Source organism: Saccharothrix lopnurensis (assembly GCF_042658445.1).
In the GTDB taxonomy this organism is placed as follows: domain Bacteria; phylum Actinomycetota; class Actinomycetes; order Mycobacteriales; family Pseudonocardiaceae; genus Actinosynnema; species Actinosynnema lopnurensis.
Genome location: NZ_JBHSQO010000048.1, coordinates 1 through 56302, shown reverse-complemented (window position 1 = coordinate 56302; position 56302 = coordinate 1). Strand labels below are relative to the sequence as shown.

55 protein-coding genes and 1 pseudogene (1 of these 56 cut by a window edge) are annotated in these 56302 nt (G+C 73.0%); 21 read left to right on the top strand and 35 right to left on the bottom strand.

Annotation, left to right across the window (positions count from 1 at the left end):
- On the top strand, nucleotides 1–145 hold part of the coding region annotated (locus ACFP3R_RS31030; RefSeq protein ID WP_380641207.1) for a RibD family protein (this coding region is incomplete at its 5' end). 244 nt of the annotated region lie to the left of the window's left edge; 145 of 389 annotated nt are visible.
- Here ACFP3R_RS31030 and ACFP3R_RS31025 read toward each other — a convergent pair.
- Together ACFP3R_RS31025 and ACFP3R_RS31020 are read right to left on the bottom strand one after the other, a co-directional pair.
- The gene (locus ACFP3R_RS31025; protein ID WP_380641205.1) at nucleotides 127–513 is read right to left on the bottom strand and encodes a DoxX family protein; all 387 of its coding nucleotides are present in this window, start codon (nucleotides 511–513) and stop codon (nucleotides 127–129) included. The genes ACFP3R_RS31030 and ACFP3R_RS31025 overlap by 19 nt on opposite strands.
- Nucleotides 498–1307 carry a CDP-alcohol phosphatidyltransferase family protein gene (locus ACFP3R_RS31020; RefSeq protein ID WP_380641203.1) on the bottom strand — a complete coding sequence of 270 codons (810 nt, stop codon included), beginning with the start codon at nucleotides 1305–1307 and terminating at the stop codon, nucleotides 498–500. The genes ACFP3R_RS31025 and ACFP3R_RS31020 overlap by 16 nt, the downstream gene beginning before the upstream one ends.
- Nucleotides 1308–1342: 35 nt before the next feature.
- Between ACFP3R_RS31020 and ACFP3R_RS31015 the strand changes: the two genes are divergently transcribed.
- From ACFP3R_RS31015 to ACFP3R_RS31005, 3 genes are all read left to right on the top strand, one after another.
- Nucleotides 1343–2320: a zinc-dependent alcohol dehydrogenase gene (locus ACFP3R_RS31015; RefSeq protein WP_380641201.1), complete on the top strand. Its 978-nt coding sequence runs from the start codon at nucleotides 1343–1345 to the stop codon at nucleotides 2318–2320.
- On the top strand, nucleotides 2307–2990 hold the full coding sequence (locus tag ACFP3R_RS31010; RefSeq protein WP_380641199.1) for a creatininase family protein: 684 nt from the start codon (nucleotides 2307–2309) through the stop codon (nucleotides 2988–2990). Before ACFP3R_RS31015 ends, ACFP3R_RS31010 begins: the two co-directional genes overlap by 14 nt.
- A 97-nt stretch (nucleotides 2991–3087) precedes the next feature.
- Entirely contained in the window at nucleotides 3088–3390 is a 303-nt protein-coding gene (locus ACFP3R_RS31005; RefSeq protein ID WP_380641227.1) for a hypothetical protein, read from the top strand.
- Here ACFP3R_RS31005 and ACFP3R_RS31000 read toward each other — a convergent pair.
- From ACFP3R_RS31000 to ACFP3R_RS30985, 4 genes and pseudogenes are all read right to left on the bottom strand, one after another.
- A pseudogene (locus ACFP3R_RS31000) lies at nucleotides 3366–3761 on the bottom strand (lysylphosphatidylglycerol synthase domain-containing protein); the annotation flags it as partial. The gene ACFP3R_RS31005 and the pseudogene ACFP3R_RS31000 overlap by 25 nt on opposite strands.
- A gap of 140 nt (nucleotides 3762–3901) precedes the next feature.
- Nucleotides 3902–4663: a class I SAM-dependent methyltransferase gene (locus tag ACFP3R_RS30995; protein ID WP_380641197.1), complete on the bottom strand. Its 762-nt coding sequence runs from the start codon at nucleotides 4661–4663 to the stop codon at nucleotides 3902–3904.
- Complete coding sequence (locus ACFP3R_RS30990) at nucleotides 4660–5667, bottom strand: glycosyltransferase family 4 protein (RefSeq protein WP_380641195.1); 1008 nt, start codon at nucleotides 5665–5667, stop codon at nucleotides 4660–4662. Before ACFP3R_RS30990 ends, ACFP3R_RS30995 begins: the two co-directional genes overlap by 4 nt.
- Nucleotides 5664–6062 carry a 6-pyruvoyl trahydropterin synthase family protein gene (locus tag ACFP3R_RS30985; RefSeq protein ID WP_380641225.1) on the bottom strand — a complete coding sequence of 133 codons (399 nt, stop codon included), beginning with the start codon at nucleotides 6060–6062 and terminating at the stop codon, nucleotides 5664–5666. Before ACFP3R_RS30985 ends, ACFP3R_RS30990 begins: the two co-directional genes overlap by 4 nt.
- 91 nt (nucleotides 6063–6153) lie before the next feature.
- Here ACFP3R_RS30985 and ACFP3R_RS30980 point away from each other — a divergent pair, with 91 nt between their 5' ends.
- Entirely contained in the window at nucleotides 6154–6777 is a 624-nt protein-coding gene (locus ACFP3R_RS30980; RefSeq protein ID WP_380641193.1) for a GTP cyclohydrolase II, read from the top strand.
- 19 nt (nucleotides 6778–6796) lie between these two features.
- Here the strand turns inward: ACFP3R_RS30980 and ACFP3R_RS30975 are convergent, their stop codons facing one another.
- A complete protein-coding gene (locus ACFP3R_RS30975; RefSeq protein WP_380641191.1) occupies nucleotides 6797–6961 on the bottom strand; it encodes a hypothetical protein in 165 nt (54 codons plus the stop codon).
- 445 nt (nucleotides 6962–7406) lie between these two features.
- Between ACFP3R_RS30975 and ACFP3R_RS30970 the strand changes: the two genes are divergently transcribed.
- Together ACFP3R_RS30970 and ACFP3R_RS30965 are read left to right on the top strand one after the other, a co-directional pair.
- A complete protein-coding gene (locus tag ACFP3R_RS30970) occupies nucleotides 7407–7730 on the top strand; it encodes a PadR family transcriptional regulator (protein ID WP_380641189.1) in 324 nt (107 codons plus the stop codon).
- Nucleotides 7727–8917, top strand: a complete 1191-nt coding sequence (locus tag ACFP3R_RS30965) for a DUF1700 domain-containing protein (RefSeq protein WP_380641187.1) — start codon at nucleotides 7727–7729, stop codon at nucleotides 8915–8917. The genes ACFP3R_RS30970 and ACFP3R_RS30965 overlap by 4 nt, the downstream gene beginning before the upstream one ends.
- Before the next feature lie 31 nt (nucleotides 8918–8948).
- Here ACFP3R_RS30965 and ACFP3R_RS30960 read toward each other — a convergent pair whose 3' ends face one another.
- On the bottom strand, nucleotides 8949–9512 hold the full coding sequence (locus ACFP3R_RS30960) for a VanZ family protein (protein WP_380641185.1): 564 nt from the start codon (nucleotides 9510–9512) through the stop codon (nucleotides 8949–8951).
- A 152-nt stretch (nucleotides 9513–9664) separates the two neighbouring features.
- Here ACFP3R_RS30960 and ACFP3R_RS30955 point away from each other — a divergent pair, with 152 nt between their 5' ends.
- The 3 genes from ACFP3R_RS30955 to ACFP3R_RS30945 all read left to right on the top strand — a co-directional run bounded on the left by ACFP3R_RS30955 (nucleotide 9665) and on the right by ACFP3R_RS30945 (nucleotide 13698).
- Nucleotides 9665–10795 carry a sensor histidine kinase gene (locus ACFP3R_RS30955; RefSeq protein WP_380641183.1) on the top strand — a complete coding sequence of 377 codons (1131 nt, stop codon included), beginning with the start codon at nucleotides 9665–9667 and terminating at the stop codon, nucleotides 10793–10795.
- Nucleotides 10792–11418 (top strand): response regulator, encoded by a 627-nt coding sequence (locus ACFP3R_RS30950; RefSeq protein WP_380641181.1) that lies wholly within the window; start codon nucleotides 10792–10794, stop codon nucleotides 11416–11418. The genes ACFP3R_RS30955 and ACFP3R_RS30950 overlap by 4 nt, the downstream gene beginning before the upstream one ends.
- Before the next feature lie 93 nt (nucleotides 11419–11511).
- Nucleotides 11512–13698, top strand: a complete 2187-nt coding sequence (locus ACFP3R_RS30945) for a GAP1-M domain-containing protein (protein WP_380641179.1) — start codon at nucleotides 11512–11514, stop codon at nucleotides 13696–13698.
- A gap of 31 nt (nucleotides 13699–13729) precedes the next feature.
- Here the strand turns inward: ACFP3R_RS30945 and ACFP3R_RS30940 are convergent, their stop codons facing one another.
- From ACFP3R_RS30940 to ACFP3R_RS30925, 4 genes are all read right to left on the bottom strand, one after another.
- On the bottom strand, nucleotides 13730–14548 hold the full coding sequence (locus tag ACFP3R_RS30940; RefSeq protein ID WP_380641177.1) for a MerR family transcriptional regulator: 819 nt from the start codon (nucleotides 14546–14548) through the stop codon (nucleotides 13730–13732).
- Nucleotides 14549–14589: 41 nt separating this feature from the next.
- Nucleotides 14590–15096, bottom strand: a complete 507-nt coding sequence (locus tag ACFP3R_RS30935; protein WP_380641175.1) for a VOC family protein — start codon at nucleotides 15094–15096, stop codon at nucleotides 14590–14592.
- Nucleotides 15097–15174: 78 nt separating this feature from the next.
- Complete coding sequence (locus ACFP3R_RS30930) at nucleotides 15175–16095, bottom strand: hypothetical protein (protein ID WP_380641173.1); 921 nt, start codon at nucleotides 16093–16095, stop codon at nucleotides 15175–15177.
- A 4-nt stretch (nucleotides 16096–16099) separates the two neighbouring features.
- A complete protein-coding gene (locus ACFP3R_RS30925; RefSeq protein ID WP_380641171.1) occupies nucleotides 16100–16762 on the bottom strand; it encodes a vWA domain-containing protein in 663 nt (220 codons plus the stop codon).
- A 150-nt stretch (nucleotides 16763–16912) separates the two neighbouring features.
- On the opposite strand from ACFP3R_RS30925, the gene ACFP3R_RS30920 reads away from it, so the two are divergent.
- Nucleotides 16913–19861, top strand: a complete 2949-nt coding sequence (locus ACFP3R_RS30920) for an AfsR/SARP family transcriptional regulator (protein ID WP_380641169.1) — start codon at nucleotides 16913–16915, stop codon at nucleotides 19859–19861.
- Nucleotides 19862–19916: 55 nt separating this feature from the next.
- On the opposite strand, the gene ACFP3R_RS30915 is transcribed toward ACFP3R_RS30920, so the two are convergent.
- Both ACFP3R_RS30915 and ACFP3R_RS30910 read right to left on the bottom strand, forming a co-directional pair.
- Nucleotides 19917–21122 (bottom strand): helix-turn-helix domain-containing protein, encoded by a 1206-nt coding sequence (locus ACFP3R_RS30915; RefSeq protein ID WP_380641167.1) that lies wholly within the window; start codon nucleotides 21120–21122, stop codon nucleotides 19917–19919.
- A gap of 111 nt (nucleotides 21123–21233) precedes the next feature.
- Entirely contained in the window at nucleotides 21234–21407 is a 174-nt protein-coding gene (locus ACFP3R_RS30910; RefSeq protein ID WP_380641165.1) for a hypothetical protein, read from the bottom strand.
- A gap of 246 nt (nucleotides 21408–21653) precedes the next feature.
- Here ACFP3R_RS30910 and ACFP3R_RS30905 point away from each other — a divergent pair, with 246 nt between their 5' ends.
- On the top strand, nucleotides 21654–22547 hold the full coding sequence (locus ACFP3R_RS30905) for a hypothetical protein (RefSeq protein ID WP_380641163.1): 894 nt from the start codon (nucleotides 21654–21656) through the stop codon (nucleotides 22545–22547).
- A gap of 64 nt (nucleotides 22548–22611) precedes the next feature.
- Here the strand turns inward: ACFP3R_RS30905 and ACFP3R_RS30900 are convergent, their stop codons facing one another.
- The 7 genes from ACFP3R_RS30900 to ACFP3R_RS30870 form a co-directional block, all read right to left on the bottom strand.
- Nucleotides 22612–25719 (bottom strand): ATP-binding protein, encoded by a 3108-nt coding sequence (locus tag ACFP3R_RS30900; RefSeq protein ID WP_380641161.1) that lies wholly within the window; start codon nucleotides 25717–25719, stop codon nucleotides 22612–22614.
- Entirely contained in the window at nucleotides 25716–26324 is a 609-nt protein-coding gene (locus ACFP3R_RS30895) for a hypothetical protein (RefSeq protein ID WP_380641159.1), read from the bottom strand. The genes ACFP3R_RS30900 and ACFP3R_RS30895 overlap by 4 nt, the downstream gene beginning before the upstream one ends.
- Nucleotides 26325–26335: 11 nt before the next feature.
- Nucleotides 26336–27964 (bottom strand): tyrosine-protein kinase family protein, encoded by a 1629-nt coding sequence (locus tag ACFP3R_RS30890; protein ID WP_380641157.1) that lies wholly within the window; start codon nucleotides 27962–27964, stop codon nucleotides 26336–26338.
- The gene (locus tag ACFP3R_RS30885) at nucleotides 27964–28554 is read right to left on the bottom strand and encodes a TIR domain-containing protein (protein WP_380641155.1); all 591 of its coding nucleotides are present in this window, start codon (nucleotides 28552–28554) and stop codon (nucleotides 27964–27966) included. The genes ACFP3R_RS30890 and ACFP3R_RS30885 overlap by 1 nt, the downstream gene beginning before the upstream one ends.
- Nucleotides 28555–28760: 206 nt before the next feature.
- Nucleotides 28761–28898 (bottom strand): hypothetical protein, encoded by a 138-nt coding sequence (locus tag ACFP3R_RS30880; RefSeq protein WP_380641153.1) that lies wholly within the window; start codon nucleotides 28896–28898, stop codon nucleotides 28761–28763.
- Entirely contained in the window at nucleotides 28895–29083 is a 189-nt protein-coding gene (locus tag ACFP3R_RS30875; protein ID WP_380641151.1) for a hypothetical protein, read from the bottom strand. Before ACFP3R_RS30875 ends, ACFP3R_RS30880 begins: the two co-directional genes overlap by 4 nt.
- The gene (locus ACFP3R_RS30870) at nucleotides 29080–29325 is read right to left on the bottom strand and encodes a transposase (RefSeq protein ID WP_380641149.1); all 246 of its coding nucleotides are present in this window, start codon (nucleotides 29323–29325) and stop codon (nucleotides 29080–29082) included. Before ACFP3R_RS30870 ends, ACFP3R_RS30875 begins: the two co-directional genes overlap by 4 nt.
- A gap of 164 nt (nucleotides 29326–29489) precedes the next feature.
- Here ACFP3R_RS30870 and ACFP3R_RS30865 point away from each other — a divergent pair, with 164 nt between their 5' ends.
- Together ACFP3R_RS30865 and ACFP3R_RS30860 are read left to right on the top strand one after the other, a co-directional pair.
- Complete coding sequence (locus tag ACFP3R_RS30865) at nucleotides 29490–29987, top strand: SigE family RNA polymerase sigma factor (RefSeq protein ID WP_380641147.1); 498 nt, start codon at nucleotides 29490–29492, stop codon at nucleotides 29985–29987.
- Nucleotides 29984–30775 (top strand): hypothetical protein, encoded by a 792-nt coding sequence (locus tag ACFP3R_RS30860; RefSeq protein ID WP_380641145.1) that lies wholly within the window; start codon nucleotides 29984–29986, stop codon nucleotides 30773–30775. Before ACFP3R_RS30865 ends, ACFP3R_RS30860 begins: the two co-directional genes overlap by 4 nt.
- 834 nt (nucleotides 30776–31609) lie before the next feature.
- Here the strand turns inward: ACFP3R_RS30860 and ACFP3R_RS30855 are convergent.
- From ACFP3R_RS30855 to ACFP3R_RS30825, 7 genes are all read right to left on the bottom strand, one after another.
- The gene (locus ACFP3R_RS30855) at nucleotides 31610–31774 is read right to left on the bottom strand and encodes a hypothetical protein (protein ID WP_380641143.1); all 165 of its coding nucleotides are present in this window, start codon (nucleotides 31772–31774) and stop codon (nucleotides 31610–31612) included.
- Between the two features lie 215 nt (nucleotides 31775–31989).
- Nucleotides 31990–36063, bottom strand: a complete 4074-nt coding sequence (locus ACFP3R_RS30850; RefSeq protein WP_380641141.1) for a TIGR02680 family protein — start codon at nucleotides 36061–36063, stop codon at nucleotides 31990–31992.
- Entirely contained in the window at nucleotides 36060–37307 is a 1248-nt protein-coding gene (locus tag ACFP3R_RS30845) for a TIGR02678 family protein (RefSeq protein ID WP_380641139.1), read from the bottom strand. The genes ACFP3R_RS30850 and ACFP3R_RS30845 overlap by 4 nt, the downstream gene beginning before the upstream one ends.
- Nucleotides 37304–38863, bottom strand: a complete 1560-nt coding sequence (locus ACFP3R_RS30840) for a TIGR02677 family protein (protein WP_380641137.1) — start codon at nucleotides 38861–38863, stop codon at nucleotides 37304–37306. The genes ACFP3R_RS30845 and ACFP3R_RS30840 overlap by 4 nt, the downstream gene beginning before the upstream one ends.
- Before the next feature lie 29 nt (nucleotides 38864–38892).
- Nucleotides 38893–40113, bottom strand: coding sequence for a TIGR02679 family protein (locus tag ACFP3R_RS30835; RefSeq protein ID WP_380641135.1), 1221 nt, complete (start codon nucleotides 40111–40113; stop codon nucleotides 38893–38895).
- A gap of 8 nt (nucleotides 40114–40121) precedes the next feature.
- A complete protein-coding gene (locus ACFP3R_RS30830; protein WP_380641133.1) occupies nucleotides 40122–41456 on the bottom strand; it encodes a helicase-associated domain-containing protein in 1335 nt (444 codons plus the stop codon).
- Nucleotides 41453–41770 carry a hypothetical protein gene (locus ACFP3R_RS30825; protein ID WP_380641131.1) on the bottom strand — a complete coding sequence of 106 codons (318 nt, stop codon included), beginning with the start codon at nucleotides 41768–41770 and terminating at the stop codon, nucleotides 41453–41455. The genes ACFP3R_RS30830 and ACFP3R_RS30825 overlap by 4 nt, the downstream gene beginning before the upstream one ends.
- 141 nt (nucleotides 41771–41911) lie before the next feature.
- On the opposite strand from ACFP3R_RS30825, the gene ACFP3R_RS30820 reads away from it, so the two are divergent.
- The 4 genes from ACFP3R_RS30820 (at nucleotide 41912) to ACFP3R_RS30805 (ending at nucleotide 44648) form a co-directional block, all read left to right on the top strand.
- Nucleotides 41912–42160, top strand: a complete 249-nt coding sequence (locus tag ACFP3R_RS30820) for a hypothetical protein (protein ID WP_380641130.1) — start codon at nucleotides 41912–41914, stop codon at nucleotides 42158–42160.
- 564 nt (nucleotides 42161–42724) lie between these two features.
- Complete coding sequence (locus ACFP3R_RS30815) at nucleotides 42725–43021, top strand: hypothetical protein (RefSeq protein WP_380641128.1); 297 nt, start codon at nucleotides 42725–42727, stop codon at nucleotides 43019–43021.
- Nucleotides 43021–44199 carry a DUF6973 domain-containing protein gene (locus ACFP3R_RS30810; protein ID WP_380641126.1) on the top strand — a complete coding sequence of 393 codons (1179 nt, stop codon included), beginning with the start codon at nucleotides 43021–43023 and terminating at the stop codon, nucleotides 44197–44199. Before ACFP3R_RS30815 ends, ACFP3R_RS30810 begins: the two co-directional genes overlap by 1 nt.
- A gap of 2 nt (nucleotides 44200–44201) precedes the next feature.
- Nucleotides 44202–44648, top strand: a complete 447-nt coding sequence (locus ACFP3R_RS30805; RefSeq protein WP_380641124.1) for a hypothetical protein — start codon at nucleotides 44202–44204, stop codon at nucleotides 44646–44648.
- Between the two features lie 487 nt (nucleotides 44649–45135).
- Here ACFP3R_RS30805 and ACFP3R_RS30800 read toward each other — a convergent pair whose 3' ends face one another.
- Together ACFP3R_RS30800 and ACFP3R_RS30795 are read right to left on the bottom strand one after the other, a co-directional pair.
- On the bottom strand, nucleotides 45136–45306 hold the full coding sequence (locus tag ACFP3R_RS30800; RefSeq protein ID WP_380641122.1) for a hypothetical protein: 171 nt from the start codon (nucleotides 45304–45306) through the stop codon (nucleotides 45136–45138).
- A gap of 399 nt (nucleotides 45307–45705) precedes the next feature.
- Nucleotides 45706–47619 carry an FAD-dependent oxidoreductase gene (locus ACFP3R_RS30795; RefSeq protein WP_380641120.1) on the bottom strand — a complete coding sequence of 638 codons (1914 nt, stop codon included), beginning with the start codon at nucleotides 47617–47619 and terminating at the stop codon, nucleotides 45706–45708.
- Nucleotides 47620–47853: 234 nt separating this feature from the next.
- Between ACFP3R_RS30795 and ACFP3R_RS30790 the strand changes: the two genes are divergently transcribed.
- Nucleotides 47854–48357, top strand: coding sequence for a hypothetical protein (locus ACFP3R_RS30790; RefSeq protein ID WP_380641118.1), 504 nt, complete (start codon nucleotides 47854–47856; stop codon nucleotides 48355–48357).
- Between the two features lie 279 nt (nucleotides 48358–48636).
- Here ACFP3R_RS30790 and ACFP3R_RS30785 read toward each other — a convergent pair whose 3' ends face one another.
- The 5 genes from ACFP3R_RS30785 to ACFP3R_RS30765 are packed head-to-tail and all read right to left on the bottom strand — an operon-like array spanning nucleotide 48637 to nucleotide 54370.
- Nucleotides 48637–48951, bottom strand: coding sequence for a hypothetical protein (locus tag ACFP3R_RS30785; protein ID WP_380641116.1), 315 nt, complete (start codon nucleotides 48949–48951; stop codon nucleotides 48637–48639).
- 50 nt (nucleotides 48952–49001) lie between these two features.
- A complete protein-coding gene (locus tag ACFP3R_RS30780; protein WP_380641114.1) occupies nucleotides 49002–52211 on the bottom strand; it encodes a helicase HerA domain-containing protein in 3210 nt (1069 codons plus the stop codon).
- Nucleotides 52208–52795, bottom strand: a complete 588-nt coding sequence (locus ACFP3R_RS30775; protein WP_380641112.1) for a hypothetical protein — start codon at nucleotides 52793–52795, stop codon at nucleotides 52208–52210. Before ACFP3R_RS30775 ends, ACFP3R_RS30780 begins: the two co-directional genes overlap by 4 nt.
- Nucleotides 52796–52835: 40 nt before the next feature.
- Nucleotides 52836–53849, bottom strand: coding sequence for a hypothetical protein (locus ACFP3R_RS30770; RefSeq protein ID WP_380641110.1), 1014 nt, complete (start codon nucleotides 53847–53849; stop codon nucleotides 52836–52838).
- A gap of 5 nt (nucleotides 53850–53854) precedes the next feature.
- Nucleotides 53855–54370, bottom strand: a complete 516-nt coding sequence (locus ACFP3R_RS30765) for a DUF4365 domain-containing protein (protein WP_380641108.1) — start codon at nucleotides 54368–54370, stop codon at nucleotides 53855–53857.
- 469 nt (nucleotides 54371–54839) lie between these two features.
- Between ACFP3R_RS30765 and ACFP3R_RS30760 the strand changes: the two genes are divergently transcribed.
- Nucleotides 54840–55154: a hypothetical protein gene (locus tag ACFP3R_RS30760; RefSeq protein ID WP_380641106.1), complete on the top strand. Its 315-nt coding sequence runs from the start codon at nucleotides 54840–54842 to the stop codon at nucleotides 55152–55154.
- A partial coding sequence (locus ACFP3R_RS30755) for a hypothetical protein (RefSeq protein WP_380641104.1) occupies nucleotides 55151–56302 on the top strand: 1152 nt, incomplete at its 3' end. The genes ACFP3R_RS30760 and ACFP3R_RS30755, both read left to right, overlap by 4 nt.

Here is a 56302-nt window from a genome sequence, read left to right as displayed (position 1 = left end):
CGCGCCCCTGCTGATCGGCCAGGCCGACGCGCCGCGCTTCGTCGACCCCACCGCGTTCCCCGGCGGACCAGCCCACCGATTCCACCTCGAAGACGTGTCCAGGCTCGGCGACGTCGCCGTGCTCCGCTACTTCCCGAAACGCTGAGCCGCCGACCGCACGGCGTCCCAGCGGAACAGCGCCACCGCCGACACCAGCGCCAGCAGCAGCGCCGGCAGCACCGCGGCGGCCGGGTCCAGCAGGAGGACCAGCTCGGTCACCACGGCGCCGGCCATCACCGCCGCCAGCCCGAGCGCGGCGAACGCGGCCAGCGCCGGCACCAGCAACCCCACCCCGCCGGCGATCTCCAGCACCCCGGTGGCGTACCGCAGGCCCTGCCCGAGGCCGATCCGGTCGAACTTGCCCGCGAACCCGTCGCCGAACAGCAGCAGCCCGCTGTAGGCGAAGTACGCGCCCAGCGCGACCTGGAGCACCCACACCGCGGCCCGCCGCGACGTGCTCACCTGGACGGACACAGTCCTCTCCTCCCGAACAGCCGGGCGGTGTCCCGCCCGAACGACCAGACCAGCGCGGCCAGCGCGCCCCCGACCAGCGCCCCCGCGAACGGCACGAGCCCCGACACCGCGACCACCAGCACCACCCCCTGCACGGCGGCGACCACCTTGCGCGCCCGGCTGGGCGGCAGGTCACCGCGCAGCCAACCCCAGGGCCACGACGCCGCCACGAACGCGTACCGCATCACCCCGATCACCAGCACCCACGGCCCGAGCTGCCACGCCGCGTGCACGCTCAGCACCAGGATCAGGAAGGCGTCGACCTCCATGTCGAACCGCGCGCCCAGCGGGGAGGCGGTGCCGGTGCGCCGGGCGACCCGGCCGTCCACGAAGTCCAGCGCCAGCGCCACCGAGGCCAGCGCGACCAGCGGCGCCGTCTCCCCCGACCGGGCCGCCACCAGCGCGGTCACCCCGCCGACGAGCAGTCCCCGCGCCAGGGTGACCCGGTCGGCCGGACCCAGCCGGTGCCCGGTCCGCCGCACCGCGCCGCCCAGCAGCGCCGAGGTCGCCACCGCGTGGGCCACGCCGGCGAACCACCCCGGCGGCCCGAGGCCGACCGCGACCTCCAGCAGCTGGAGCAGCAGGACCTGCGCGCCCACCCACAGGACCGGTTCCGACCGGACCGGCCACCGGACCGGTTCCCGCTGGGCCAGCTCCCACTGGGCCAGCTCCCGCCGGACCGGTTCCCACCGGACCGGTTCCCACCGGCCCGGCTCGCGCGCGGTCGGCGCCGCGCTGTGCTGGAGTGTCGTCATCACGCCCCTCGTCACCGTTTCCGGAGGTACAACAGATGACACGCACGGCGAGGGCCCTGTGGTTCACCTCCGCCGGAAAATGCGAGATCAGGGAGGCCGAACTGCCCGAGCCGGGCCCCGGCGAGGTGCTGGTGCGGACCCTGCACTCGGGGATCAGCCGGGGCACCGAGGCCCTGGTGCTGCGCGGTGGCGTGCCGGAGAGCCAGCACGCGGTGATGCGGGCGCCGTTCCAGGAGGGCGCGTTCCCGTGGCCGGTGAAGTACGGCTACCTCAACGTCGGCGTGGTCGAGCGGGGCCCTTCCCCCGGGCGCACGGTGTTCTGCCTGTACCCGCACCAGACGCACTACGTGGTGCCCGCCGACGCGGTGACGCCCGTGCCCGACGCGGTGCCCGCGGCCCGCGCGGTGTTGGCGGGCACGGTGGAGACGGCGGTGAACGCCCTGTGGGACGCCGTGCCGCTGGTCGGCGACCGGATCGCGGTGGTCGGCGGCGGAATGGTCGGCGGGAGCGCGGCGGCGCTGCTGGCCCGGTTCCCCGGCGTGCGGCTGCAACTGGTGGACGCCGACCCGGCGCGCGCCTCCCTGGCCGCGGCGCTGGGCGTGGACTTCGCCTCCCCCGGGGACGCGCTGGGCTCGTGCGACCTGGTCGTGCACGCCAGCGCCACCGGGGAGGGCCTGACCCGGTCGCTGGAGCTGCTCGCGCCGGGCGGCCGCGTGGTCGAGCTGAGCTGGTACGGCGACCGGCGGCCGGCCGTGCCGCTGGGCGAGGCGTTCCACTCGCGGCGGCTGCGCGTCGTCGGCAGCCAGGTCGGCGCCGTGGCCCGCCCGGACCGCACGCACGCCGAGCGGCTGGCCCTGGCGCTGGACCTGCTGGCGGACCCCGTGTTCGACGCCCTGGTCACCGGCGCGAGCCGGTTCGACGAGCTGCCCGGGGTGCTGCCGCGGCTGGCGAGCGGCGAGCTGCCCGCCCTCTGCCACCGGGTGGACTACGGTGCCGGTGATGTTCCCGCCTGACACGACCACCGACGCCCGGGACGCCGCGGCCACCACCGCCGTGCTGCCGATCGGCAGCCACGAGCAGCACGGCCCGCACCTGCCGCTGGCCACCGACACGATCGTGGCGTGGGAGATCGCCCGCGCGGTGGCCGCCGCGCACCCCGTGCGGCTGCTCCCGCCGATCGCCATCTCCTGCTCGCACGAGCACGCCGCGTGGCCCGGCACGGTCAGCGTCTCGGCGCGCACGCTGCACGCGGTCGTCACGGACGTGGCCGACTCGCTGCGCCGGTCAGGGGTGCCGAACCTGGTGCTGGTCAACGCGCACGGCGGCAACTACGTGCTGTCCAACGTGGTCCAGGAGGCCGACGGGATGGCCCTGTTCCCGAGCTCCAAGGACTGGGCGGAGGCGCGGACGCGCGCCGGGATCGCGACGTCCTCCGCCAGCGACATGCACGCGGGCGAGCTGGAGACCTCGATCCTGCTGCACACCCACCCCGGGCTGGTCCGCCCCGGCTGGGAGTCGGCCGACCACCTCGCCGAGGACCGGCGGCACCTGCTGACGCTGGGCCTCGCGCCGTACACGGACTCCGGCGTGGTGGGCCGGCCCTCGCTGGCCTCGGCGCGCAAGGGCGAGGCCGTGCTCGCCGCGCTGGTCGAGGCGTTCGGCCCGTACCCGGCGGTGCTCTGAGCCGAGCAGCGGCACCACCCCCGGCAGGCTCGCGACCAGCGCCAGCACCCCGTACACCACACCGGTCGTCACGCCCTGCGCCGCGCCCAGCCCGGCGGTGTCGAACGCCACCGCGAGGAACGCCTCGCGCGGCCCGAACCCGCCGACGTTGAGCGGCACGGACATCACCAGCAGCGCGAGCACCGCCAGTGCCGCGAGCTGCCCGAGCGGGGCCCGCACGCCCGCCGCCCCGGCCGCGACCGCGAACAGGGCGACGTGCCCCGCGAGCGCCACCGCCGACGACAGCGCCACCCGGCGCACGTCCCGCGACCAGCACACCGCCACCGCGGCGAGCACCCCCGCCACCGGCACGCCGTGCGGCAGCAGGACCGCGACCCCGGCCAGGGCCAGCACCGCCTGACCCGCGAGCCGCTCCACCAGCACCGCCCGCAGGCCGCGCTTGACGTCACCGGCCCGGCGCCCGTGCCCGACCGCCCGGTGCACGTCGCCCAGGACACCGGCCGGCAGCACGGCGTTGAGCAGCAGGCCGCGGTAGTAGTCGGACACCGCGGCCCGCAACCGCAGCGACAACCCGAGGCGGCGGGCCACCACGCACCACCGCCAGGCGCAGCACACCGTGGTCACCCCGCCGATGCCCAGCGCGGCGGCGACGGACCAGGCGTCCACGGCGCGCAGCCCGTCCAGGAACGCGTCGGCGCCGAGCCGCAGCCCCAGCGCGGCGAGCACGCCGACCGCCGACAGCAGCCGGAGCCAGGGCCAGGCGCGCCTCATCGCGGCGAGCACCCGCGGCCGGCCGCGCCTCACCGCGGCAGGGTCCTGTGGTCCCGGCCGGCCGCGCCTCGCACCCGCGAGTTCCCGCGACCCCGGCCGGCCGCGCCTCACCGCGGCCAGTCCCCGCGACCACCCGCGCCTCACCCCGGCACCGCCAACAGGTCCTCGTGGTGCACCACCACGCGCGGGTCGTCGGCCTTCCGCCGCAGGTAGTCGGGCGCCTCCCGGGCCAGCTCCGGCTCCTGCTCCACCGCCGCGCCCACCCAGCCGCGCAACCACTCCAGCGCCAGCTCCCGGCGCTCCGGCCCCAACCGCCACGGGCTCGGGCTCGTGGCGACCGCCATCCCCAGCCCCGCGAACGCCTCCCGCGCCACACCCACCGCGTCCGGCCCGAGCAGCCCGTCCCGCCGCTGGTGCGCGTTGAACGCGTCCCGGAACACCGCGTCCAGCGGCTCGGCCGCCGCGAACGCCACCCGCCCGACCACCGACAGCGTGAACAGCACCGGCCGCCCGGCGCACGCCGCCGCCAGTCCCCGCACCTGCTCCTCCGTCAGCAGGTCGAGCAGCGCCGAGGCGGTCACCAGCGAGGTGCCGGCCAGGTCGGCGGCGGTCAGCGCGGTGAGGTCGCCCTCCCGCGTCCCGGCGGTCACGCCCGGCCCGGTCACGGTCGCCCGCGCCAGGTCGAGCAGCCGGGGGTCCCGGTCGTGCAGCACCCAGTGCTGCGGTCCGGGCAGCCGCCCGCCGAGCCACCGCCCCAGTGATCCCGTTCCACACCCGAGATCACGCACCACGAGGGGCGGCCGGTTCAGATGGATCTTGAGCCGGTCGACCAGGTCGACCGCGCGGGCGTCCGCGTCGGCCGGCTCGCGCAGGGCCAACCAGTCCGGGGAGAAGGCGCTCATGGGCGCAGGTTAGCCAGCACAGCGGCCAGGTCCCGCGCCGTCGAGTCCCATGTGGACAGTTCGGCCCGCCGCGCCCGCGCCAGGGCGCGCAGGTCGGCGCGCCACCGGTCGTCCGCGAACCAGCGCCGCAACGCGCGCGTGAACGCGCCCACGTCGCCGGGCGGCAGCAGCAGCCCGCCGCCGCCGAGCGCGTCCGGCACCGCGCTGGCGATCACCGGCAGGCCGCGCGCCAGCGCCTCGGTGACGACCATGCCGTAGGTCTCGGCGCGGGAGGCGAGCACGAACAGGTCCGCCCGCGCGTACCGGTCGGCGAGGGCGGCCCCGGTGAGCGGGCCGGTGACCTCCACCCGGTCGTCGAGCCCGGCCGGCGGCTCGCCGGGACCGACGAACGCGCAGGTCCACGGCGCGTCGACCCCGCGCAGGGCGGCGAGCAGCACGTCGTGGCCCTTGCGCGGGGTCAGCGAGGCCACGCACAGCAGCCGCGACGAACCGTCGGTGCCGACGGCGGGCGGCGCGGGGTCGACGCCCGGCACGACGACGTGGACCCCGTGCAGGCCGTGGCGCGCGGCGATCCGCGCGGCCGCCGCCGGGCTGGTGGCCACGACCGCGTCCGCCGAGCGCAGGCACTCGCGCTCCCGCGCGTCCAGCTCCGCCGCGACCCGCGCGGGCAGCCCCACCTCGTCGGCCAGCGGCAGGTGCACCAGCACCACCACCCGCACCCGCCCGGCGTGGGGCCGGAGCACCTCGGGCGCGGCGCACGCCACCAGGCCGTCCAGCAGCGCCACGTGCCCGTCCGGCACGTCGGCCAGCGCCCGCGCGAGCCCCCGGAGGTCCCCGTCCAGCGGCCACCGACCGCCGACGCGGACCTCCCGCAACCCGAGCAGGCCCGCGACCCGGCGGTCGAACTCGTGGCCGCCGCTGGGGGCGGTCGGCTCCGGCAGGACGAAGTGGACCGTCCCGGGCGGGACCGTCCCGCTCGGAACCGTCCCGCTCGGAACCGTCACAGGGACCGTTCGCAGGACGCCCAGGCCACGTGCGACTCGCGCAGGGTCACCTCGATCCCGGTCAACCCGCCCGCGTGCACGCCCAGCTCCCCCGCGCGCACGTCGTCGACCAGCCGGTCCGCGATGTGCCCGGCCAGGAACTCGGTGGAGGTGTTGACCCCGGCGAACGCGGGCTCGTCGTCCAGGTTGCGGTAGTTGAGCCCGTCGAGCACGGCGCGCAGCCGCCGGGTCGCCAGTCCGATGTCGACGACGATGCCGTCCGGGTCCAGGTCGGTCCTCTTGAACCTCGCGTCCACCACGAACGTTGCCCCGTGCAGGCGTTGTGCCGGGCCGAACACCTCGCCGCGGAAGCTGTGGGCGACCATGAAGTGATCACGTACGGTGATGCTGAACAGGGTGACCTCCACTGCGCGAGCGGGTTACGGTGCCAGTTGTGCCGACCGAGCGTAATCACGATCGGCCGGTTTCGCGGAGCGGAGGAGCCGGATGCGCGAGCGACTGTTCGACGACGAGGACGTGGCCGAGTCGGAACTGGTGACGCGGCGCGGCACGTTCCGCGCGGTGGCGTTCCGGCTCGCGGGCCACGAGCACCTGGCCCTGGTCCACGGAGGACCGTCGGCGGAGGACGTCCTGGTGCGCGTGCACTCCGAGTGCGTGACCGGCGACATCTTCGGCGCCATGCGCTGCGAGTGCGGCGACCAGCTCGACGCCGCCCTGGACCGGATCGTCACCGAGGGCGGCGGCGTGCTCGTCTACCTGCGCGGCCACGAGGGCCGGGGCATCGGCCTGGTGGCCAAGGTCCGCACCCACGTGCTCCAGGACGAGCAGGGGCTCGACACCCTGGACTCGGCCACCAGCCTGGGCCTGCCGGTGGACGTCCGCGACTACACCCCGGCCGCGCTGATCCTGCGACACCTGGGCATCCACTCGGTCCGGCTGATGTCCAACAACCCGGACAAGCAGGAGGCGCTGGAGGCGCACGGCGTCCGGGTCACCTCCCGCGTCCCGCTGCTGATGCCCCCGAACCCGCACAACATCGGCTACCTCACCGCGAAACGCGACCGCCTCGGCCACGACCTGCCCCAGGTGGCGGTGTTCGAGACCGGGTGAGCGGGCGGTCCGGGCCGGTTCACGGCACGGTCAGCCAGCAGATCTCCCCGGACTCGGGCGAGTGGTCGAGCCCGGCCATCTCCCGCCCGATCCGCGCGAGCGCGGCCTCCCGGTCCAGGTCCCAGGGCTCGAACGGACGTCGTCGTCGCTGGTCGGATCGCCGGGACGGGCACCGTGGTCCCACAGGTCGCCGATGATCCCCAGGACCACCTGTCGTTCGGCGGCGCGGACGTCATCACTCCCCCCTCCGCCGTGCGGTGCAGGCACTTCACCAGGAGAGCACGGACCGCCTCGGACTTCTGCGCGGGGGTCGTCCGGCACGTCGACCGGGTCCCGGCCGGGCGTGAACGAGTCGCCCACGCTCCCCGGTCGGCGGAGGCGTTCTCCGCCACGCCGCCCACGTGCGCGGGATCGGGCCCATGCCCTTCGCCTGGCGTCTCCACGTCGAACCGGTGCGGCCCCACCGACCCGTCGCCGGTGACGCCGCGTAGACCGGGATCGGGGTTCAACGCACTCCGATCGGAGCAACGGATCACGGATCGGGAACGCTCGTCCGGCCGATCACCACCCCCTTGCCCACTACTGCGCTTTCCGTAGTAGTGTTCACAGCACACCACCGGGGAGGGCTGATGGACACCAGTCAACTGCTCAAGGGGGTGCTGGACCTCGCCGTCCTCGCGGTGCTGCGCAAGGAGGACGGCTACGGGTACGACGTGCTCCGCAGGCTCCGCCAGGGCGGGCTGGACGGCGTCGGCGACGCGTCGGTCTACGGCACCCTGCGCCGGCTCTACAACGCCGGCCTGCTCACGTCCTACGTCGTGCCCAGCGAAGAGGGCCCGCACCGCAAGTACTACAGCCTCAACGAGCCGGGCCGGGTGCGCCTGCGCGAGTCGGGCCAGACCTGGAAGTCGTTCGCGCACACGCTCGACGACCTGTTGGGGGATTCGGCATGAACACGCAGACCAGCGCCGAGGTGCGCGACTACGTCGCCCGGATGCGCGCGGAGCTGTCCGACCTGCCCGCCACCGAGGTGGGCGAGATCCTGGACGACGCCGAGGCGCACGTGGCCGAGGTCGCCGAGGAGATGGGCGAGGGGTTCTCCTCGGCCGCCCTGACCGAGCGGCTGGGCACGCCGGAGGTCTACGCCCGCGAGCTGCGCGTCGCCGCCGGCTACCCGCCGCGCGCCGCCGGGCAGCCGGGGGCGGGTACGGGGACGGGCACGATCAGGACCGCGTTCCTGGCGCGGTTCGCGTTCTGGGCGCTGGTCGTCTTCACCGCCGTCGCGTTCGGCTTCGCCCTCCAGGGCGGCGACGGCGAGGCGCTGGTGGCGCTCACCGCCCTCCTCGCCGCCGTCGCCGCCGGGCTGGTGTTCTGGCGCAAGGAACTCCTGCCGCAGGTCGAAGCCCTGCCCGAGACCAGGGCGCTGCGCGACGCGCTCGGCCGCGCCGAGCGGTCCGAGGCGGGCCACGTCCTGCTCTCCCTGCGCGCCCTGCAACCGGCGTGGTGGGTGGTCCGGGCGCTGCTCGTGGTGGCGGCGGGCGCGCTGGTCCACCACTCCGACAGCACCCTCCTGCTGGCCCTGCTGCTCGGCGCGCTGTCGCTGGTCGCGGGCCCCAAGGCGAGGGCCGACCGGCGCTGGCTGTGGATCAGCCTGCCCGCCACCGGTTTCGCCCTCGGCTCGCTGCTGCTCATCCTCGGCTCGCTGGTGGGCAGGCTGGACCAGCCGACCGCCCCGGTGTCGGTCTACAACAACCCGCAGCAGTCCGCGCCGACCAACATCTACGTGTTCGACAAGGACGGCAAGCCGCTGACCGACGTGTACCTCTACGACGAGGACGGCCGCCCGATCGAGACGCCGTGGTACGGCTGCTACAGCCGGCGCGAGGACAACCAGTACCCGCGCCCCCGCGTCGAGCACGACGACCGCGGGTGCCGGGAGATCTCCGGTGTGCCGTTCGCGGCCGTCATCCCGAACACCCCGACCTCCACCACCACGACCACTCCCCCGCCGTCGCTCTCCCCCCTCCCCTCGACCCCGTCCACGCAGCCGGTCCCGTCCACGCAGTCGGCCCCGCAGTCGGCCCCGCCGTCGACCACCGGACCGGTCCCGTCGACCGCGAGCGTCGCGCCCACCACCTGACCACCGGGCGGCGTGCCGCGCTGCCCGGGGCTCAGGCGAGCGACGAACCGGGCAGCGCGGTGCGGTGCAGCACGGGCAGGGACCTGACCAGCAGGTACCCGAGCACACCGCCCAGGGTGTTCGCGACGAGGTCGTTGACGTCGACGCTGCGCCCGCTGCCCGCGAGGACGTAGACCAGCAACTGCGCCACCTCGATCGCCCCGCTGAACGCCAGCGACATCGCCGCCACCCGCCCGACGCCCACCGCGCGGGCCGCGACCAGCGGCAGCAGCACGCCGAACGGCACCAGCACCGCCACGTTGAGCACGAACGACGGCGCGTCGGCGGTCAGCAGCGGGACGGGGTTGACCTGCGAGTACCACGGTAACCCGGGCTCGCCCGGACCCCGCTGCACGTCGATCGGGAACAGCGTGAAGTGCGCGACCCCCGCGACGTAGAGCGCGACCACCACCCGTGTCACCAGGTGCGTGCCGGTCCACCCCGGCCGCCCCCGCGCCGCCCGCGCCACGAGCACCGCGCACCACACCGCGAGCAACGGCACGAGGACGTGCCACGACTCGATCCCGACGCCCGCGTACCCCACGTTGTCCCACATGCCGACCTCCTCTGGCCCGGTCGTCAGCGTGCGGGGTGGCGTGCCGTGGGGGCCTCCTCCTCCCGACGGGTCTTGTCGGGCCGCCTCCTCCTTTCGGCAGACCTTCTCCCGAGGGATCCGGTGACGGCGGGGCAGTCCCTACCCTGAATCCCGTGCGGTTCTCCACCCGAACAGCGGCCTGCTGGCTGGTCGCCGCGTGCGCGCTCGCCGGACTCGGCCTGGTCGACCTGCGGCTGGGCGAGTTCAGCGGCGACGACCCCCTGCGCCTGGTGTGGGCGGTGGCGACGTCGGCGGTCGCGCTGGTCGCCGCGTGGGCGGGCCCGCTCGGGGTGGGCGTGCTGTCCGCCGCGCAGGTGCTCGGCGCGGCGGTCACGTGGTGGGTGACCCGGCACGACCCGTCGACCGGCCTGCCCTTCCCCCTGTCCGCCACGGCCGCCCTGCTCGGCGTCCTGGCCCTGCTGGTGTGGCGCGGGGACCACCGGTGGATGGCGTTCGTGGTGCCCGCCGCCGCGGTGGCCATCATGGTCCAACCCGTGCGCGGCGACCTCGACGACCTCAGCGGCTTCCGGCCGGTGCTCGGCGTGCTGGTGCTGTCGCTCGGCGTCGCGGTGGCCGTGACCGGCGGCTTGGCGGCGCGGCTGACCGCCACCACCCGGGCGCGGCAGGCGGAGCGGGCGCGGGTCGCGCAACGCGTCGAGTTCGCCCGCGACCTGCACGACTTCGTCGCCCACCACGTCACCGGCATGGTGGTGCGGGCGCAGGGCGCCGCCGCGGTCGCCGACCACCGCCCCGAACTCGTGCTCCCCGCCCTCCGGGAGATCGAGCGCGCCGGCACCGAGGCGGTCGACGCCATGCGCCGCCTGGTCGGCCTGCTGCGCGCCCCCTCCGACGACGAGGCGCCCGGCCTGGCCGAGGTGCCGACCCTGGTCGAGCGCTTCCGCCGCACCTCGGGCCTCCCCGGCGCGCTCGACCTGCGCGGCCCGTTCACCGACGTCGCCCCGATGACCTCCACCGCGGCCTACCGCGTCGTCATGGAGGCGCTGACCAACGCGCACAAGCACGCGCGCGACGCGACCACCGTCGACGTGGTGCTCCACCGCACCGCCACGCACCTGGAGATCCACGTGACCGACAACGGCCGCCCCGCCCCGGAGCACCGCGACGGCTTCGGCCTGCGGGGCCTGCGCGAACGCGTCGCCGCCGCGGGCGGCGACCTGTCCGCCGGCCCCGGCCCGCACGGCTGGGCGGTCGGGGCGAGCCTGCCGATCGGGGCCCGGGGGTGACGATCACCGTGCTGCTCGCCGACGACCAGGCGATGGTCCGCACCGGCTTCCGGATGATCCTGTCCGCCCAGCCCGACATCGAGGTGGTGGGCGAGGCGGTCGACGGCGTGGAGGCCGTGGCGATGGCGCGGGACCTGGCCCCGGACGTGGTCCTGATGGACATCCGGATGCCCCGCCTGGACGGGCTGGCGGCGCTGCGCCGGATCAGCGGCCCGAAGGTCGTCGTGGTCACCACCTTCGACGACGACGAGCACGTGCGCGACGCCCTGCTCCACGGGGCGTGCGGTTTCGTGCTCAAGACCTCCGGCGCGACCCTGCTGGTCGAGGCGATCCGGGCGGCCGCCTCGGGCGAGGCCCTGGTGAGCCCGGCGATCACCGTGCGGATGCTCCGGGAGCTGGCGACCAGCCGCCCCGCGCCCCGCGACGTGCCGCTGTCGCCCCGGGAGCTGGACGTGGTGCTGCTGGTGGCGCGCGGGCGCACGAACGCCGAGGTGGCGCACGCCCTGCACGTCACCGTGGGCACGGTCAAGACGCACCTGGCGAGCGTGCAGGCGAAGCTGGGCGCCCGCAACCGGGTCGAGATCGCCGCGTGGGCGTGGGAGTCGGGCCTGCCGGAGCGGTGACCGCCGGCCGTCGCGCCGGCCCTGTCGCGCACCGCCACCGGCCACGACAATGCGGGTACGACCGGAGCGGCGACCAGGACGAGGGGGGAAGTGATGGCGGTCCGCCAACTGCACTTCACCGCGCGCGAGGACGGCGGCCCCCCGTGGATCGGCGCGATGACCCCCGGCACGCCGCGGCAGCTCGTGGAGCTGGCGGTCCGGGCCGGCGCGAGCGGACCGGCGCCCGGGAACGCGATCGGCCTCGGTTTCCTGTCGGCCGGGCGCGTGGCCGCCCTGGTCCAGAGCCGGTGCGCGGACCCCGCCGGCCGCGCGCACTTCTTCCACGCCCTGCTGTTCGACGACGTCGAGCGCGAGCTGGAGGGCCTCCTGCCGATCGACCTGTGGGGCGGCCCGGCCTGGGCGCGCGACCCGGCGGCGGGCCCCGAGCTGCCGGAGATCGCCTCGCTGGTCCCCGGTGACGACGCCGGTCCGGCCACCACCCCGCGGTTCGCGGCGGGCCACGCCGCCGGGTTGGAGCGCGTGCTCGGCGCGGTGCAGCAGGCGCTGGCGGCCGGGCGGGGCCGACTGGTGCTGGTGGTGCCGGACGACCGGGCCGCGGCGCTGTGGATCTCCGCCACGTGCCGCTCCTTACCCCACCCGCTCGGGTCGGCGGTCACGTTCACCACCCGCGCGGCGCGGCCGGCGGAGTCGACCGCGCTGATCACCTGCACGACGCCGGGCGCGCCGCTGCCGACTCACGACGACGTCACCGCCATCGACCTGACCTCGACGCCACCGCCGGACCCGAGTGGCACGCGGTACGCGTCGGCGCTGGCCCAGCTGTGGGAGCGAGACTCGGTGCCCACCGCCCTACGCCTGGCCGGCGAGGCGCGGCCCGCCCTCGCCGCGGCGGACCTGGAGGTCTTCGCGGTCCTGCTGGAGGTGGCGTTCGACCTGCCGGTGCGCGCCCCGGCCGACCGGGACCTGCTGCTCACCGCCGCGCGGATGGCCGTGGAGCGGCTGACCGGGCGCCTGTCGGCGGCGGGCTGGCAGCGGCTCTCGGACCAGGTGCGCGACAGCGGCCCGGTGGACGCGGCCGGGTGGTCGGAGGTGCTGCGCGCGGCCCGCGACCGGCGCGAGGCGGTGCCCGCGGAGCTGTTCGGCGCCTACTTCATCACGGCGCTGAGCGGCGACGACCGGCTGTGGGCGCCGGAGCTCTCGGCGGCGGACCTGGACGACGTCGCCGAGCGCGTGGTGGTCCCCGCGCTGGCCTCCTCGGCGCCGCACCCCGCGCTGACCCGCCTGGCCGGGCACGGCGCGCTGGTCGACGCGCTGATCCGGGTGCTGGAGCGCAGGCTCGCCAACCCGCGCGAGACCGCCCGGCTGGCCACCACGACGCCGCCGGAGGTGGCGCGCCTGCTGGCGGGCCGGGGCACCGACCGGATCCGGCTGCTCGCGGACCTGGTGCTGGCCCGGCACGGCGCGCTCGACCCGGTGCGGGTGATGCTCGACGGCACGCGCACGCAGCAGGTCGACTGGCGGCTGTTCGGCCCCGTCCTGTGGCCGGGGGACCCGTCGGCCGGGGACGCCGTCCGCCTGGTCCGGCAGGTGCGCCCCGGGGTCCTGGTGGACAGCGGCCTGGCCGCGCGGATCGTGGCCCGGGTGCTCGACCGGGCGGCTGAGCCGGACCCCTCGGACGGCAGGCTGGTCGACGAGCTGCTGCGCTCCCCCGTGGCGGGCCTGCTGGAGCAGCGCGACCACACCGCGCTCGACGCGGCCAGGAGGATCGTCCACCTCCGCGGCGCGGTGCCGGGCCGGGGCAGCGAGCGGGTGCTCCTGTCCGCGCTGGCCGCCGCGAACTCCCTGCCCGACGGTGTCGGCCACGGGCTGGTGGCCGCGGCCGCGTCGTTCGTGCTCCGCGCCGATCCGGCGCTGCACCGCGACCTGCTCTCCCGCGCGCTCGACGAGCACGCGCCGGTGTTCCTGCCCGCCTACCGGCGGGCGGTGCGCGTGGAACTGGCCGACGCCCCGCCGCACCGGATCGCGGCGGTGGTCGTCGCGTGGCGGCAGCTGGAGCGGCAGGCGTACCGGCACATCCTGGTCGAGGAGACCCTGCCCGCCGCCCTGCGCAAGCGCCGGGGCAGGTTCCTGGACCGGGTCGGCGGCGCGCTCCAGCCGACCGGGGACGGCCTCGGCGCGGAGCGGCCGAACGGCGGCTGGGGCAAGTGGTGGCAGGGCTGGCGGGCGGAGCACGAGCGGCGCGGCCTGCTCTCGGTGTTCCGCCGGCGCGACGGGGTGTGACGCGCCGGCCGGCGAGCGCCCCGGGTGGGCCTCACCCCCAGGTCGCGGTCTCGGGGTCGACGCCCCGGGCGCGGGCGTTGGCGTCGATGATCCGGCTCAGCCACTCGGCCAGCCCGGGTTCGACGCCGTCGTAGTGGGCCGTGAACCCCGGCTCGGTGGTGTACCGGCGGCCCAGGCAGACGTGCATGGAGTGCGTGCAGTCGAAGTAGGCGCCGATGGACGCGCGGTGCCGTTCGGCGAGCGCGTTCGCCTCGTCGTCGCCGGGCCGCACCCCGTCCCGCAGGGCCGCGGCCAGGTCCCCGTCGAGCGCCCGGACGTCGTCGGCGATCCGCCGCCAGTCCTCCGCGCTCCGGCCCGCCGCGCGTTCGGCGTACTGCGCCCACTGCCCGGTGTCCCCCCACCGGTCACGCGCTTCCGCGTACCAGGTGGGCCGCCAGTGCTCGCCGAAGATCGCGACCTGCTCCTCCGCCGACAGCAGGGTGCCGCGGTCCCGGGCCTCCACCACCCGGTCGAGCGCCTCCGCCATCCCCCGCAGCCGCAGGATGCGCTCGTGGAGCCGGTCCCGCTGGCGCGACAGCGATTCGGCCACCTCGTCCGCCGACCCGTCCAGCAGCCCCGCGATGTGGTCGAGGGGCACGTCCAGTTCCCGGTAGACGAGCACCCGGTGGACGCGGGCGATGTCGGCGGCCGTGTAGAGCCGGTAGCCGGCGGCCGTGCGGCCGGAGGGGCGGACGAGCCCGATCGCGTCCCAGTGGTGGAGGGTCCGGACGGTGACGCCCACGAGGGAGGCCGCGGTGCCGACGGTCATCCCGCCGGCCACCGCGGACCCGTCGTCAGGTCGGAACCCCACACCACCCAGTGTGGCAGCCGAGCCCCGGTCCAGGCTGGAGGTCATCCCCCGGGCCCCTCGATCCCCATGTCCCGGAGGTACCGCGCCTCGGCGCTGCCCGGGTCGTACGGCCGGGCGGCGGTCATGATCACCCGGGTGTTCTCCGGGGTGACGACCTCCAGCTCCACCGAGTTCCACGGCCTGTGCCGAGGTCCCGAGGTCGACCCCGGCGACGCTTCCTCGCACGCGGCCGCGATCCCGTCGAGCTGGTCCAGCACGCAGGAGAAGCTGACGCTCAGCGCCGGCGCCCTCGCGGCCGCCCCACCCGGCACGAGCAGGACGTCCTGGAACGCCCAGCGCCGGAGGTGCACGATCTGCCCGGGCACCGAGAACAGGTCGAAGAACCCGAGCCCGCGGACCCAGAACTCCGTCGACGCCGCCAGGTCGGGGGTCGGCACCGTGACGAACATGGGCATCCCGTAAAGCCCGCGGAACAACTCCGGGGCCTCGACGCCGGGTTCCGGTCGCGGCACGGGGCTGATGTCGAAAGCGGGGAACGTGTCGGTCATGGCGCCATCGTCGAGCCTGACGCCGCGTCAGGGTCAAGCGGTGCGTGAAGAAGCCCCGGGGCCCGCCAGGAGCCCCGCCTAATCACCCGCCACCTCCCACCGCACCCCGTGGGCCGTGCCCGGGACGAGGTGGCGGAAGCTCAGGTGGACCTCGCCGGCCTGGTCCACCGGGTGCGGGTGGCCGCGGTCGGTCGGCTCGGCGCCCTCGTCGCGGTCCGCCCCGCACAGCGCCCACACGCGCGGCGGGACGGGGGTGCGACCGAAGCGCACCCTCAGGTCCAGCAGGTCGCACGGCTTCGTCGGCACGTACACGAGGTAGGACCGCACCGCGTCCGCGCTCGGCGGCCGGAAGCTGATCGCGAAGTCGTGCGGGTGGTCCTCCGGGACCGGGGCCGGCAGGGCCAGGGTCGGCGCGCCCCGGTCGACCAGGGTGCCGCCGTACAGCACCCGGACGTCCAGGTCCGGCCGGTCCAGCGGGAGCGGGGGCGCCAGGGGCAGTTCGCGCAGGTCACCCTGGTCGGCGACGACCCGGTGCCGCTCGATCACCTCGGGCCGGGGCAGGTCCAGGGCCAGCACGGCGTGCAGCTCGGCGGTGCGCCAGCCGCCCGTCCGCCCTCCCGACCGGTCGCGCGGCGCGGTGACGGCCAGTTCGGCGAGGTGGTTGATGGCCTCGTCGACCCGGCGGCGCACCGTGCGCGGGTCGCGGTCCATCCTGACCGCCGCCCAGTTCACCCGGTCCTGGTACAGCGGCAGCCGGACCTCGGTGTCGATGGCGAACGCCGCGAGCGTGGGCAGCCGCAGGTCCACCGGCAGCTGCCCGGCCAGTTCGGAGAGCCGGTCGGACACCTTCCGGCGGATGGTCCCCGGCTCGTCGCCGTCGCCCACCCCGCAGGCGGCGCGCAGCACCGGACCCACCCGGTCCCCGATCCCGCCGGCCAGCACGCCGCGGCCCTTGCGGAGCGACTTCAGCTCCCGGACCAGCTCCGCGTACGCGTTCATCGGCTCACCCCCGTTGATCTGCACGGTGTTCTCCGACGCAGGGTGCGTCCGGCCCGTGGAGCGGAAGTGGACGCGTCGTGGATGGCCCGGTCCGGCCGGAACGCAGGCTCGGTCGGGCCACCGACACGGCCAGGGCGGTGCCGAGGCGGATGCCGTCCTGGCCGAGGAAGACGCCGGACGTGCCGATGCGGTCGAGCGTGCCGCGGTCGGCGGCGCCGAGGCCGAAGGCGATCACGGTCGGGTGGGCCGGCCAGGCGGGGTCCACCAGCGCGGCGAACGCCCCGGGCCAGGTCGCCGGGTCGGTGCACCGGCCGTCGGAGGCGAAGAACACGACCGGGCGGTGGACGCGGAGCCGGTGCGCCTCCAGGGTGCGGACGTCGTGGGCGATGGTCTCGCGCAGGAGGGTGAACGCGGGGCCGAAGTCGGTCCCCGCGCGGGCGAGCGGGGCGCGCAGCCCGGTGAGCTCCGCCGCGGGGCGCAGCGGTTGCAGCACGGTGGCCGTCGCCGCGAACCCGATCACGCAGACCCTGGTCCGCGCGGCGGCCGGCGGGTCGGCGTGGACGGCGCCGCGGAACTCGCGGAGGCCGGCGTTCACCTCGTCGAGGTGGTCCGTCATCGACGGCGACACGTCGCACGCCACGTAGCACGGCAGCACATCGGACCCCACGCGGTTCCTCCTTCTCACACCTTTTGCGGACAAGGCGGAGCGTGGCCGGTGTTTGTCTACCGAAGGTGGACGCAAGGCGGATTCGGACACACGGACGGCCGCTTGTGCGACATCTGCCGCAGACATCAAGCTCGCGAACCGGGAGGTGGCGTGGAATTCCTGATGCTCGGCCCGCTGGAGGCGTGGCACGGGGGCGACCGGGTGCAGCTGGGCGACCAGCAGCAGCGGTTCGTCCTCGTCGTGCTCCTGCTGCACGCGAACAGACCGGTGTCCACCGACCGGCTGACGGAGATCGTGTGGGGCGGCAACCAGGAGCGCCGCGGCCTGGTGCGCGGCTACATCAACAAGCTGCGCATCGCCTTCCGGGGCGCGGGCGACGTGGCGATCGAGACCACGCCGACCGGCTACCTGCTGCGGGTCGACGAGGACCGGATCGACACCGCCCGGTTCGCCCGGCTGCGCGCGGAGGCCGAGGCGGTGCGCGCGGAGGACCCGCGCCGGGCGGTCGAGCTGCTGCGCGTGGCGGTCGACCTGTGGCGGGGGCGGTTCCTGGAGGACATCGACGTCGACCGGGTCGGCGGCACCGAGGTGATGCACCCGGACGACGGGTACCTCGACGCGGTCGGGGACCTGGCCGAGCTGGAGCTGAACGCGGGTGACCACCGGTCGGCGCGGGACCGGCTGCGGCCGGTGGTGCGCGCCGACCCGGCCCGGCAGCGGCACGCCGAGCTGCTCATGCGGGCCCTGATCGCCGGTGGTGACCGGGTCGGGGCGGTCCGGGTGTTCCACGGCACCAAAGCGGCGCTCGCCGAGGAGGGTGTGGAGCCGGGGACGGTGCTGCGCAAGCTCGTCGCGCGGGCCGAACGCGGTGAGCCGGCCGGTTCGCTGCCGTCGCGGCCGGGCGGGTTCACCGGTCGGGAGGCGGAGCTGGAGGTGGTCGAGGCGGTCGCCGCGACGCCGGGCGAGCGCCGCGCGGTGTGGGTGAGCGGCGCGCCGGGCGTGGGCAAGACGGGTCTGGCGGTCGAGGCGGCGCACCGGCTGCGGGACCGGTTCCCGGACGGGCAGCTGCTGGTGCGGCTGGACGGGTACACGCCGAACCTGGCCCCGGTGACCGTCTCGGACGCGCTCACCCGGCTGCTGGTGGAGCTGGGCGTGCCGCCCGAGCAGGTCCCGGCCTCGGTGAACCGGAAGTTCACGCTGTACCAGACGGAGCTGTACGGCACCAGGACGCTGGTGGTGCTGGACAACGCGCACTCACCGGAGCAGGTGCGGCCGCTGCTGCCGGAGGCGCCGGGGTGCCTGGCCGTCGTGACCAGCAGGCGGGTGGGCGAGCCGGACACCGGCGAGCAGGTCCGGCTCGCCCCGCTGCCGGCCGAGGACGCGTTCGCGCTGTTCCGCACGCTGGTGGGCCCGTCGCGCCTGCGCGGCCGGTCGGCCGACGTGACCGGGGTGGTCAAGCGGTGCGGGCACCTGCCGATGCCGATCCGGCTGGCGGCGGCGCTGTTCCGCCGGCACGACCGGTGGCCGCTGGAGCACCTGCTGCGGCTGCTGGAGGAGAGCGGGCCGTGGCGCGCCGACACCTCCGACGAGGACGGCACCGCCGCGGTGCGGGTGTCCTACCTCCAGCTCGACGAGCCGCAGCGGGAGCTGTTCCGGCTGTTCGGCCACCTGCCGGGGCCGGACCTCGACGTGGTCGGCGCGGCGGCGCTGGCGGCGCGCGACGTCACCGGGGTCCGCGCGGTGCTCGACGACCTGCACGAGGTGTGCCTGCTGGAGGAGGTCGCCCCCGAGCGCTACCGGATGCTGGACCCGCTCAAGGAGTTCGCCGCGGCCGAACCGCCCCCGACCTCGCCGACCGAACGCGCGGACGCCCTGCTGCGGCTGCTCGACTTCTACCTGGTGGGCCTGTCGGGCGCGGTGGGCACCGCCTACCCCTTCGACCGCGCGCACCTGCCCGCGGTGCACCGCACCAGCCGGGTGGTCCCCGTCTTCGGGGACAAGCACGACGCCACGGCGTGGATCGCCGCCGAGCGGGACAACCTGGTGGCCGCGATCCGCTGCGCCGCCGGGCGCGACCTGCCCGGCCACGTGTGGCGGCTGGCGGTGCTGACCTGGCGCCACTTCCAGACCACCAGCCGGTTCGAGGACTGGGTCGAGACCGTGGAGCTGGCCTGGCAGGTCGTGTCCGCCGAGCCGGACGAGGACCACGGCCGGGCGCACGTGCTGCTCCGGCTGGCCACCGCCTACGACCGGCTCGGGCGGCTGGACGACGCGCTGGGGCTGGCCACCCGCGCGCTGTCGGCGTGGGAGCGGCTGGACGACGCGCCCGGCGAGGCGTCCGCGCTGTGCTCGATCGCCATCTCCCTGATGCAGCTCGGCCGGCACGCCGAGGCGATCGAGCGCTTCGGGGCCGCGCTGGGGAAGTACGAGCGGTGCGGGGACCGGCGCGGCCAGGCGCACGCGTTGAGCATGCTGGGCGTGCTCAACGAGGAGCGCGGCCACCTCGACCTGGCACTGCGCCAGCACCGGGCCGCGGTGCCGGTGCTGCGCGAGGTCGACCACGTGCACGGGTTGGCGCACGCGTTGAACAACCTGGGCACGGTGCAGCAGCGGCTCGGCCTGGCCGACGAGGCGCTGGTCTCCCACCTGGAGGCGTACGACCTGGCCGCCGGGCTGGGCGACGACTGCCTGGCGGCCTACGCGTTGAACTACACCGGCAACGTGCACCGCTCGCAGGGCAGGCTGGCCGAGGCCGCGCACCACCACGAGCGGGCCAGGGTGGTGGCGGCCGACGTGTCCAACACCGACCTGCGCACCCGGCTCTACCTCGACCGCGCCGCGACCGCGCAGGCCGGCGGCGACCGGGTGGGCGCGCTGCGCGCCTACCGGGCGGCGCTGGACCTGGCGACCGGAGCCGGGAACCGCGGCCACGGGGCCCGCGCGCACCGCGGCGCCGCTCAGGTGCTGCACGCACTGGGGCAGCACACCGACGCCGCCGGGCACTGGGACGCGGCCGAGGCCGAGTTCGCCGCGCTCGGCCAGCCCGAGGCGGACGAGGTCCGGGCGGAGCACGCGGCCCTGACCTGCGGGTGCCGCTGACGCACCCCGTCGGGCCCGGCGGCCCGCCGGGAGCGCGACCCGCCGGGCCCGACGGTCAGTACCGCTGCCCCAGCACCCGCCGCAGCTCGGGGTAGACCTCCCGGACCGCGCCGTGGTTGTGCCAGCGCCCCAGGGTCCTGGCCAGCTCCCGCAGGTCGGTCCGCACGGTCGCCGAGTCGACGTGCGCCACGTCGTCGAGCGTGCCCACCAGCGTCGCGCAGCTCTGGTCGATCTCGCCCGCGAGCGCGTGGGCGAGCGACCGGCGGGCGCCGAACCGGGCCCGCGAGCGGCGCGACGCCGCCGGCAGCCGGACCAGCTCCCGGTCCAGGACGGCCGCCGACTCCTCCGCCCGGCCGAGGTCGCACAGCGACCACCCCCTGGCCAGTTCCGCGGGATCGGGCGCGGTCGAGCCGAGCACGGGGTAGGGCCGGGTGTCCGGGGTGGACACGTCGAACAGCCGGACGGCGCGGTCCAGCGCGCGGTCGAAGGAGGCGCGGTCGCCGGCCAGGGCGTGTCCCTGGGCTTCCCGGCGGGCGGCCAGGGCCAGGGTCCGCGGGCCCGCCCGGTCGACCAGCTGCGCCTGCCGGGCCAGGTCGACGGTGTTCGCCGCGTCCTGCCGGTAGAGCGCGAGCCCGGCCTCCCGGACGAACGCGTAGCTCACGATCTCCCGGTCGCCGCCGGCCCGCGCCAGCTCCGAGGCGTGCCGGGTCCACGCCAGCGCGCGCTGCTCGTCGCCCGCCTCCTGGTTCATCCACCCCGTGTACTCCGCGATCCGCGCGGCGAGCAGCAGCAGCCGCCCCCTGGTCGGCTCGGGGTTCTCCAGCGCGAGCGCGTGCACCGTGCGCAGCAGGGCGACCAGCGGTTCGAGCACGACCACGGGGCTGGTCTGCACACCGAGGGAGCGCAGCTGCTCGAACGAGGTCCGCATCCCGGCGACCACACGCTCGTCCAGCGCCGGCCGCGGTCCGCCCGCGAGCGCCATGCCGAGCACCGTGCCCGCGACCAGCACCTGGCGGCGGTCGAGCGTGAGCCCGGCGTCGGCGACCCGGTCGCGTGCCGAGCGGGCCGCCTCGATGAGGCCGCCGCCCGCGTCCAGCACCCCGTCGCAGAGCCGCGCCATGGTCTCGTGCGGCAGCTTCAGGTCGTTCTCGACCTTGCTGAGATAACCCTTGCTGTAGTGCACGCGCTTGGCCAGCTGACCTATCGACAGGCCCGCGGCCACGCGGCATTCGCGGAGTAATTCACCGAACGATCCACTCACCTGAGCCTCCTGGTCGGCCGTCGTCGAGTACACCACCACGTCCCGTCCGGCGCAATCGCCCGGCCGTGGCGCGGAATACCCGCGCCACGGCCGGGCGCATTCGCCGGGCGATCAGCCGTACCAGGGGTTGCCGTCGGGGCCGAGGGTGATGGTGACGGGCGGCGGGCACTCCTCGAAGGACGCCGCGGACGCGCCGCCGACGGACGCGAACACCGCGACAACGGCGCAGAAACCGGCCAGCACCAACCCCGCCCTGGGCACGAAAGTGGACGCGAACTTGAACATGGCAAACCTCCACAGGAAACCGGTGAATTCGATTCGGGCTTTTGTCCGATCATTTCGCCCTCACCAACAATGATTCATCAGCGTCCTGCGTCCGACCAGGTGTTGCCCGTTTCCCGGCGCGGTGGGCAACGGGCGACGGCGGCGCATCCACTCCTCGTCCACTCCTGGTCGACACGGGGTCCCGATGCTGGGCGCGCAGACCAGGACGGCCGGCCGCCGCGCCGGCGTGGACAGGGAGGTTCGGTTGTGAGCGAGTACGACGTCGCCGTGTCGTTCGACGAGGAGCAGCGCGCCGCGGTCGACCAGGTGGTCGAGGCGTTCGAGCAGCGCGGGTTGACCGTGCTGCACGGGCCCGAGCAGACCCACGAGTGGTGGTCGCACAAGGAGGGCGGCGACCTGCCGGACGCGCGGGTGCGGTTCTTCGTCCCGTTCGTGTCCGCGGTGGACGACTTCACCACGGACGTGCTGCGCGCGGTCAAGGCCGGGGACGAGCACGTGCTGCCCGTGCTGCTGGGCGACGTGGCCGTGCCGCCGGACCTGCTGCACCCCCACGTGGCCTACGTGCGCGGCGCGGCCCACCGGCCGGACCAGCTGACCGAGGCGCTGGTGGCCCGGATCGAGGCGGCGGAGGCGCACGGGGGACAGCGCGCGTCGGTGGCCGAGGTCGTGACCAGGGCCAAGGGGATCGCCCCGGTCCAGGAGGCGGAGCCGGCCGTGCCCGCCACCTTCAGCCGCTACACCGAGCAGGACGCGACGCTGCGCTACCTGGGCGAGCAGTTCGCCGCGGCGCTCCCGGGCCTGGCGCGGCGCGGGTTCGTCGGCACCGCGCACGTCGGCGGGGCGCGGATCGCCGTGCGGGTCGAGCGGGCGGGCGACACCGTGTACGCGCTCGACATCCAGCGCGGTGGCATCGGCGGCGACGAGACGGTGAACTTCGTGCTCGGCAGGCACGACGGGAACGGCGCCCTCACCAACGGCTGGGCGCGGCCGGTCTACGACACCGGCGCGGGCGCGGCCGTGCTGGAGGTGCACGACTTCTCGGTGCTCGGGGGTGGCGCGTCGCGCGCCTACCGCCGGGAGGAGCTGTTCGACGCGCTCTGGCAGCGGATCGACGCGGTGCTCGCCTCCACCGTCGGCTGAGCGCACGAGAAGACGCGCTCCCCACCCTCGGCGGGTGGGGAGCGCGTCTCGTCGTGCCGGGGGCTCAGCCCGGGTCGGGTCGCGCCCGGTCGAGCACCTCCTCCAACCGCAGCGGGCTCGGCGGGTGGTGGCTCAGGCACAGCGGCGTCCGCATCCGGCGGAACCCGAAGGTCTCGCCCGTGACGTAGAACTGACCGCGCTCCAACCGCGAGATGTCGCCGACCGAGCTGCCCTTGGCCCTGGCCATGTCGGTCGCCGCGGCGACCTGCACCGGCGTGTTCAACCTGCCGAAGAACTGCGTGGTCGCGTTGCCGACGACCTGGTTGTGCACGCCCTTCGGCGCCTGGGTGGCGAGCAGCAGGCCCAACCCGTACTTGCGGGCCTGCGAGGCCAGCAGGATCGTGCTCTGGGTGCTCGCCGTCCACCCGCTGGACGGCGCGATCGTCTGCGCCTCGTCCATCACCACCAGGCCGCCCAGCGGCCGGTCGACCGCGGGGTTGCGCTTGACCCAGGCGAACACCTCCAGCTGGAGCTGGCTGACGAACCCCTGCTTCTGCTCCTCCGACGGCAGCCCGACGAAGCTGATCACCGAGATGCGCGCGCGCTTGCCCGGCGCCGGGGTCAGCAGCACGGCCGGGTCCGTCGGTTCGCCCGCACCGCCCAGCAGCGGGTCGTTGACCATCGCGGCCCGCAGCGTCTCCGCCAGGTCCGTCGCGGTCGCGCGGGCGGTGCTGAGCGTGCTCACCCCCTCCGGCAGGTCGGCCAGCACGTCGACGAAGTCCGACAGGTCCCGCCCACCCGTGCGCGCGTAGTGCGCCAGGGCCTCCCGCAGCACCGCCTGGCCGCGCACGGCGGTCTTCGAGGCGCCGTCGACCCTGGCGTGCGGGATGAGACGGGCCACCGCCGCCTCGACCGAGGCGGTGAACTCGTCGGCGTCGCCGCGCACCTCGTCGAAGTCGGGCAGCGGGTGGAAGCTGAGCGGCCGCCCACCGGCGCGGCCGGGCGTCCACACCACCACCTCGGTGTTCGCCAGGTACTCGGCGGCGCGGCCGGCGTCGCCGGACCGCCAGTCGGCGGGCGGCTCCGGCCACGCGTCACCCAGGCGCGCCAGGTCGTTGTTCGGGTCCAGCACGATCGCCGACACCCCCCGCAGGGCGCACTCCTCGACGATCCGCCGCAGCAGCACGGTCTTGCCGCTGCCGGAACCCGCGAAGACGATGGCGTGCTTGCGCAGCGACTCCAGCTCGATGCGGATCTCGCCGTCGATGCCGAGCGCGATCTCCGTCGGCGACGGCGGCGCGGTCGGCGTCGGCGTGGGCGCGATCGGTCCCGGCGGCGGCCGGGTCTCCTGGTGGCCCGCCGCGGACCTCCCCGGACCGGGCAGGACCTCCCGCAGGAACGTCGTCCGGCTGGCGGGTTTGCGCGCCACCAGCCAGGCCAGCAGCTGGTGCGTCTGCGTGGACAGCATCTGCTTCAGCGCGCTGAACGTCCGCAGGTCGTCGTCCGAGATCTCGACCCGCCGACCACCGGCCCTCTCCAGCGCGGCGACCTCGGCCCTGGTCTTCGCCCCGGTCCACCCGTCGTTGCCGTTGCGGAGCAGGACCAGGTGCCGGTCGTCCGTGCCGAAGCGGGCCGTGTCGCGGACCTTGCGCATCCGGCGCAGCACGCGGTTGCCGTGGCCGCTCGCGATGAGGCGGAACCCCCAGCGCTCGTCGGTGTCCAGGGCCTCGTTCACGGTGCGCAGCAGGCGGGCGTGCAGGTCGCTGCCGCCGTGGAGCTGTTCGGCCTGCCACGCCATGTCGTCGTTGCCGACCTCGTTGATCCACGACTTCAGGCCGGCCAGCAGCAGGACCGGCATCACCTCGTCCTCGTTGTGCTGCTTCAGCTCGGCGGCCGAGATGTCCGCCTCCGCGCGCAGCCGCTCGAACCGGGCGTCGAACTCCTGGAAGTAGTCCGGCTCCGGACCGCTGGGGACGGGCGCGGACGCGGGGGCCTCGACCGGCTTCTCGGTGAACGAGCCCAGCTCCCGGACCTCGCCGGACAGGCAGGACTCGGCGTGCGCGTGGATGACCCTGAGCAGTTGACGCGGCGTCTGGGGCAGCCACGCGTCGCCGAACGCGTCCGGCGACACCGGCCAGGTCGGCTGGGGCGGGGTGAAGCCGATGCGCTGGTAGACCACCCCGAGCCAGCGGGCGACCAGCGCCTGACCGATGCGCGGGTCGACGATGGAGTTCAGGATCGGCGTCTCGGTGAACCGGTCGGAGACCGTGTCGCTCGCGATCCGGTGCAGCTGCGTCCACGTGTGGGGCAGGCACGCCACGATGGACAGCGTCCGCCTGGTCGTCTCGCGCAGCTGCATCAACCCGTCGGAGACCAGCGCGAGCTCCTGCTTCAGCTCCGCGTTCGTCCCCACCTCGCCGGTGGCGTCCTGGCTCTTGTTGACCAGCGTGTCCAGCTGGTCGACCGCGACGACGCTCGGGCCGGTCAGCGCGAGCACGTGCGAGATGTCCCGCACCAGCGTGCGCGACGGTTTCGGCCGGACCTGGAGGCCCCAGTAGCGGCGTTCGTCACCCACGTCCTCCACGCCCTGGAGGTAGGACAGGCCGACGTCGAAGTGCTCGGACGCGTAGAGCACGAGCGCGCGGATCGTGTCACCGCACTCGACCACCACCCGGCTGTCCAGCCCGCGCAGGTGGTGGAGGAAGTTGCGCAGGTCGTCGGGGGTGAGCGGCGCGTCGCCCCGGATCGCCCCCGCGATCACGCCGGGCACACCGGCCCGCTCGCACAGCTGCCGCAGCAGCACGGTGAGCTGGAGTTCGCCGTCGTCGGTGGTCCGGCGCAGCTCGCTGCGCATCGCGTCGGCCACGTCGTTCCAGAACTCCGGGCCCGTGGTCAGCTCGACCAGGAAGAAGTAGCCCCCCTCCCCCTGCACCACGCGCCGGACCGAGCCGAGCAGGTGGGTCTTGCCCACGCCCTTCTGCCCCTGGAGCACCAGGCCGATCGGGCTGGAGCCGTTGCTCGCCCGAGCGTCCGCGATGCCCGCCCGGATGCGGCGCTCCGCCCCGGCGTGCAGACCTTCGACGTGGGAGGGCGGGGTGTGCCAGACGTCGTCCGGCGTCTCGGCGGAGTTGAAGCGGAGCGCGGCCAGCGCCTCGCGTTGGTGCTCGGTCATGATCCCTCGATCGCCAAGAGGTGCTTGTCCTCGCTGCCGATCCGGATCGCCGCGGCGTGGTCGGCGTCGGTCAGCGCCTTGCGGTTGGACTCCGGCACCAGGTGGACCTCGCCGGCCTTGAACATCCCCAGCAGCACGTCGTCCACCTCGTCCCGGTCCGCGCCGTCGAGCTCGGGACGGAGCCTGGCCAGCCGGACCCAGTCCTGGGGCTTGACCGACAGCGCCAGGTAGGCGGCCCGGATGACCGACTCCAGGTCGCCGCCGGAGCGGATCACCTCGGCCAGGGTGCCCCGGCGGCGGTGGTACTCGATGAACATCTTGAGCACCGCCGAGTGCGCCCGCGACAGCGGACCCGACCTCGTCGGCGCCCCACCCGCGGCCAGGTCCTCCAGGCACCAGGTGATCCCCTCGTCGGTGATCCGGTGCACGAGCCGGTTCTTCTCCCGCCACGACCGGAGCAGGCCGATCTCGTTCAACCTCTCCCGGCCGGGCTTGCCGAGCCGCACCTTGAGCTCGCGGTCGAGCTCCACGTTGGGCACGTCCCGGTTCTCCAGCATCAGCACGATGAGCGCCGCTCTCTCGTCGTTCGCGAATTCCTCCGGCATGGCGCCGCCTTTCAGTTCGTCGACGCGTCGATCCGACGGTCGATCCGGTCGAGGAGGGTGTGGATGTCGGTGAGCAGGCCGTCGGACAGGGTGAACCGGCCACCGCTCGAGTGGGACTTGGACAGCACGTCGAGGTCCACCGACAGGTCGCGCAGCGCGGCCAGGTCGCTGTCGTCGAGCGCGGTGGACATGCCGCGCACGGTCTGCTCGACGAGCGACAACCGCCCGGCGGAGGGCATCCCGTCCGGCACGGCGCGCAGCGCGGACGCCGCGTTCCGCAGGGCTTCCAGGCCGGGGTCCACCTCACCGGCGGACGTGCCGGTGATGAGGTCGTGCAGTTCCCGGGCCACCCGGGTGGGACGCATGCCCGGCTCAAACCCCAGGTGACGCAGGTTGCGCAGAAAGCCCGGGAGGCTCTCCGGGTCGGTGCCGCCGGTCAGCACGCAGAACAGCCGCCGCTGACCGCCGTCCGGCCCGATCGTGTGCCGCAGGAAGCGCTCCACCTCGGTGACCTGCCAGCGGCTCAAGCCGCCGTCCACCACCAGGCACAGGTGCTCGGCGAGCTCGTTGGTGCGCTCCAGGATCTCCAGGTCGCCGGACGACGAGCGCTCGACCCGCACCCCGAAAGCGCGGAGTTCCTCGATCAACTGGTCCGCGGTGCGCAGCGCGGATCGCGGACTGGACACCAGCAGGTCGAGGGCGAACTCCCGACGGCGGTCGCGCACCGACGCCACGTAGGCGTCCCTGTTGTCGGCGAGCAGGTCGGTGCGGTCGAACTGCTGCGCGACCACCGCCGCCACCGTCTCCAGGGCGAACGAGACCTGGCCCGCCGACGGGACGAGCTCCTCCAGCACGGACAGCTGCTCGCCGAAGCTCCAGTAGGAGATGTAGGGGAGCGTGAGGTGCCGCAGCATCAGGTCTTCCGAGACGCTCTTGACCAGCCAGTTCCGGAAGAACGGTCCGAAGACCTCGGCACACTTGTTGCGCCACTGCTCGGCTCGCGCGTACTCCACCGAGCCGTCCAGCCGGGACAGGACCGGGAGCACGAGGTGCCTCGGCCGGTCGTAGGGCAGGCGATCCCGCGCCAGATCGGCGCGGCGCACCACGTCCACGACGTCCTTGAGGTTCTGCTGGTTGGCGGTGAACAGGACGACCAGCCGGTCGGGCAGTTGCGCGGTGCAGATGCTGGCGATGTCCGAAAGACCCGTCCGGCTGTCGATCAGCACGAAGTCGTAGTCCTGGGTCCACTCCGCCCGGCAGCGCTCCAGGAAGGCGCCGAACCCCCGCAGGTAGAGGTCTTCCCAGTCGATGCGCTGCATCCGGTCCGTGTAGGAGTCGTCGTCCCGGCCCGCGGCCAGCAGGGCGAGGGTATTGCCCTCGACGTTGAGCCGGACGGCGTGTGGGCGTGGGCTCTCCGCTCCCGCGAGGAAGTCGTGGGCGAGGTCGATCACGCCGCCCTCGGGTTCCGAGGACAGCACCGGGTTGAAGTAGTGGTGGAGGCCGGGCGCTTCCAGGTCCCAGTCGACGGCGAGCACGCGGAAGCCCCACCGGGCCAGCAGCACGGCGACGTTGGCCAGCGTGAAACTCCGTCCGACCCCGCCCTTGTAGGAGTAGAACGTGATCACGGTCCCGGTGGTCATCAGAACCTCGGCATCGGGGGTGACGGGGGGAGCACGGGGTCGGGCGGGTCCACCTCCGGCCAGTCGGGGCGCCAGGGGGGCACCTGCTGGAGCAGCGCGACGAGGTCCACCGCCAGGTCGTTGACCTCGCGGTGGAAACGGACGAACTCGTGGGTCTGCTGGTACGCCGGGTCCGGATAAGCGAAATCCTTGAAACTCCACCAGGCCCGGGTCTTCCCTTCCGGCGGGAAGTTGTCCGAGTCCGAGAAGAGGATGGGGTAGATCAGTCCCTGCGGCTTCTCAGGGCTGGCCAGACCCAGCATCCTCTCCCTCTCCAACATGCTGTACCACTCGGCCAGGCACCACTTCGACGCGAAGTACTGGGGGCTGAGCAGCTGAATCATGATCTTGCTGTGCCACAGGGCGTGCCGCAGGCTGGCCGGCCACTCCACGGCACGCGGCATCTCCTTGTCCACGTAGATCTTCGGCGTCGGAGCGAACTGGTCGGCCAGACAATCCCGGAGTTTCCGGAGGAAGTGGTTCATCAGCCATTCCTGGACGTTGCCGCGACGGGGGTAGCTGATGAACAAATCGAACTTGTAGTCGGACACGCGGTGGATGGTATGCACTCGGCGCGCGCGGGGAAAAGACAGAAAAGTGGGCAATCGAACCGGTACGGGCCAAAAAGTGGACAAAACCGGGTGTCGTGCGGCCACCGGGCGCGACGCTGCCGAGTGACGACCGGTTCCACCGACGCATCGAAGCCCGAGCCTCGGCGGCGGGGCCGCGTTGCCGAACACCTCGCAAGAGGTCGTGCCTATTCGGTGAACATGGTGAACGAGCGCACCTCGCCGAAGCGCTCGGCGGCGAGATCATCGGAACGGATCAGGAAGCATCCGTAGCAGAAGTCGCTTTCCGTGTGGAACTGGGCGAGCGGCACCCATTCCCGGATCAACCGGTGCTCCTCCGCTTGGCGAGGTTGGCGGACGCCATCTGCGTCCACGGCGCGTCCCGGCCGCCGATCTCCACGCAGTACCCGCCGATGCGGAGCACGGAGCCCCGGTCCGGCACCGGCCAGAGCTCGTCGACCAGTTCGCACAGCTCGTCGATGTGCTCCAACTCCTCGGACAACTGCTTCACGACACCCGACTCGAACGTGACGTCACGATCTTCGACCCACCCCGGCGACCAGCGTGATCAGGAGACCGTTGCGTGGCCGGCTCCAGAACCGGTTGTGGACCGTCTTCCACGGCCCACGGCCCACGGCCCACGGCCCACGGCCCACGGCGTTCGGGCGGTTCACGCCAGGCCACTCCGGTCCTGGCCTTGAACAGCATCCTGTTGACCATCCGACGGTCATCCACCCGAGGACGGCCCTTCACACCCGAGCACGAACCAAGACCAACGCGGATCAGGTACGCAGGGGGCCTCGGTCCTGCGGGTACGGGATCGGGGGCTCGCAGCAGTCGTTGAGGCCCCGAATGCAACGTAAGGGGTCACTTCCGCGTTGGGGATGCGAAATCGAGGTCGAGTCGACGATCGGGAGTTGCCGGTGGAGTTTGCCGAGTACGTGGCAAGGCAGCGTCCCGCGCTGATGCGGTTCGCCACGGTCTTGACCTGCCGGACATGGCTGGCCGAGGACCTGGTGAGCGACGTGTTGGGCCGGGCGTTCGAGCGCTGGGAAGGGATCTCGGGGATGGCCGAGCCGAACGCCTACGTGCGGCGGATGATCGTCAACGAGTACCTGTCCTGGCGCAGGAGGCTGACCCGCACGTCACCGCGCGCCGAGGTCGAGCCGGTGGTGATCTCCGACGGCGCGGACGAGCGGGCCGAGCGGGACGCGATGATCCGCCGCCTCGCCGGCCTGCCCAGGAAGCAGCGCGCGGCCGTGGTCCTGCGCTACTACGCGGGCCTGTCCGACCGGGAGATCGCCACACAGCTGGGGTGCCGGGAACCGACCGTGCGCAGTCAGATCCACCGGGCGCTCAACGCCCTGCGCATCGACCTCACCGCCGGCACCCCCAACTTCCAGGAGACCTCATGAGTGAGCTGCGCACTCTCCACGACGCCTTCGCCGAGTTGGAGCGGCGCGCCGACGCCGCGACCGCGGGTACGGCCCCGATCGCGCGACCACGCCGCGCCGCACGGCTGGTACCCGTCGCGGCCACCGTCGTCGCGGTGGCGAGCCTGGTCGCGGGTGCGGTGTGGCTGGCACCGGGCGACTCCGGCACGCACGCCGCGAGCCCGCCGACCCCCTCGTCGTCGACCGCACCGTCCACGACCACGGCGCGCAGCCCGGTCCCCACCTCGCCGGACGACCTGATCGCCCGGTTCAGGGTGGTGCTCGGCGACACCGCGACGTTCCAGGTGACCCAGGAATTCGCCCTGCCGCCCCCGTCCTCGGCGAACCCCCAGCCACCGGGGACAGGATCGGTCGTGGTACCGCATGCGGTGGACCCGGACACCTCCGTCGGCGCGCTCGTCGCCGGAACCCTGACCTCCGCGGGCGTCACCGGGAGCGTCAGCCTGACGATCCACCCCAGCGATTCCGAGCCCGGCGAGTGGTGCGACCCCCGCATCGAGGACTGCGAGGTCAGCACGCTGCCCGACGGCTCCCGGCTCGCGACCGGGACCGCGCGGCCGGCTCCCGGCGCGGTGTCGCACCTGGCGTGCCTCAAGCGGCCCGACGGGACGATCGTCCTCCTGCGCGTCGGCAACCAGGAGGACCCCCAGGGCGCCGCGATCAACTCGCCGGGCGGTCGGTTCTACTCGCCGCAGCCGCCGCTGACCCTCGACCAGCTGAAGGCGATCGTCACCTCCGACAAGTGGTGAGGTCGGTGCCGGCCACCCCGGTGGCCGGCCATCGGTCGTCCTCGGCCGGCACGATCGTCGATGGGACGTCCGCCTTCGGGCAGCCCCGCAGGTCGCTCGGCTCGGACTTGGTCGAGCCCGCACCCCGGACCGACCACGTCCGCGTGCCGATGTCCGCTTCTCAAGAGTGATCCGCGGACATCGGCGTGACCGCGACATGGTGGAACGCTGCTTCAACCAGGAGGTGACGCGTCGGCTCCGGGTGCCATGGCGCGTACTGGTCAGAGCGACCCGGCTCGGGACGTTCGGCTCGCCACCCGTACGGCGGGGGCGGAGGTGAACCGGACGTCGGTTCCTTCTCCCGTCACCATGACCGTGATCCGCTCCCCACCGGCACCTGATCCACCCTGGTGGGCAGCCGGTGGCTCCAGCCCGCACCTCCACGCCCTCGACCGCGGCGAACCGGAGGTGGAACCGCACCCAGTCATGCTCGGGCGGCCCCTCGTCCACCACGTCCGGGGGCGAGTCGTGGGCGCAGGGTCGCACATGGACGTGCGGGGGTTGGTCGCCCACTCCGCCCGTTCGTCCGGACTCGCCGCGGATGGCGGGCTGCGTGGAGGTCCAGCGGCGGCTGTTCCAGTCCGGTTATCCCTGCCCCCGGCCGGCCGAGGTGCCCACGCTCGACCCGGCACCGTCGTGGGCGGCCCGGAACCACGCCGGGGACGGACTGTGGCCGTGGTCGGAGGAGGACCCCGAGGTCGACCTCGACGGGTCGGCCGGCGCGGAGTGGATCGACGAGGCCGGGCGGCGTGCTCGTGACCTGCTGCGGGCCGGCGGGTCCGATGCCGTGATCGGTCACTGCGACTGGCCGGCCGGCAATCCGCGCTGGAGCGGCGACGCGCTGCTGGTGGTGCACGACCGGGACAGCGTGATCGTGGAGGACGAAGCCGTCCTGGTCGGCTTCGCCGCCGCGCTGTACTCGACCGCCGGCGTGGACGAGATCGCCACCGTCGAGGACACCGAGCGGTTCCTCGACCGTACTGCCGGGCTCACGGCCGGGGGTTCGGCGCCGACGAACTGCGGCGGTCGTGGGCGGCGGACGTCTGGACCAGGGCCTACGACGCCAAGTACCAGCACGCGGTCGGGCAGCCCGTCACCTCGCGGTCGGAGGACGAGGCCCGCGAGCGCCACGGAAGTCCACAGCGGACCAAAACCCGGATCGCCCGCCTCCTGCGTCACAGCAGGTCAGCGGGCACACCACAGTCGTCCTCCACCGCTTCCTCGTCGACCACCTCGGCGCCGTCCCACACGAACCGGGCGGTGGTGACGGCGTCGTCGTCGCCACCGCTGATCAACTGGTGGATCGCGATGCCGTCCAACTCGCGGTAGGTGCACCACTCGTGGTCGGAGGTGAGGACCAGGTCGAGGTCCAGCGCCGACAGCAGTGCGAACACCTGGCCGCGGTTGACGCTGTCGACACCGACGAAGACCTCGTCCAGCAGGATGACCCGCGGCGCTCCGGCAACGGCCTGGTAGTGGGCCGCCACGGCGGCGAACAGCGGCAGGTGCAGCGCGATCGCCTTCTCACCGCCCGACAGCGCGCCGTGCAGCTTCTTGGTCAGGGGCTGCCAGCCCGTCCCGTTCATGCGGTCGACCTTCACCACGAACCGGTGCCAGGCCGTGTAGTCGAACACCTGCCCCAACTGCTGCTCCCAGTTGGTGGCCGTCTCATCGCCCTTGGCCTGTTCGACCCGGTCGCGGAAGAACCGGTGCAGCGACTCGCGGTCCTCCTCGGACAACCGCACCGGGTCCTTGAGCAGGAGGTCACGCGCTGTTCTCGTGCCCGGTGGCAGCTCGGGCGACACCTCCCACACCAGCCGCACCGCCACCTTGGAGGCGGTGCGCACGCGCTCCAAGCGGGCGTTCATGCCGTCGACCAGGTCGTGCGCCTGCCGTATCCGGGCGGCGAGGTGGCGGCGCGTGTCCCCGGTGAGGGTCCGGTCGAACAGCTCGCGCTCCTGCGCGGTGATGTCCTCCCTGCTGCGTTCCGCGTCGGACCGCAACAGGTCGAACAGCGCGGAAGCGCCGATCCTCACCCCGTCCACCATGGCGGAGAAGACCTGGACGTCCTCGTCGGAGTCGAGTTCGAGGTCGGCCCGACCGCCCAGCGCCTCGCGGGAGGCGTGCACCTCTTCCGCCAACCGGTGTGCGGCATCGCCGAGGTTCTTCGGCGAGTGGGGCAGCGACGGCCACACGGCCGCGATCGACCTCGCCGCGTCGAGCGCTGCCCGGACACCGCTCGACGCCGTCAGCACCTGCCTGAACGCGGGCGGGTCGTCCAGACCGCTGTCGGCGGGCAGGCTGCCGTCCGCCAGGTGCCGAAATCGCGCCGCGGCCTGATCGCGCACGTCGGTGGCGCGGTCGCGGTCACGCGCGTCGGTGGCCCGCTGGGCGGTGAGCTCGCCCAGGCGCACGGCCAGGGTGCCGATCTCGTTCTGGTTGGCGCGCGCTTCCCGCCTGGTCGAGCCCAGCTGCTCACGCAGCCCGGCGAGTTCGTCGAGCACCTGCCGGTAGTCGACGCCGATGGTGCCCTCCACGGCGTCCAGCTCGCTGTCGAGCCTGCGGGCCACGACTTCGGCGTCGTCCGCTTCGTCCTCCCGCTGTTCGGCGGCGAGCCGGGACCGCTGGGCCTGCTCGGCGGTCCGGTCCGCTTCACGACGTGCCGTGAGCAGGGCGGCGTGCTCGTCGATCCAGGTGTCAGCCGCGGTCCGGAAGGCGGCGACGGCGGCCACGACGGCGGTGAGCGCGTTCCGCCCGGTGGGCAGGCCGTGTTCGGCTGCCGTCGTGGTCAGCGCGCGCAGGGCTCGGTCCACGCGCTGCTCGCTCTTCACCAGGCCGTCCAGTGACCGCCGAACCACGCCGTCGGCGCTGGAGACCGCCGAATCCGCACGGGTCAGGGCATCCAGTGCCGCGTTCGCGGCGGTGTGGTCGGGCCGAGCGCGCCGGTCGGCCTCGACGTCGGCCCTGCGTCCGGTCAGCGACCGCAGGGCTGCCGTGTGCGTCCCGATCAGCTCCTCCGACGCGGCGATCCGCTCACGCAGTTCGGTCAACCGGCGGTGCCGGGCCCGTTGCCTGGCGAGCGCGCCGATGTGCGATGCCTCGTCCTTGCGCCAGGTGCCGCGCAGGTTGCCCGTACGCCAACCACCGTCGGCCCCGATGGCGACCGGGTGACCTGCGGGCAGACCCTCCCCGTACGCCACACCACCGAGTAGGCGGGCGACGACGTCGACGGCCACGGGCGCGTCGACCTCGGGTACGAGGACGTCGGCGAGTGATCGACCCGGCGCCGGCGGCACGGCGCCGGGTACGGCGAACGTGTCGTGCCCGGTGACCGCGCCGTCGTGGCCGACCCAGGCGTCCAGGAGACCGGACGCCTGGAGCGCGGCCTCCACCGACGCGCGGACGTCGTCGGGCACCGCGTCGGCGAAGCGGACCAGGCGCCACAGGGGCGCGCCGGTCATGGTCACCCGGTCCGCGGTGCGCGTGTGCGGCGGCAGGGGAGGCAGGTCCTCCTCGGCGAGCAGCCGCCGGACCTCGTCGCGCAAGGCGTCCCGATCGCGCTCGGCGTTCGCCAGCGCCGCCCCCACCAGGGTCTCGTCCCGGGTGACGGCGCCCAGCACACGGCTCGCGACGGAATCGACCTCGGTCAGCACGGCGGTCTCCGACGCCGCGAGGTCGGCTAGCACCCGGGGGTCGGCGAAGGTGAGTCCGCGGCAGTCCGCCGCCCACGCCAGGACGGCGGCCCACAGCTCCGCGAGCGCGGCCTCGCGCCGGTCGGCGAACTCGGCCCGCCGTTCGGTGACCTCCGCCAGGGTCTCCCGCGCCTCGTCGAGCGCACCCTCCGCGTCCCGCCTGCTGTGAAGCGCCACCTCGTGCTCGTTGAGCGCGGCGCGCACGGCCTCGACCTGCTCGGCACGCGCTTGCACCGCAGCGCGCAGCAGGGCCCGTGACCGGGAGGGGTCGGTGAGGACGCGGGCGATCTCGGCGTGCACCGAGGCAAGACCGACACGGGCGGCGGCGGTCGAGGCGCCGTCGGCCAGCGCCCCCGTGGCCGCTTCCCCCGCGTCCGCGCGCCGGGCGGCGGTGTCAGCGATTTCCGCGTCGCCCCGAGCGGCCTCGCGGTGGCGCTCGGCGTCGGCACGCCTCTTCCCCGCGGCGGCGCGAGCCTCGCGCACGGTGGTCCGCAGCCGGTCGAGCTGTTCGCCCTTCCGGTACGCCTCGCTGCCGGTCAGCCCTTGGACGCGTCCTTCTGCGTCGACGATGCGCTGTTCCAGCACCTCACCGCGTTCCTCGGCCTCCTGTTTGCGCCGCGCGGCGCGGCGGTGCTCGTCCTCCGAGAGCTTCGCGGCGTCCGCGAGGTTGCCCAGCTCCGTGGTGGCGGAGATCAGCTTCGCCGCCGCGGCGCGCAGCACGCGCCGCGCATACGCGCGTTGCCTGGTTTCGAGGTGCTGCGCGGCCTCCACCTCCGCGTCGAGGCGTTTGAGCCGGTCACGCTGCCGGTCCAGGCGCTCGAAGCCCTCCGCGAGGTCGCTGATCTCCGCCTCGCCCAGCGGCGGCAACGCCTTGGACAGCAACGTGGACAGCAGCCCGGGGTCGAGCCGTTGGGAGAGCTTCGGCGTGCGGAGCTGGAGCAGAGCCGTGATGAGCGCGTCGTAGCGCTGCTCGCCCAGTCCGGGGAACAGGGTCGAGCGCACGGCCGCCCGGTAGTCGGACGCGTTCTGGTGAAGCGTGCCCCGGTCGCCGAGCGCGGCTTCCAGGACCTTGCCGGTGAGGGGTGCGCCGTTCGGGTCGGTGAGGTCGAGGCCACCCGGCACGCCGATGCGCTGCCCGGTGGTGAAGTAATCCGGGTGCACCGCGGTGGTGTGCCTGGTCGCGGCCAGCCGCGCACCGCACGAGAACCACTCGTCCGGCGAGCCGTCCGCACCGGGGAAGCGGAACTCCAGCCACACGTACCCGACTCTCGTGGTGCCGGTCGCCCCCTCCCCCATCAGGTTCCAGTGCATGGTGCGCTCGGACGTGCCGAACGTGGAGAGCCGGTTGGCGCGCAGGTTGGCGTCGAACAGGAACGGCAGGAGCAGCTCCAGCGCCTTCGACTTGCCGGTGCCGTTGGGGCCGCGCAACAACAACCGCCCCTTGTGGAACCTGAAGACCTCGTCGTAGTAGCGCCACACGTTCAGGATCCCGGCGCGTTCGGGCACCCACCTGGTCGCCGCACCGCTCCCCACGCGCGGCAGCCCGGTCACCGTCATGACCCGTCCTCGACGTCGTCGGCGCTCGTTCGGGTCACCGCGTAGCGGCCGGCGGCGGGCCGGGCGCGCACGACACCGCTGTCGAGCCGGACGAGGCCGAACGCCCTGAGCACGTCCAGCGCGTCGGCGACCAGCCGCGTGGCCCCGTCCTCGCCCCGGTAGCCCTTGGCCCACCGGGGGAAGCGGCCGAGCAGTGCGTCGGCCTCGGCGCGCAGCTGCTCGACGGCGACCTGCCCGTCCCCGGCCGTGATCACGTCGAGGAGCAGCAGGGCGGCGACCTTGGCGTTGCCTGAGTCGTCGGGGAACCGGCTGTCCGTGGCCACACCGTCCGGATCGATCAGCATGACGCCTTCGGCACGTTCCTCCACCAGCAGCCCCGCCTGGTCGGCGGCCCGGCGCAGGAGCTGCCCACCGGTCGGTGACGACAGGTAGGCGAGTTCCGCGGGTGTCAGGTCGTCGCGGTGCACGACCGGGTCGTCCACCAGCTTGCGGAACACCGAGTGCCGCAGCCACAGGTTGCGCTGGACCTCGGACACCGGCTCGTCGGCATCGCCGTAGCGCCGTTCGAGGGACAGCCGGGTCAGCAGCTCGGTGAAGCGCGGCGGCACCTCGTCGGTGTACGACCTCCCGGGGGTGACCGCGACCTGCGACGCGCCGACCGGGGCCGCCAGCAGGCGCATGAGCAGCGTCGCGTCCACCCGGTAGAGGACTTTCGCGTCGGTGGAGTCCACGAACGACTCGGTGGCGCCGTCCACCACCTCGACCGCGCCGACCGACTCCAGCAGTCGCAGCGCGTCGACGAACGCCATCCGCTCGGCACGGCTGGACGTGTCGAACGGCGGCAACACCGGGTCCGCGGCCGACGCCTGGACGACGCGGTCCGCCAGTAGTCCGACCGTGGTCACCGGCGCGCCCAGCAGCTCGGCGGCCACCACGCACAGCAGGGTGTACCGGCGGCGGTCGAACGGCGCGCGCCCCGTGCGGTGCCGTCGCGCCGGGCGGGTGGGGTCGGTGGCGACCCCGACCTTGGCCAACCGCGCGTACCCCAGGCGGGGTTCGACGACCAGCGACCACCCGCAGTAGTAGTCGAACCACTTCCCGACGGGTTCACGACGCCTGCGCACGAGGTCGAACGCCTCCGGTGCGGCCTCGGCGCCGATCAGCGGTGTCGCCAGCAGCAGTCGGATCGCCCGCGCGACCTCCTCGCGCTCCGCGATGACCAGTTGGTTCGCCAGGTTGCTCATCCGGTCGCCCCTTCGGCAGCCCGCCGCGGCCGCCGTGCCGTGCGACCACCGGGCGTGCGGATCTCGATGTCGTAGTCCGGGCCGGTGAACACGCCGCGCGGCGTCCTGAGCACCGCCTGCTCGCGGTGCGCCCCCGGCGGCCTCAACAGGATCTCCACCCGCCCGTCGCCCGTGGTGGCCCGGTGGACGCCGTGCCGGTCCGGTGCCGCGGTCAAGGCCCGCCCGAGGAGGTCGAGCAGCCGTTCGAGCACCTCGTGGTCCACCCGCCCGAACTGCGACAACCTCGTGCCGCCACCGGTGTCCAACCGGTCCCACGCGGCCTTCAGCGCGGCCCGCTCCGCACGAGCCGACTCGGCGCGCGCCGCCTTGACCGCGGCCACGTCGCGCACCCGCCCGGTGCGGCTGAACCGCTCCGTCCGCCCCGCGCTGCGCAGCAGCGCCGACACCTCCACCGGCGGTGCGTCGGCCCACCGGCTCGATGAGCCGACCAGTTCCGGGTCGGGGTGCGCGAGGTGCGCGTGCCGGGCCGAACCGAGCCCGAAGGCGGTCGACCACAGCAGGTGCAGGTCCTCCTCCGCCGGCGCGACCGCGAACCAGCGCGCCAGCTCGCGGAAGTCGGCCGCAGCACTGGTCGACCTGCGCCTGGACTCGGTGATCCGGTCGAGCACCTGCAACAACGCGATGATCGCGCGCCTGGCGACCACGAACAGCTGCTGAACCCTGGGCGTGCCGCCGTCCACCGGCAGGAACCACGCCCGCAGCCCTTCCCACCTGGCCCGGCGCAGCTCCGACCACGCCACCGCCGGGTCGTCACCCGAGGTGGGCGGGAGTTCGGCGCCCACCAGCGCGCGGTGGTGCAGGAGGGCCACTCCGCGTTCCTCGACCAACTCGACCCGGTTGGCGATCGCGTGCGCCCGCTGCTCCAGGTTGGTGGTGAACTCCTGGAGGTACGCCACGGTCGCCGACTTGACCTCGTGGAACGTCTCCTGGTCGGCCCCCTCCGCCCGCAACAGGCGTTGCAGCTCACCGTTGAACTGCTTGGTGTTCCCCCGCAACGCCTCCAGGTGCCCCTCCAGCTCGACCAGCGTGCCGAAGATCCGGCGGTCCGGCACACCGGGATCGCCCAGCTGCGCGACCAGCTCACCGAGCCGGTCCGCGATCGCGTCGAGCACCGCCGTCTGGAGCGCGCCCGTCGAGGCCAGCACGCCCATCGCGTGCACCACACCGGCCAGGGCGGCTTCACCGCGCTTGGTCAAGGAGTACTGGAGGTTGCGCCGCTCGTACTCGTCGGCGGTCCGGTAGTTCTCGGCGTGGTTCTGGGTGACGTCGAGCAGCCGCCAGTCGCGCAGGCTGCCCAGCGCCTCGGTCAGGTCCCCGTCGTCCAGCGGGTCGAGCCACCCCACCGAGCGGAGCCGCGCCCGCACGTCGTCCAGCCCGAGAGCGGTCTCCAACCGCTCGTTGGCCTCGCCGAACGCGTGCAGGATCGCCACGTACAGCCCGGCCCGCTCGCCCGTGGTGAACCGGAACATCTCCGGCGGCACGCGCACGGCCTCCACGAGCACCCTCCTCCCACCGGTCGAGCACGCTACGGCAGACCGCCGACATCCCGTCCGCACTCGTCGAGTTCGTCCAACAGCCGCGCGGTGACCCGTTCCTCCGGGACCGCCGGCCCGTGCTCGCGCATCGCGTCCGCCAGCCCGTCGTCCCACGGCGCCTCGGTGACCCTCCCCACCGACGTGGCGACGCGTGCGCCGCCCAGCGCCGACAGGTAGTCGCCGGTGGCCATGCGCCACGGCACGGCGCCGGTGCGCGCCACCACGTGCGCGGCGATCCGCACACCCTCGCCGTCGAAGTCCCCGTGGTAGCGCAGCGTCGCCCCGGCCGCGGCCAGACCACGCAGGAGCACGATCACCGCGCTGTTGGGCCAGCCCGACGTGCACACCACCGGCGGGCACGAAGCCCCGAACCGGGCCACCGCCACCGCGAGCACGCTCGGGTTCTCGAACACCCACACGTTCCCCGGCGCCCCGGCGAACGAGGTCGCCCGGACCTGTGCCAACGTCAGGGCCGCGACGTGCCCCGCGTCCGCGCACACGCGCAGCACCCCGCCCCCGACACCGCCCAACCGCAGGCCGGCGACCAGGACGACCGGGGACAACTCGTCCTCGACCACCCCGGCGCGCTCCCACAGCGCCCGCCGCTCCTGCGCGTCCCCCGGCGGGTCGACGCCGTAGAGCGCCGCCAACGCCCGCAGGACCAGCCCGGCGCACCGCGTTCCCTCGTCCAGGGCGTGCGGGTCGCCGAGGACGGCCTCCGCCAGCACCGGCAGCGGCACACCCGTCGCGGGCAACGCGGCGACGACCCGCAGGGCCCGGTCGAGCCCGTCCCTCGTGCGCTCGACGGAGCCACCGACGAGCCCGGCCCGCCGAACGGCGTCCACCCACTCCAGCAACACCGGCTGGGCCGTCACCACGGGGTGCCCGGCCAACCACGCCCACAACCCGGAGCGGGCGCCGGTGGCGAGCGCCCGGCGCCCGGCCAGGTCGTCCAGCGGACCCAGGAGTGCCACGACGACCTCGCGCAACCCCGCCTCCACGGACTCCCGGAGCAACTCGTCGAGCCCGACCACCGACACCGTCGCGTACCGACCCGGCAGTCGATCGGCCCCCAGCAGGTCGGCCACGGCCGACCGCTCCTCCTCGTCGAGGGGACCGACCTTCACCCGGCTGACCGGACGCCCCGACGACAACCGGTCGTGCACGGCCCGCCACAGGGGCCGCAGGGCGGCGGTGTCGAGCCCGTCCAACGACCCCGTCAGGGCCCACCTCCACGGGTTCCGGTCGGGATGACGTGACCCAGCTTGAGCAGGGCCTTGCGGAACTTCGACTCCTGATCCGGCCGGACGGCGAGGTGGCGGTCACCGATCGGGCGGCACAGCGCGCGCAAGGCGCGGTCGCGGACGATCAACGCGGCGAGCGCGGGATCGGCGCACTCGACGACGCGGACGTGGCCGAGATCGGTCAACTGCGAGCTCCGCCGCTCGACGTCCGCGACCAGCGCGCGCACCGCGTCGGGCAGGTCGTGCCCGGTCCGCTCGGCGAGGAAGTCGACGAACCCGTCGAGGTCGCGGCCGTTGCCGAGTGCGGTGAGCAGACCGGCCGACGACACCCTCCAGACGCGGTCGGCGGTCTGCTCCGCGTGGGCGGACAGGACGAGCCGGTCCGCGGCGCCGATGTCACCGGTGGCGACGACGTCGAGGGTGGGCAGCACCTTCAGCGGCCGGGTTCCGGCGGTCCCGGGCCCGGCCGGTTGGTACGCGTCGGTCAGGCCGAGGGCGTAGGCGCCCAGCGCGGTGAGCCTGATCGCCACGAGCCCGTCGTAGCGGCTCAACGCGTCCAGGTCGTCACCGCCCCAGTTGTCGACGTAGTCGTCGCGCGCACCGCGTGGGTCGACGTAGTCGAGGTCGACCAACCCCAGGGTGCCCGCGTACTCGAACAACACGGCGAGCGTGTAGCGACCTTCGAGGAGTTCCCAGTCGTGGTGCCCGTCGTAGCCGAGGCTGCCGTACTCCGGGTCGACGAGGTAGAGCTTCCACAGCGCCCTGTCCGTGCGGGCGATGGTGGGGCTCATGTTGCCGCGCCGCATGGCGGTGAACAGGGAGTCCACGTCGACCCACCTGTCCGGCGGGCAGCCGGCCAGCGCCGCGGCGACCGCCTGTCGCCGGGTCTTCGCCGCGGTGAGCACGTTGCGGGCCTGCTGGCCCTTGATCTGCTCGACCCGGCTGAACTCGTCGATCGCCGCGTGGGTGAGCCAGCGCCGCCACAGGTTCCGAACGGCCTCGGCGGACGGCTTCCCGAGCACCGCACGGCCCTTCGGGGTCAACCGGAGGCGGGCGCCGTCGAGCGAGGCGAGGCCACCGGCCTGGAGCAGCAGCGGCCACGCGAACGCCGCGATGGGCTCCTCGGGGTAGAAGTCACCCCGCACCAGGTGCGCGCCGACGGTGCGCACGGTCGCGGCGGACGGGCGACTGGTCTTGTCGCTGCACCTCACCTCCCCGGCCGCGCACAGTTCGAGCACGGCGCGCAGGTTGGCCAGGGCTTCCTCCTCCGTGCACCGCACCTGCTCCGGCCAGGAGCCCACCCCGTTCACGTCCCCTTCGCCCGGCAGCGGTGGGCATCGATCCACTGCGAGCCTTCCGGCGGCGGAGCGGGCAGCGACAGGTCCGAGAGGGAGATCCGTTGCGTCGACTTCCCGCGCACGCAGACAGCCACGACCCGCTCGTCCCCGGTCAGGTCCACCCCCGTCACGGTCACGTCCACACCCGGCACCACCGTCCGGAACGGCACGGCGAGGTGCTCCTCGATCATGGTGTGGAATCCCGTGACGCACTCGCTGTCGTCGTAGCAGTCGACAGTCGCCTCCGCGATCAGCGCGTCCAGCGCCACCCGGTTCGATCGGCTCACGCGACGAGGTTCCCACATCCGGCGACCCAACTCCCACAGGGAGTGACAACCGCGTGAGCCGTGAGCACCGCTCACCCTCGCGCAGCCTGTCCGGAGCGGTCTTTCCTGTGCTGCCGTCACGGTATGTCGGGAGGTGGGCAGGTGGTGACGGGTGGCGACCTGGTGGCGATGACGGAGCAATCGGCGGGTTCGCCGTTGCGCGCGCCTGCGGGAGGAGATCGCATGCAGGATCCTTCGGACTCGGTGGAGATCGCCGAGTCGATGACGATCCCGGACGCCGGACGCGAGGAGCTCCAACGGCGGCGCCACGCCTCCATCGAGGCGAGCGAGAAGAACGAGAGTATCGGCACGAGACCTCCTGGGCCGATTGAATCCAAGGCCACGTCCTGACCAACGCCTCGCACATCAGGGTGCACGGTTCAGGGCACCACCAGCCCTGGTCCAGCCAGACAGTCCGCGCGCGAAGCCACATCCGAGAAGCATGAACCGCGCCACATCAACTAACTGCGCCCAACACCCGCCAATGCATGCCAACTGCGGCCAACAAGCTGAGCCCCACTCCGCCAGCGCTGTTCCACAAGTACCCTGACCAGCGCAAACAGGGAACCAGAACGTCAGCCGGTGCCGTTCACTCCCGTTCGAAGCCGTCGCACGTCGTTCAACTCCACAACCTGCTCCAGATCTGCTCCACCCACCGCAGCATGAATAGCCGAAGAGGCCGAACTCAACCGTCGAACACGCGTTTCCTTGTGCAGCGCGAAACTCGGCCCGCACTCAATGCCTCAAGGTCGCGCCATGGCTACTCGAGTATCTCCACGTCCGTGGAGACAGACCGTGCGGCCGAGTCCTCACGGTCGGGATGTGCGTCGAGGGTTTCAGTGTTCTCATACCCGCATAAATAAGGATACGTTCTGCAATGGCACTGATACTCTGGGTCATGTCCGGGGAGGGCAGATGACCGGGTTCGATGTCGATCCGAAAGCGCTGCGCGCCGCGGCCGATGCCGCGAAGCAGGCCGCAGGGGTCGTGCGCAAGTTGGAGCTGGGCCGGGTGGCGGAGCTCGCCGCCGCGCTGCCGGGCACGGAGTCCGCCGGGACCACCGGCGAGCTCGGTCCGCACTGGGAGGCCACCACCGCCAAGTGGGCCCAAGGTGTGGACGCCTACGCGAACGCGCTGATCGCGGCCGCCGACGACTACGAGGCGCAGGACGACGACACCGAGCGGGAGTTCGGCAAGGCAGGAGGCCGCTGATGGCCACGTGGTCCGAGGTCAGGCAGTGGCAGCCGGATGCCATCGGGCAGGTCGGCGACCACCTCTCCGCACAGAAGAGACAGGTGATCGGCCTGCAGGACGAACTCGACGGCGCCAAGCCGGTCGGGTGGACCGGGAAGGCATCGGAAGCGGCGGCCGACGACCTCCTCGTCCGTCGTCAGGAACTCGAGGAACTCGCCGCGCGGCTGTCCGCGGCGGGGAAAGTCGTCGACGACTCCGAGCAGTCCGCACGGGACCTGATCCGCAGCGTCGAGGCGACCGAGCAGTTCGCCGCGCAGAACGGCTACCGCATCGAGAACGGCACCGTCGTGAAGACCTCGGACGTCGGTGGATTCCTGGACAGCGCGATCATCCAGGTCGAGGTGCAGGGCATCCTCGCCCGCGCGGCCGAGATCGACATGGAGTTGAACTCCGTGCTCAAGCGCATCCTGTCCAACGGGATCGGCGACGCGGGGGCGACCACCCTGGCGGCGGCCGCGACGGCGGGCGAAGACCGCGTGGTCGATGAGCGGCGGCACCGCGAGCTGCTGGAGAAGTACCAGGTCAAGACTGATGGCACAACGATCTGGCCGAGCGGTCTGACCGGTTGGCTCGCGGAACGCAGAGGCATCAAGAAGGAGCGCGTCACCCAGGCCGAGGCGGAGATGCTCGACGACCTGCAGATGCGCAAGGGACTGCTCGGCCTCAAGGAGTTCGGCGACATCCGGCAGGACGCGCTGCACGTCGCTGAGGGCAAGTTCGACGGCAAGGGCGGGACCGACGGGCACGCGGACGCCTTCCGGCACGCCTACTGGAATGCGCTGATGACGCAGCGGTACGGTGAGGAGTGGGCCCGCGAGTTCGCCACCGCCCACGAGCGCAATCCGTCGAGCCACCACATCCCGGTGGGCATGGATCTGCACAACAACGAGGTCGGCCGCAGCATCGCGCAGGCCAACCCGGACGCGAGTCCCGAACAGTTGGCGAATCTGGTCGAACAGGCGGTCGAGGACGGCAAGATGGTGGTCATCGACAAGAACGACACCCTCGTGCCCTCCAACGAGGTACCACCTGGCGAGACCCGCGAGACCAAGAAGACACCGTGGCCCACGGACAACCCCGGGCGCAACGACGACCACGACCCCGGCACGCCGTCGGCTACTCCGGACCAGTACTGATCATGCGCTCGATACTGACCCTGATCGCACTGCTCGCCCTGCTGGCAGGATGCAGCGAGACCGCCTCGGGAGTGACGGTGGAATTCGACGAGAACCTCGAAAAGGCGATCGGCGAGCTGGCCCGCTCGGACGACTCCAGACCGTTCAAGGAGCTGGCACCCGGCGATTGGACCTCGGTGCGCGTCCTCACCGGACCAGCGTCCGGCACGCGGATCGAGCGGGAGTTGGGTCGGCCCGTCGAACTGGACGGCGACGGCACCTACGACGGCGATTACGTCCAGGACGGCAACCTGCTGGTGTTCCAGCGTGATGGCGAGACCGTACGGATGGCAAGCCTCGGACAACTCGCCGCACTCGCCGACGGCGAGTACCGCGAGGACGTGGTCCTGCAGGCACGCGGTGGCGCCATAACCATGACCGACCCGGACGGACGCCCCGCAGGCCGCTGACCTCACGAGCCTGTCCCCCGGCGTCGCATCGCATCCCATCGTCGCCCCCCACGATGGGGCGCGAGGTGCCGTGGTCGAATTGCCCGCCCTGTTCTCGGCCACAGCGACGATGACCGTCGCGATCACCGCCATAGCCGCAGCCCGGCGAACTCGACGCGGCCCAACTCCAACAACGCGCCGCTAAACGGGATGATGTCGCCGCTGTGCGCCGCTGCCACACCCGAGACGCACGAACCGCACCACATCAACGAACTGCGCCCAACAACCACCAATCCATGCCAACTGCGGCGAAGTGCAGCCCACACAAGCTGAGCCCCAGTCCGCCAGTACTATTCCACAAGCGCCCTGACCAGCACAAACACAGAATCAGCACGTCAGCCGGTGCAGTTCACCGCCATTCGAAACCGTCGCACGTCGTTCGGCTCTACCGGCTGCTCCAGATTTGCTCCACACACCGCGGTGTGAATGACGGCAACAGGTGCCGACCTCAACCGCCGAACACGCGGTCCTCGCGTGCGGTGTGAAACCCGGTCCGCGCCCGCAGCGCCCCGGCCAACCACTCGCCCCGCTCGTGCCACGCCGCCGTGGTCGCCTCGTCAGGGAAGCCCGAACCCGCGGAGTCGCTGCGGTTGCGCACGGGCTGGAACTCGTCGTCCACGCGTCAATCGCCTCCACCAAGTCCGCAGGCCCACCGAACTCGGCCACGAGCCGCTCGGCCGGGCACCTGTCGGCGATCACCGGCCGCCCGCGCCGCCTCGTCACGCGCCCGCCACCAACCGGACGCCGGCCACCCGGCGTGTAGACGCACGGCAGGCGCGGATCACCGAACTCGACGCACCCAGCCGCCGACTGTCCGGCAACACCACCGACCGCTCCGAACGTCTCGCGGTGGGCACAGTCTGCCGCGAACAACCCGCCGCAGGCCGCTTAGCGGCTCACCACAGGTCAGGAACCGCGGCATCGTCTTTCGGCACCCGCGGTCCTCGGTTGCGGACGACGAGTGCTCCAGCGATACCCATTGCGCGTCGTCGGAAATCCGCCACCGGCACGCCGCCGGTCACCCACCGTCGAACGCGACCTGGGCCGATCCGGTCTTCCGCCCGGGGGCGGACAGTATCGTGGAGCCGAGTGCGATCTCCAGTTGCTCCCACCGCGTGACCAGGTCCGACATCATCAGCATCAGCACGTCGGGGAAGGCGTGCAGGAAGCTCTGGTACCGGTAGTGGTCCAGGTAGAACAGGACCACGTCGTCGCCGAGCGCCGTTACCGATGTGGTGCGGGCGTTGAAGAACAGGTCGTAGTGGCCGAGCACGGCGCCGCGACCCACGACCGCGCGTTCGTAGATGCCGCCGAAGTCGACCTCGACCTCGCCGCCGGCGACGAGGAACACCCCGTGCGCGGCGTCGTCCTCGCGGCAGATCGCGTCGCCCGCGGTGAAGGGGATCTCGTCGAACATCGAGGCGAGCGTCTCCAGCTCGGAGGTCGTCAGTGAGGCGAACAGCCGCACCCCGTGCGGGTCGACGCCCTCGCGCAGGCACGCCACCCGCTCGGCCAGGTCACGCTCGTCGATGTGCGTCATCCGCAGTCGCGCGAAGCGCAGCACGCGATCGGTGTTGCGCGACTGGCGGCGGGAGGTTCCGGCGCTCGGCGGGGTGTAGAGGGTGGTGTCCCCGCTGATCCGCGCGGCTTCGCGCAGGCCGGATTCGTAGGCGCTGTGCACGCAGCCCCAGTGGTAGGGGTTGGTGCCCTCGCCGGCGAAGAACAGCCGGTCGCCGACCGGCTCGGCCAGCCTGCCGATGTCCTTCGACGAAGAATCGACGCCGATGCAGGTGTACGAGCCCAGGGAAAAGGGGTCGGCCGACCACGCGGTGCGCGAGATGTGCTCGGGCATGGGCACGTCGGCGCCGAACAGGTCCTCGACGATGGTGCCGGCGTAGGCGGCGACGTCCTCGTCGGACCAGGTCTCCGCCTCGCGGCCGAGCGAGGCGCCGAGCAGCAGGACCAGGACCGGCTTGCCGTGGGACTTCCACATGCTGATGACGACCGTGGGGTAGCGGTCGGTGTCGCGGCACAGGTAGCCGAAGACGTACTGGTCGCGCGGCCAGAACGGTTCGCGGTAGTGCAGGGCGATCTTGTTGAGGGTACCGAAGCCCAGCCGGGCGATCGCCGACCGCTTGGCCTCCGGCAGCGGGGGCTCGAAGCGCACCGCCCCGGCCTTCAGCACGCCGAGCGGCACGGTGACCAGCACCTTGTCCGCCTCGAAGTCGCCCCGCCCGGTGGTGACGCGCACCGGCCCGGTAGTGGTGGTGTCGATCCGCGTGACCGCGTGGCCCAGTCGGACGTCCAGCCCTTCGGCGAGGGCGTCGACCACCGCCTGGTAGCCCTGGTGCAGGACGCTGTCGCCGTAGCCGTAGACCAGGTAGCCGTCCTCCCAGAACTTCAGCGACAGCCTGTCGGGGTCCTCGGCGACGTCCTCGCGCAGGAGCACGTTGAGGTGATAGCGGACCGCCTGTTCGTCGTCCGGCGGCAACCGGCGCTCGGCGAGGATCCGGCGCAGGGCCTCGCCGAGCGGGATGTCCGGGTGCTGCTCCTTGCGCGCGATCGCGGCTCGCTGTTCGAGCTCGTGCAGGACGTCGTCGGCCAGTTGCAGGGTGCGGCTCTTGTGGCGGTGGTCGGCCAGGCGGTGATCCGCGCCGAACAGGTCCAGGCTGTCGAAGCCCCCGGTGTAGGCGCTGTCGCCGCCCACGTAGCTGTACGGGATGCCCAGGTCCTCGACCAGCTCGGTGATCGGGTTGCCGTCCGTGCCGTGGATCCAGTGCGCGCCGAGGTCGACCCCGTGCTCGTCGGTCCAGATCCGCCCGCCCACGCGGTCACGCCCCTCAAGCACGACCACGTCGTGGCCGGATCCGCGCAGCGCCCGCGCGGCGGCCAACCCGGACATCCCCGCGCCCACGACGATGACGCTGGGCAAGCCGTGCTCATCAGCTTTTCGAGACATCGTTTTATTCTCCGGCAGTCCGCATAGGCGCTGACATACCCGGATCGGGTGTTTCCGATTGGCCCTTTGGAGTCACCCCGGAAGGCTTGGCCAATTCTCAGTGGGCGTGTTCCCGCGAAGTGCGGGTTGATTCGGTGTCGGGTGCCGCGGGGCCCGCGCCGGCGCTGACGGATCGCGCGCCTGGCCACAACCTCGAATGAGCCTGCGGTGACGCGACCGGTCACCGCTCTCGAGCGTTACCGCGTCCAGGCCACCGACGACGCCGGCCTGACACGGACGGGACAAACTTCCGGCGGAGCCGCCCGCAGCAGGCCGGCTCGCGTCGAACGCGCTGTTGCTCCAGCTCGGTGTCGTCATAGCGAAATGGGCGGTCGGCCCACGACCCCGGCCGCGCTCGGCATTTCCCGGCCGATCCTGCGGCGACCGCGGTGGCGAGCACTGCTCGCCACCGCGCCGGCACTAATGATGATCATCGGTAACAGGCAACGTGCCAAGAACCAGATTTCCTACGTCCCATCCGGCGAACGCGACCTCTACGGCCTGCCACCCGACGCCGAGCCCCGTGGCCGCAACGACCTCGAGCGGCGAGGACTGCTGGAGGTCAAGCGCGTTCCGCAGGGCGGCGAGTTCGACTACCACCGGATGCGGGCCCTCCACCGCGTTCACCTGAAGCGGTTCGGCGATCCGTCCCCAGCCGAACTGCTCCCCTAGCCATTCAGCCAATAATGAGCAAGTTTCACATTTTAGACATCAACGAACTGCGCCCAACAACCGCCAATCCATGCCAACGGCGGCGAAGTGCCGCTAACACAAACCGTGCCTCACCCTGCCAGTGCTGTTCCGCAAGTGCCCTGACCAGTGCAAACAGGGGAACCCCACGTCAGCCGGTGCCGTTCACCGCCGTCCGAAGCCGTCGCACGTCGTTCAACTCCACAACCTGCTCCAGATCTGCTCCACCCACCGCAGCATGAATAGCCGAAGAGGCCGAACTCAACCGTCGAACACGAGTTCCCCACGTGCGGTGCGGAACTCGGTCCGCACCCGCAGCGCCGACGCCAACCTGCTGGGCAATCGCTCGCCCCGCTCGTGCCAGGCCGCCGTCGTCGCCTCGTCGGGGAAGCCCGAGCTCGCCGGGTCGCTCCGGTCGTAGACGGCCTGGAACTCCTCGTCCCACCCATCGATCGCCGCCGCCAGGTCGGGTCGCGCACCGAACTCGACCACGACCCGCTCGGCAGAGCAATTGTCGGCGATCGCCTCTTCCGCAATGCGGACCCGGAACGGGAAGCACTCCCACTCCGGTGCCACACGTATCAAGACCAGTCGCCCTGTTCGCCATCCTTGACGATGTGACCGAGTCAAGCTCCGCGCCCGTCCGCGGCTTCCACCGCCGACGCCTGTGCCCTCGCCAGGACCTCCTCCTCCGCCAATGCCGTGGGCGGGTGGTGGCTCAGGCACATCGGCACCTGGACCTTCGAGAGCCCGGTTCCCTCGGTGGCGCCGTAGAACTGACCGGCGGGCAGGCGGGAGACGTCGTCGATGCGGCCGCCCTTGGCCCGCGCCAGGTCGCTTGCCGCCTGGATCTGGACGGGTGCGTTGAGCAGGCCGAAGAACTGGGTCGCGGCGTTGCCCGAGACCACGTTGTGCAGCGCCTTGGGGGCCTGTGTCGCGTAGACCATGCCCAGCCCGTACTTGCGCGCCTGGGACGCCAGGGTCAGCGTGCTCTGGGTGGAGGCGGTCGTGGTGCGCGAGGACACGAACGTCTGCGCCTCATCCAGCACGAAGAGCCCACCGAGCGGCCGGTCCCTGGCGGGGTTGCGCTTGATCCACGAGAACAGGGCGAGCTGGAGCTGGTTGACGAAGGTCTGCCGCTGGTCGTCGTTGGGCAGGCCGATGCAGCTGATCACCGACACCCTGGCCCGCTTGCCGGCCGGAGGGGTGAGCAGCACACCGGGGTCGAGCCGCTCCCCCGCCCCGCCGAACACCGGGTCGTTGATCATCTCGGCGTTGAGGCCGTCGGCCATGTCGGCGGCGAGGCGCGGGGCGTCCCGCACGGTGCTGATCCCGGGCGGCAGGTCGGCCAGGAACGCGAGGAAGTCCCGCAGCTCACCGCCCCCGCCGCGGACGAAGTGCGTCAGGGCCTGGGTGAGGACGGCTCGGCCGGTGGTGGCCTTGCGTCCACCGAGGTTGGTGCGGGGCACCAGTCCGGCCACGGCCGCGTCGATCGCGGTGCGGAACTCGTCCGGGTCGTCGGGTTCGCGGTCGAAGCCGGGCAGCGGGTCGAGGGTGAGCGGCCTGCCCGCCTCGCGCCGGGGCGTCCAGACCGCCACGTCGGTGTCGCGCAGGTAGCGGTCGGCGCGTTCGGCGTCGCCGGGTTCCCAGAGAGCGGGTGGGGAGGGCCAGGGATCGCCCAGCCGGGCGAGGTCGTTGTTGGTGTCGATGAGGATCGAGGAGACCCCTTGCAGTGCGGCCTCCTCGACCAGGCGGCGCAGCAGCACGGTCTTGCCCGAGCCGCTGCCCGCGAACACGACGGTGTGCTTGCGCAGCAGGGCGAGCGGGACGGTGAACGGCGTGCCGGTCACGACGCCGGTGCCCAGGCGCACGCTCGGCTCGTCGGTGGCGAGTTCCCCCACCGCCTCGGCGGCCTCTCCCGGTGCGTCGGTCTCCTCCGACGAGGTGGCGGGCTGGTCGGGGGTGACGTCGGACAGCGTGCCGCTGACCCCCGGCCACTCCGGCGCCGGGCCGGGGTCGTCGTGACGGGCCTGCGGCACGGACGTTGTCGCGAAGTGGTCGAGGTCGGCCAGCGCTCTGGTCAGCAGCCGCGAGGAGGTCGCGGGGCGGCGGGTGAGCAGCCACGGCAGGAACCCCGGCGGTGACTGGTCGCGCATCTTCTCCAGAGCGGTGAACAGGCGCAGGTCGCTCTCGGCGACCGGCAGGTCCAGGCCCCCGTCGGCGCGGAACGCCTCCAGCGCCGCCGTGGTGGCGGGCCCGCCGGAGAAGGCCGTGTTGCGCAGCACGACCAGGTGGCGCTTGTCGTCGTCTCGGCGGAGTTCCGCTTCCGACTGGGCGGACTTGAGCCGCGCCAGCACTGCACGGGGGTGGGTGTGGGCGATGGCGCGGAAGCTCCAGTGGACCTCGCCTTCTCCGGCCTCGTCGATGGTGAGGCGCAGTCGGGCGTGCAGGGGCGGGTTGCCGCCGCGTGAGGCGTCGACGGTCAGCGGCGGGCCGTCGGCGCCTCGTTCGAGCACGAAGCAGTGCAGCACGGCGCCGAGCAGGGCCTGCATGCGCTCGTCCTCCCGCTGGTGGTCCAGGGGAGCGAGGATGTCGGCGGTGTCGCGCAGGCGGGCGAACAGGGCGTCGAGCTCGTCCGCTTCCCGTGGCACCACGGCCGGCGGGCCCGCGGGCTCGGCCGTGGCGGCGGCGAAGTCCCGCAGCTCCTCGACGGTGTCGTGGGTGAGGCACCAGCGGATGTGCTCGTCCACGCGTTGCAGGAGCCGTCGGGGCGTCCAGTGGGCCACGTCCCGCCCGGCGAACGCCGACGGGTGGACAGGCCAGGTGGCGTGCGGCGGGGTGAAGCCGATCTCGCCGTAGAGGCCGGCCAGGTGCCGCTCCACGATGGCACCGGACACGGCCGCGCTGGGCATGGCGGTGCGCAGGTCCAGCACGCGGAACCGGTCGGCCGCGGAGTTGACGGCGTGGTGCTCGATGAGGTCCCACGAGCGTGGCAGGCAAGCCACCACCACGATGGTGCGCCTGGTCTCCTCTCGCACCCGCATGAGCCCATCGGCCAGGCGGTCGACCAGGGCCTCCTCGCCCGGTGAGCCAGCGGCCTGGGTGATGACGCTGTCGACCTGGTCGACGGCCATGACGACCGGACCGACCAGGGCGAAGATCTTGGACAGGTCGCCGAGCAGCAGCTGCGGCGACCGGGACGTGGTGCGGAACCCCCACTCCGCCCGGTCGGTGGCCTCGACACCCTCGGGCAGGACGAGGTAGGCGTTGCCCGCTTCCCACGCCTTGCCTTTCGCGCGGTACAGGACCAGTGCCCGCAGGGTGTCCTGGCACTCGACGGCGACCTGGGCGTCGAGGGGACGCAGCCCGTCGAGCAGCGCCTCGATGTCCTGCCTGCGCACCGGCAAGGTGCCGGTGAGGCGCATGCTCGTTTCCTGGTCCTGGCCGGTGAGGCGGGCGAGTTCACCGAGCAGGCGGCCCAGCTGCCCGCCTTGGCGGTCGAGCAGGCCACCGACCACGCCGTGTACCGCACCCTCCCAGAACGAGTGGCGGTCGAGGAGCTTGAGCAGGAAGAACGACCCGCCCTGCCGCTGCACCTGCTGCCTGAGCCAGCCGAGCATGTGCGTCTTGCCCACGCCGCGTTCACCCCGCAGCACGATGCCCATGGGGCTGACCTGCGGACGTCGTCCGGCCGCTGCGACGGCCCGGGTGATGCCGTCGACGGCATGCGGGTGCAAACCGTCGACGTGGTGGTGCATGGGACTCCAGATGTCGTCCGGTGTCACCGCCCAGCCGAACTGCACCGATGACAGCGCGTTGCGCTGCTCCTCGTTCACCAGGCCGCCTCGATCGCCAGTGTGTGGCGAGGGCTGCCGCCGAGCACCAACGCGGCCTGCCTGTCCGGCTCGGTGAGGGATTTCTGGTCGGCTTCGGCCCGCAGGTGGACGTCGGGGCGGTCCGCCAGGGCCGTCAGCGCCCGGTCGAGCCGGTCGGTCGGCACGTCGTCGAGGTGTTCGCGCAGCGTGCGGAGGGCCACCGAGTCGCCGGGACGCGGAGCCAGCACGCGGTAGGCGGTTTCGACCCGGTGACCCAGGCCCGGGGTGAAGAGCCCGCCGAGGGTGCCGCCGGTGACCTCCAAGTGGCGTCGCAGGCCGGCCAGCAGCACGTAGAGGGCTCCACCGGCGTAACCGGCCCGGGCAGGCCGCGGGGCGGACAGCTCGGCCTGGCACCGCACGGCGCCTTCGTCGGTGAGGTCGTGCGCGTAGGCGCGGCCGACTTTGGTGCTGATCACCAGCCCGAGATCGTTGAGGCGGCGGCGGCAATCGCCGTCGAGGGTGAAGCCGGCCAGTTCCCGCAGTTCGGCGTTGGTCAACTCGCGGGCCTCCGCCATCAGCACGAGCAGTGCGGCGCGCTCGCGCATGGTCAGCCGTTCCTCGGGCATCCCGTTCCCGTTCCCGCGGTCATCCGCGTCCTCGATCGACGACGGTGAAGCCGCCCGGCTCCACCACGATGCCTTGCTTCGCGCCGGTGCTCTCGACGTCGCCCTCCGCTCGGACGGTGAGTCCGGCGGTGTGCGCATCGACGGCAACGAGGTAGGTCCGCCGGTCGTCGACCCGCACGCGGACGGCACGTTCCCGGCCGGTCGGTCGTCCGTCCAGCGTGAGGGCCCCCCGGATCGTGACCACACGACGTGGGCCGTCCTGGGCCAAACGCGTCACCCGGCCCCGGACAACGCCCCGGGCCGCGACCGGAACGGCTTTCCCCCGGCGCGCGCGGACGTTCGCGCCGAAGTTCCGGGGAAAGCGCAGGGAGGTGTCCTCCCGGTCGGCGGGCAGCCCGGCGGCCCAGTGGAAGACGAGGTCGAACGGCGACCCGCGATGCTCACCGGCGAGGTCCGCCAGAGCTGAGGAAACGTCGTCCACGAGGTCGTCGACCGCTCGCGGGTCGGCGGCCAGGGCGGCGTTCGACGTGCGCAGCAAGCGCATCGTGGTCGCGCGGCCGAACCGCGGCGCGGCGTCGTGGTGGACGGGGATGAACAGGTCGAACCCGAAGCCTTCGTCCGCGGTGGACAAGGACGTCCGCTCGACCAGTCGACCAGGTGTCCGGGCATCGGCGCCGGGCAGGTCGTCGGCCACCGCGCGGGCACAGGTGGTGATCAGGTCCCTCACGGCCCGCACCGCCCGCAGACCCGCGCCGAGGGGAACGGTGGCGAACTCGGGCAGGGTGACGCGGTAGGACACCACGTCGGAGTCCGGCAGCACCATGTCCCGTGCCACGAACCGCAGGGAGCGTTCCTCGGCGTCGGCGACGCAGACGAGCAGGTCGCGCAACCGCGCCCCCAGATCGGCGGTGTCGTCCGCGGGCACCAGGACGTCGAACTCGTCCCGGGTCCAGATGTCGGCGCCGCGCCAGTGCCCGGTGATCCCCCACCTCTTGGCGTTGAGGTAGTCGACGACCTGGTCGACACTCGGCAAGGCCGTCACGTGGCCGCCGGCAGGAGCGCGCTGTGGGTGACGAGGTCCCGCAGGCTGTTCGCCGTGAGGACGTTGCCCAAGGGCACTTCGACCTTCACGCGTCGACGACGGTCGGGGGCGTCGATCGGGAGGCGGTCCCGCAGGGACACGTAGTAGCCGATGTGACGCAGCAGCAAGCCGGAGGTGCTGAGGTCGGCGTAGAGATCCGCACGTGGTGGCACGTGGACGACGAACAGGTAGCGCGGGACGAGGAACCCCTCACCCGCCAGCTTGGTGAACTGCCCCTCGTCCAACCCCCGGAAGTCGATCACGCCATGCCGCGGGTTCACCGCGGAGACGGTCTTGACCTGCACGTCGATCCGCGGCGAGAACCCGCTCGGAGTGCGACCCGGCATCTTGATGCAGAGGTCGACCCCGTCGAGGTCGACGTCGTCCTCGGACCAGACGAGGCCCGCGCCGGAAGCGAGCACCCTGATGTAGTCGGCGCCGAACTTCCCCTGGTGGTTGCGCGCGTCGAGCACGGTTCACCTTTCGAGTGAGTCGTGTTCCGAACGGACTTCCGTCGTACTGTACGCGCTGGCCTCGATAGGACGACGCTCGATTGGAGCAGGCACTTCGCAAGAGGCAATGCCGGACCATTTTTCCGCAATTGTGCGGACCGGTTGCCGGGGACAAGTCTTCGATCGGCCGGGCCGAAGTCGCCCACACGACATGACACGCCGGTCCGGTCGGCCCGGCCAGGAATCGGCCCGAAGAACCGTGATGGCGCTGTCCGATCTCCACCGGTTCGGCAGTGCCGCGATGCTGCGCGACATCACCGGCAGCACGGTCGTCGTCGACTGCTCGGCCACCGTCCACCGGTCCGGCGCTACCCTCACCTCGACTCGGCCGCGCCGGAATGATTCGGCCCGCGCGGAAGAACTCCGACCCGAGGGGAGACGAGTGGCGAAGTCCGCGAAGCACGTGACCGGGCGGTGGAGGATCGTGGAAATGGACCAGTGGGACCAGGACGCCATCGACCTCGTCGAACCCGGGTTCATCGAGTTCGCCCGGAACGGGACCGGCGAGTTCGGCTTCATCGCCGTCAACGGCGGGATGGACTGCCGCTGGAGCGAGCGCGACGGCCGCCCCTTCGTCGAGTTCACCTGGGAGGGCAACGACGAGATGGACCAGGCCAGTGGTCGCGGCTGGGCCGTCCTCGCCGAGGACGGCACGCTCACCGGGCACCTGTTCTTCCACCTGGGAGAGGACTCGGGCTTCCGCGCGACGCCGTTCCCCGGAACCGGAGCGCGAGGCGGGCGTTGAGCGAGTACCAGTACTACGAGTTCGCCGCGCTGGACCGGCCGCTGGACGCGAAGGCGCAGGCCGAGGTCCGCGCCCTGTCCACCCGCGCGCGGATCACCGCTACCAGCTTCGTCAACGAGTACGAGTGGGGCGACTTCCGCGGCGACCCGAACCGACTGGTGGAACGCCACTACGACGCGCACCTATACCTCGCCGACTGGGGAACCCGACGCCTCCTGCTGCGCCTGCCGCGCACCCTGCTCGACCTGGACGCGGTCGAGCCCTACCTGGTCGACGAACAGGTCGAGGCCTGGACCACGAACACGCATCTGGTCCTCGACCTGCGCAACCACGACGAGACCGGCGACTGGGACTACGAGCCGCAGGGGGCACTGTCCGCCATCGTCGGCGTCAGGACCGAACTCGCCGCCAACGACCACCGCGCGCTGTACCTGGCATGGCTGGCCGGATACGGCACGTGGGAACGCGACGAGGAGGCGTTCGACCGCGACGCAGACAACACCCCGGAACCCCCCGTGCCCGCCGGACTGCACGCGCTCACCGCGGCCCAACGCGCCCTGGCCGACTTCCTCCGCCTCGACGACGACCTGCTCGCAGTCGCCGCCGAGGCCAGCCCACCGCTGAACGAGAGCACCGACGACCTCGAACAGTTGGCGACCTGGGTGAAGGCACTGCCCGGCACCGAAAAAGACCACCTGCTGGTGCGCGTCGTCCAAGACCAGGCCGCGACAGTGCGCATGGAACTGCTCCGCCGGTTCCGCGACCGCACCACCCAGCCCGCCGCACCGCCACACCGCACCGTAGGCGAACTCCTGGACGAGACGGCACGCAGGCGCATCGAACGACAGCAGCGGAACGAGGCCGAGCGCGCCAAGGAAAAACCCAGTCGCGAGCGCGAACAAGCCCTCGCCCACAAGCAGCACCTGGACGAGCTGGCACAGGACGAGCAACCCGCCTGGGCACGCATCGACGCCCTGATCGCCACCCGCAAACCCGCCGAGTACGACGCCGCCGTCGCACTCCTCGCAGACCTACGAGCCCTGGCCCACCGCGACAACCGACCACACGACTTGGGTCTGCTGCACGGATTGGTGACATCTGAGTTGGCTTGCCGTGATGGTGAGCTGGGAGGATGTCGCTGTGCCCAA

Excerpts from the sequence above, each read along its gene's own strand:
- ACFP3R_RS30970 (WP_380641189.1), top strand. The coding sequence starts at position 7,407 with ATGGACACCAGTCAACTGCTCAAGGGGGTGCTGGACCTCGCCGTCCTC.
- ACFP3R_RS30860 (WP_380641145.1), top strand. The coding sequence starts at position 29,984 with ATGAGTGAGCTGCGCACTCTCCACGACGCCTTCGCCGAGTTGGAGCGG.
- ACFP3R_RS30930 (WP_380641173.1), bottom strand. The coding sequence starts at position 16,095 with ATGAACGCGTACGCGGAGCTGGTCCGGGAGCTGAAGTCGCTCCGCAAG.
- ACFP3R_RS30945 (WP_380641179.1), top strand. The coding sequence starts at position 11,512 with ATGGCGGTCCGCCAACTGCACTTCACCGCGCGCGAGGACGGCGGCCCC.
- ACFP3R_RS30935 (WP_380641175.1), bottom strand. The coding sequence starts at position 15,096 with ATGACCGACACGTTCCCCGCTTTCGACATCAGCCCCGTGCCGCGACCG.
- ACFP3R_RS30845 (WP_380641139.1), bottom strand. The coding sequence starts at position 37,307 with ATGAGCAACCTGGCGAACCAACTGGTCATCGCGGAGCGCGAGGAGGTC.
- ACFP3R_RS30805 (WP_380641124.1), top strand. The coding sequence starts at position 44,202 with ATGCGCTCGATACTGACCCTGATCGCACTGCTCGCCCTGCTGGCAGGA.
- ACFP3R_RS30775 (WP_380641112.1), bottom strand. The coding sequence starts at position 52,795 with ATGCGCGAGCGCGCCGCACTGCTCGTGCTGATGGCGGAGGCCCGCGAG.
- ACFP3R_RS30900 (WP_380641161.1), bottom strand. The coding sequence starts at position 25,719 with ATGACCGAGCACCAACGCGAGGCGCTGGCCGCGCTCCGCTTCAACTCC.
- ACFP3R_RS30810 (WP_380641126.1), top strand. The coding sequence starts at position 43,021 with ATGGCCACGTGGTCCGAGGTCAGGCAGTGGCAGCCGGATGCCATCGGG.
- ACFP3R_RS30850 (WP_380641141.1), bottom strand. The coding sequence starts at position 36,063 with ATGACGGTGACCGGGCTGCCGCGCGTGGGGAGCGGTGCGGCGACCAGG.
- ACFP3R_RS30895 (WP_380641159.1), bottom strand. The coding sequence starts at position 26,324 with ATGCCGGAGGAATTCGCGAACGACGAGAGAGCGGCGCTCATCGTGCTG.
- ACFP3R_RS30980 (WP_380641193.1), top strand. The coding sequence starts at position 6,154 with ATGCGCGAGCGACTGTTCGACGACGAGGACGTGGCCGAGTCGGAACTG.
- ACFP3R_RS30760 (WP_380641106.1), top strand. The coding sequence starts at position 54,840 with ATGGACCAGTGGGACCAGGACGCCATCGACCTCGTCGAACCCGGGTTC.
- ACFP3R_RS31015 (WP_380641201.1), top strand. The coding sequence starts at position 1,343 with ATGACACGCACGGCGAGGGCCCTGTGGTTCACCTCCGCCGGAAAATGC.
- ACFP3R_RS30995 (WP_380641197.1), bottom strand. The coding sequence starts at position 4,663 with ATGAGCGCCTTCTCCCCGGACTGGTTGGCCCTGCGCGAGCCGGCCGAC.
- ACFP3R_RS30965 (WP_380641187.1), top strand. The coding sequence starts at position 7,727 with ATGAACACGCAGACCAGCGCCGAGGTGCGCGACTACGTCGCCCGGATG.
- ACFP3R_RS30960 (WP_380641185.1), bottom strand. The coding sequence starts at position 9,512 with ATGTGGGACAACGTGGGGTACGCGGGCGTCGGGATCGAGTCGTGGCAC.
- ACFP3R_RS30910 (WP_380641165.1), bottom strand. The coding sequence starts at position 21,407 with ATGTTCAAGTTCGCGTCCACTTTCGTGCCCAGGGCGGGGTTGGTGCTG.
- ACFP3R_RS30890 (WP_380641157.1), bottom strand. The coding sequence starts at position 27,964 with ATGACCACCGGGACCGTGATCACGTTCTACTCCTACAAGGGCGGGGTC.
- ACFP3R_RS31010 (WP_380641199.1), top strand. The coding sequence starts at position 2,307 with ATGTTCCCGCCTGACACGACCACCGACGCCCGGGACGCCGCGGCCACC.
- ACFP3R_RS30815 (WP_380641128.1), top strand. The coding sequence starts at position 42,725 with ATGACCGGGTTCGATGTCGATCCGAAAGCGCTGCGCGCCGCGGCCGAT.
- ACFP3R_RS31020 (WP_380641203.1), bottom strand. The coding sequence starts at position 1,307 with ATGACGACACTCCAGCACAGCGCGGCGCCGACCGCGCGCGAGCCGGGC.